Origin of the sequence: Clostridium sp. (assembly GCF_036642255.1) — a bacterium.
Classification (GTDB): domain Bacteria; phylum Bacillota; class Clostridia; order Clostridiales; family Clostridiaceae; genus Clostridium_J.
The window spans coordinates 123,974-181,644 of record NZ_JAVWDJ010000004.1 but is presented as its reverse complement, the minus strand read 5'-3'; the positions used below and the strand labels follow the sequence as shown (position 1 = coordinate 181,644).

At 30.5% G+C, this 57,671-nt stretch carries 53 protein-coding genes and 1 tRNA gene (2 of these 54 running past the window's edge); 3 read left to right on the top strand and 51 right to left on the bottom strand.

Annotated elements, in window-relative coordinates; all coding sequences use genetic code 11:
• From RR409_RS03690 to RR409_RS03665, 6 genes are all read right to left on the bottom strand, one after another.
• Window positions 1-632: the 5' portion of a Nif3-like dinuclear metal center hexameric protein gene (locus RR409_RS03690; RefSeq protein ID WP_332556365.1), read on the bottom strand. 178 nt of this gene lie to the left of the window's left edge; only the first 632 of its 810 coding nucleotides appear in the window; its start codon is at window positions 630-632; its stop codon lies beyond the left edge, outside the window.
• A complete protein-coding gene (locus RR409_RS03685) occupies window positions 623-1,312 on the bottom strand; it encodes a class I SAM-dependent methyltransferase (RefSeq protein ID WP_332556372.1) in 690 nt (229 codons plus the stop codon). The genes RR409_RS03690 and RR409_RS03685 overlap by 10 nt, the downstream gene beginning before the upstream one ends.
• A 70-nt stretch (window positions 1,313-1,382) precedes the next feature.
• Complete coding sequence (locus RR409_RS03680) at window positions 1,383-2,270, bottom strand: PH domain-containing protein (protein WP_332556364.1); 888 nt, start codon at window positions 2,268-2,270, stop codon at window positions 1,383-1,385.
• A 79-nt stretch (window positions 2,271-2,349) separates the two neighbouring features.
• Window positions 2,350-3,405: an RNA polymerase sigma factor RpoD gene (rpoD, locus tag RR409_RS03675; RefSeq protein WP_332556363.1), complete on the bottom strand. Its 1,056-nt coding sequence runs from the start codon at window positions 3,403-3,405 to the stop codon at window positions 2,350-2,352.
• A gap of 21 nt (window positions 3,406-3,426) precedes the next feature.
• On the bottom strand, window positions 3,427-5,196 hold the full coding sequence (gene dnaG / locus RR409_RS03670; protein WP_332556362.1) for a DNA primase: 1,770 nt from the start codon (window positions 5,194-5,196) through the stop codon (window positions 3,427-3,429).
• Between the two features lie 299 nt (window positions 5,197-5,495).
• On the bottom strand, window positions 5,496-6,512 hold the full coding sequence (locus RR409_RS03665; RefSeq protein ID WP_332556361.1) for a deoxyguanosinetriphosphate triphosphohydrolase: 1,017 nt from the start codon (window positions 6,510-6,512) through the stop codon (window positions 5,496-5,498).
• A gap of 338 nt (window positions 6,513-6,850) precedes the next feature.
• Here RR409_RS03665 and RR409_RS03660 point away from each other — a divergent pair, with 338 nt between their 5' ends.
• Window positions 6,851-7,915 carry a CotS family spore coat protein gene (locus RR409_RS03660; RefSeq protein WP_332556371.1) on the top strand — a complete coding sequence of 355 codons (1,065 nt, stop codon included), beginning with the start codon at window positions 6,851-6,853 and terminating at the stop codon, window positions 7,913-7,915.
• A 145-nt stretch (window positions 7,916-8,060) separates the two neighbouring features.
• On the opposite strand, the gene ppdK is transcribed toward RR409_RS03660, so the two are convergent.
• The 27 genes from ppdK to gpr all read right to left on the bottom strand — a co-directional run bounded on the left by ppdK (window position 8,061) and on the right by gpr (window position 37,443).
• The gene (ppdK, locus tag RR409_RS03655; protein WP_332556360.1) at window positions 8,061-10,694 is read right to left on the bottom strand and encodes a pyruvate, phosphate dikinase; all 2,634 of its coding nucleotides are present in this window, start codon (window positions 10,692-10,694) and stop codon (window positions 8,061-8,063) included.
• Window positions 10,695-10,774: 80 nt separating this feature from the next.
• A complete protein-coding gene (locus RR409_RS03650) occupies window positions 10,775-11,407 on the bottom strand; it encodes a helix-turn-helix transcriptional regulator (RefSeq protein ID WP_332556370.1) in 633 nt (210 codons plus the stop codon).
• Window positions 11,408-11,688: 281 nt separating this feature from the next.
• The gene (locus RR409_RS03645; protein WP_332556359.1) at window positions 11,689-12,318 is read right to left on the bottom strand and encodes a DUF4342 domain-containing protein; all 630 of its coding nucleotides are present in this window, start codon (window positions 12,316-12,318) and stop codon (window positions 11,689-11,691) included.
• 18 nt (window positions 12,319-12,336) lie between these two features.
• The gene (gene recO, locus RR409_RS03640; protein WP_332556358.1) at window positions 12,337-13,101 is read right to left on the bottom strand and encodes a DNA repair protein RecO; all 765 of its coding nucleotides are present in this window, start codon (window positions 13,099-13,101) and stop codon (window positions 12,337-12,339) included.
• A 27-nt stretch (window positions 13,102-13,128) separates the two neighbouring features.
• Window positions 13,129-14,010 (bottom strand): GTPase Era, encoded by an 882-nt coding sequence (gene era / locus RR409_RS03635; protein ID WP_332556357.1) that lies wholly within the window; start codon window positions 14,008-14,010, stop codon window positions 13,129-13,131.
• A 9-nt stretch (window positions 14,011-14,019) separates the two neighbouring features.
• Entirely contained in the window at window positions 14,020-14,418 is a 399-nt protein-coding gene (locus tag RR409_RS03630) for a cytidine deaminase (RefSeq protein WP_332556356.1), read from the bottom strand.
• Between the two features lie 223 nt (window positions 14,419-14,641).
• The gene (locus RR409_RS03625) at window positions 14,642-15,340 is read right to left on the bottom strand and encodes a diacylglycerol kinase (RefSeq protein WP_332556355.1); all 699 of its coding nucleotides are present in this window, start codon (window positions 15,338-15,340) and stop codon (window positions 14,642-14,644) included.
• Window positions 15,341-15,403: 63 nt separating this feature from the next.
• On the bottom strand, window positions 15,404-15,904 hold the full coding sequence (gene ybeY / locus RR409_RS03620) for an rRNA maturation RNase YbeY (protein ID WP_332556354.1): 501 nt from the start codon (window positions 15,902-15,904) through the stop codon (window positions 15,404-15,406).
• A gap of 1 nt (window position 15,905) precedes the next feature.
• Window positions 15,906-18,017, bottom strand: a complete 2,112-nt coding sequence (locus tag RR409_RS03615; RefSeq protein ID WP_332556353.1) for an HDIG domain-containing metalloprotein — start codon at window positions 18,015-18,017, stop codon at window positions 15,906-15,908.
• Window positions 18,018-18,197: 180 nt separating this feature from the next.
• Window positions 18,198-19,352: a sporulation protein YqfD gene (gene yqfD, locus RR409_RS03610; protein ID WP_332556352.1), complete on the bottom strand. Its 1,155-nt coding sequence runs from the start codon at window positions 19,350-19,352 to the stop codon at window positions 18,198-18,200.
• On the bottom strand, window positions 19,345-19,635 hold the full coding sequence (gene yqfC / locus RR409_RS03605) for a sporulation protein YqfC (protein ID WP_332556351.1): 291 nt from the start codon (window positions 19,633-19,635) through the stop codon (window positions 19,345-19,347). Before yqfC ends, yqfD begins: the two co-directional genes overlap by 8 nt.
• A gap of 114 nt (window positions 19,636-19,749) precedes the next feature.
• Window positions 19,750-20,199 carry a GatB/YqeY domain-containing protein gene (locus RR409_RS03600; RefSeq protein ID WP_332556350.1) on the bottom strand — a complete coding sequence of 150 codons (450 nt, stop codon included), beginning with the start codon at window positions 20,197-20,199 and terminating at the stop codon, window positions 19,750-19,752.
• Between the two features lie 24 nt (window positions 20,200-20,223).
• Window positions 20,224-20,400: a 30S ribosomal protein S21 gene (gene rpsU, locus RR409_RS03595; protein WP_010292600.1), complete on the bottom strand. Its 177-nt coding sequence runs from the start codon at window positions 20,398-20,400 to the stop codon at window positions 20,224-20,226.
• Window positions 20,401-20,640: 240 nt separating this feature from the next.
• Window positions 20,641-20,985, bottom strand: coding sequence for a histidine triad nucleotide-binding protein (locus RR409_RS03590; protein WP_332556349.1), 345 nt, complete (start codon window positions 20,983-20,985; stop codon window positions 20,641-20,643).
• A gap of 289 nt (window positions 20,986-21,274) precedes the next feature.
• On the bottom strand, window positions 21,275-22,576 hold the full coding sequence (gene mtaB / locus RR409_RS03585; RefSeq protein ID WP_332556348.1) for a tRNA (N(6)-L-threonylcarbamoyladenosine(37)-C(2))-methylthiotransferase MtaB: 1,302 nt from the start codon (window positions 22,574-22,576) through the stop codon (window positions 21,275-21,277).
• Window positions 22,576-23,328, bottom strand: coding sequence for a 16S rRNA (uracil(1498)-N(3))-methyltransferase (locus tag RR409_RS03580; protein ID WP_332556347.1), 753 nt, complete (start codon window positions 23,326-23,328; stop codon window positions 22,576-22,578). Before RR409_RS03580 ends, mtaB begins: the two co-directional genes overlap by 1 nt.
• A 208-nt stretch (window positions 23,329-23,536) precedes the next feature.
• Window positions 23,537-24,472, bottom strand: a complete 936-nt coding sequence (gene prmA / locus RR409_RS03575) for a 50S ribosomal protein L11 methyltransferase (protein WP_332556346.1) — start codon at window positions 24,470-24,472, stop codon at window positions 23,537-23,539.
• A 493-nt stretch (window positions 24,473-24,965) separates the two neighbouring features.
• Entirely contained in the window at window positions 24,966-25,757 is a 792-nt protein-coding gene (locus tag RR409_RS03570; protein ID WP_332556345.1) for a CAP domain-containing protein, read from the bottom strand.
• A 665-nt stretch (window positions 25,758-26,422) separates the two neighbouring features.
• Window positions 26,423-27,547 carry a molecular chaperone DnaJ gene (gene dnaJ / locus RR409_RS03565; protein ID WP_332556344.1) on the bottom strand — a complete coding sequence of 375 codons (1,125 nt, stop codon included), beginning with the start codon at window positions 27,545-27,547 and terminating at the stop codon, window positions 26,423-26,425.
• Window positions 27,548-27,887: 340 nt separating this feature from the next.
• Window positions 27,888-29,744 (bottom strand): molecular chaperone DnaK, encoded by a 1,857-nt coding sequence (gene dnaK / locus RR409_RS03560; RefSeq protein WP_332556343.1) that lies wholly within the window; start codon window positions 29,742-29,744, stop codon window positions 27,888-27,890.
• Between the two features lie 19 nt (window positions 29,745-29,763).
• The gene (grpE, locus tag RR409_RS03555) at window positions 29,764-30,399 is read right to left on the bottom strand and encodes a nucleotide exchange factor GrpE (RefSeq protein ID WP_332556342.1); all 636 of its coding nucleotides are present in this window, start codon (window positions 30,397-30,399) and stop codon (window positions 29,764-29,766) included.
• 95 nt (window positions 30,400-30,494) lie between these two features.
• Entirely contained in the window at window positions 30,495-31,535 is a 1,041-nt protein-coding gene (gene hrcA, locus RR409_RS03550; protein ID WP_332556369.1) for a heat-inducible transcriptional repressor HrcA, read from the bottom strand.
• A 107-nt stretch (window positions 31,536-31,642) separates the two neighbouring features.
• Window positions 31,643-32,764 carry a radical SAM family heme chaperone HemW gene (gene hemW, locus RR409_RS03545; RefSeq protein WP_332556341.1) on the bottom strand — a complete coding sequence of 374 codons (1,122 nt, stop codon included), beginning with the start codon at window positions 32,762-32,764 and terminating at the stop codon, window positions 31,643-31,645.
• Window positions 32,765-32,825: 61 nt separating this feature from the next.
• A complete protein-coding gene (gene lepA / locus RR409_RS03540; RefSeq protein WP_332556340.1) occupies window positions 32,826-34,631 on the bottom strand; it encodes a translation elongation factor 4 in 1,806 nt (601 codons plus the stop codon).
• A gap of 146 nt (window positions 34,632-34,777) precedes the next feature.
• On the bottom strand, window positions 34,778-35,074 hold the full coding sequence (locus RR409_RS03535) for a hypothetical protein (protein ID WP_332556339.1): 297 nt from the start codon (window positions 35,072-35,074) through the stop codon (window positions 34,778-34,780).
• A 147-nt stretch (window positions 35,075-35,221) separates the two neighbouring features.
• Window positions 35,222-36,271 carry a stage II sporulation protein P gene (locus RR409_RS03530; RefSeq protein ID WP_332556338.1) on the bottom strand — a complete coding sequence of 350 codons (1,050 nt, stop codon included), beginning with the start codon at window positions 36,269-36,271 and terminating at the stop codon, window positions 35,222-35,224.
• A gap of 185 nt (window positions 36,272-36,456) precedes the next feature.
• Window positions 36,457-37,443: a GPR endopeptidase gene (gene gpr / locus RR409_RS03525; RefSeq protein WP_332556337.1), complete on the bottom strand. Its 987-nt coding sequence runs from the start codon at window positions 37,441-37,443 to the stop codon at window positions 36,457-36,459.
• Window positions 37,444-37,721: 278 nt separating this feature from the next.
• Between gpr and rpsT the strand changes: the two genes are divergently transcribed.
• On the top strand, window positions 37,722-37,988 hold the full coding sequence (gene rpsT, locus RR409_RS03520) for a 30S ribosomal protein S20 (protein ID WP_332556336.1): 267 nt from the start codon (window positions 37,722-37,724) through the stop codon (window positions 37,986-37,988).
• Window positions 37,989-38,197: 209 nt separating this feature from the next.
• Here rpsT and holA read toward each other — a convergent pair whose 3' ends face one another.
• From holA to RR409_RS03480, 8 genes are all read right to left on the bottom strand, one after another.
• Window positions 38,198-39,235, bottom strand: coding sequence for a DNA polymerase III subunit delta (holA, locus tag RR409_RS03515; RefSeq protein WP_332556335.1), 1,038 nt, complete (start codon window positions 39,233-39,235; stop codon window positions 38,198-38,200).
• Between the two features lie 28 nt (window positions 39,236-39,263).
• Window positions 39,264-41,123, bottom strand: a complete 1,860-nt coding sequence (locus RR409_RS03510) for a ComEC/Rec2 family competence protein (RefSeq protein WP_332556334.1) — start codon at window positions 41,121-41,123, stop codon at window positions 39,264-39,266.
• A gap of 200 nt (window positions 41,124-41,323) precedes the next feature.
• Complete coding sequence (locus RR409_RS03505; RefSeq protein WP_332556333.1) at window positions 41,324-42,346, bottom strand: O-antigen ligase family protein; 1,023 nt, start codon at window positions 42,344-42,346, stop codon at window positions 41,324-41,326.
• Window positions 42,347-42,935: 589 nt separating this feature from the next.
• A tRNA-Sec gene (locus RR409_RS03500) sits at window positions 42,936-43,032 on the bottom strand.
• A gap of 453 nt (window positions 43,033-43,485) precedes the next feature.
• Entirely contained in the window at window positions 43,486-45,393 is a 1,908-nt protein-coding gene (selB, locus tag RR409_RS03495; RefSeq protein ID WP_332556332.1) for a selenocysteine-specific translation elongation factor, read from the bottom strand.
• A gap of 192 nt (window positions 45,394-45,585) precedes the next feature.
• Window positions 45,586-46,968, bottom strand: coding sequence for an L-seryl-tRNA(Sec) selenium transferase (gene selA, locus RR409_RS03490; protein ID WP_332556331.1), 1,383 nt, complete (start codon window positions 46,966-46,968; stop codon window positions 45,586-45,588).
• A 13-nt stretch (window positions 46,969-46,981) separates the two neighbouring features.
• Window positions 46,982-48,010 carry a selenide, water dikinase SelD gene (selD, locus tag RR409_RS03485; RefSeq protein WP_332556330.1) on the bottom strand — a complete coding sequence of 343 codons (1,029 nt, stop codon included), beginning with the start codon at window positions 48,008-48,010 and terminating at the stop codon, window positions 46,982-46,984.
• A gap of 185 nt (window positions 48,011-48,195) precedes the next feature.
• A complete protein-coding gene (locus tag RR409_RS03480; RefSeq protein WP_332556329.1) occupies window positions 48,196-48,876 on the bottom strand; it encodes a helix-hairpin-helix domain-containing protein in 681 nt (226 codons plus the stop codon).
• Window positions 48,877-48,986: 110 nt separating this feature from the next.
• On the opposite strand from RR409_RS03480, the gene RR409_RS03475 reads away from it, so the two are divergent.
• Window positions 48,987-50,267: a D-alanyl-D-alanine carboxypeptidase family protein gene (locus RR409_RS03475; protein ID WP_332556328.1), complete on the top strand. Its 1,281-nt coding sequence runs from the start codon at window positions 48,987-48,989 to the stop codon at window positions 50,265-50,267.
• Between the two features lie 127 nt (window positions 50,268-50,394).
• Here RR409_RS03475 and RR409_RS03470 read toward each other — a convergent pair whose 3' ends face one another.
• The 10 genes from RR409_RS03470 to rplU all read right to left on the bottom strand — a co-directional run.
• Window positions 50,395-51,291 (bottom strand): RluA family pseudouridine synthase, encoded by an 897-nt coding sequence (locus RR409_RS03470; protein ID WP_332556327.1) that lies wholly within the window; start codon window positions 51,289-51,291, stop codon window positions 50,395-50,397.
• A gap of 94 nt (window positions 51,292-51,385) precedes the next feature.
• Entirely contained in the window at window positions 51,386-51,769 is a 384-nt protein-coding gene (locus tag RR409_RS03465; RefSeq protein WP_332556326.1) for a RidA family protein, read from the bottom strand.
• Window positions 51,770-51,799: 30 nt separating this feature from the next.
• Window positions 51,800-53,173, bottom strand: a complete 1,374-nt coding sequence (locus RR409_RS03460) for an LCP family protein (protein WP_332556325.1) — start codon at window positions 53,171-53,173, stop codon at window positions 51,800-51,802.
• An 11-nt stretch (window positions 53,174-53,184) separates the two neighbouring features.
• Window positions 53,185-53,751 carry a bis(5'-nucleosyl)-tetraphosphatase (symmetrical) YqeK gene (gene yqeK / locus RR409_RS03455; RefSeq protein ID WP_332556324.1) on the bottom strand — a complete coding sequence of 189 codons (567 nt, stop codon included), beginning with the start codon at window positions 53,749-53,751 and terminating at the stop codon, window positions 53,185-53,187.
• 13 nt (window positions 53,752-53,764) lie between these two features.
• Window positions 53,765-54,367 carry a nicotinate-nucleotide adenylyltransferase gene (nadD, locus tag RR409_RS03450; RefSeq protein ID WP_332556368.1) on the bottom strand — a complete coding sequence of 201 codons (603 nt, stop codon included), beginning with the start codon at window positions 54,365-54,367 and terminating at the stop codon, window positions 53,765-53,767.
• 540 nt (window positions 54,368-54,907) lie between these two features.
• Complete coding sequence (yhbY, locus tag RR409_RS03445) at window positions 54,908-55,201, bottom strand: ribosome assembly RNA-binding protein YhbY (RefSeq protein WP_332556323.1); 294 nt, start codon at window positions 55,199-55,201, stop codon at window positions 54,908-54,910.
• 9 nt (window positions 55,202-55,210) lie between these two features.
• Window positions 55,211-56,488, bottom strand: coding sequence for a GTPase ObgE (gene obgE, locus RR409_RS03440; protein WP_332556322.1), 1,278 nt, complete (start codon window positions 56,486-56,488; stop codon window positions 55,211-55,213).
• Between the two features lie 312 nt (window positions 56,489-56,800).
• The gene (rpmA, locus tag RR409_RS03435) at window positions 56,801-57,103 is read right to left on the bottom strand and encodes a 50S ribosomal protein L27 (RefSeq protein WP_017414454.1); all 303 of its coding nucleotides are present in this window, start codon (window positions 57,101-57,103) and stop codon (window positions 56,801-56,803) included.
• 4 nt (window positions 57,104-57,107) lie between these two features.
• Window positions 57,108-57,440: a ribosomal-processing cysteine protease Prp gene (locus RR409_RS03430; RefSeq protein WP_332556321.1), complete on the bottom strand. Its 333-nt coding sequence runs from the start codon at window positions 57,438-57,440 to the stop codon at window positions 57,108-57,110.
• A 2-nt stretch (window positions 57,441-57,442) separates the two neighbouring features.
• Window positions 57,443-57,671, bottom strand: partial view of a 50S ribosomal protein L21 gene (rplU, locus tag RR409_RS03425; protein ID WP_332556320.1) — the 3' portion only. The gene runs 83 nt beyond the window's last position; only the last 229 of its 312 coding nucleotides appear in the window; the start codon falls outside the window, past its right edge; it ends in the stop codon at window positions 57,443-57,445.

The window sequence follows — 57,671 nt, the reverse complement described above, 5'->3', positions numbered from 1 at the left end:
TGATATGAAGTGTCCCCTGTTATTATACAATCGCATCCTTTTAACCTTGCTAAATTAAAGTAATCTTCACCGCTGCCATTAATTAATGCAATAGTATTAATCTCTTTATTTTTATCACCAACATATCTTACAAAAGGAGCATTGTATTTTTCTTTTACCTTATTGCATAATTCAAGTAGTGTGGTTGGACTATTAACTTTAATTATTCTTCCTACACCATTATTATTATTTTCTATATTACTATTAACTTCTAATACTCTATAGTTATTGTACCCAAGTAATTCTGTTGCTAAGTCATTTAATCCTTCTTGTACAACATCTAAATTAGTGTGACTGGAATACACATTAAGCTTATTTTCTATAAGTTTAATAATCTTTCTTCCAAGTAAAGTATCTGTTGTTATAGTTTTTGGTTTTAAAAATAACACTGGATGATGAGTTAATATAACATTACATTCTTTTTCCATTGCCTCATCTATAACTTCAAGGGTTACATCCAGCGCTATTAAGATTTTATTAACTTCTACTTCTTTATTTCCTATCATTAATCCAACGTTATCATAACCTTCAGCAAACTTAGTTGGTGCCATGGTTTCCATAATTTTTATAATATCTTTTATCTTTAAAGACATTGTAAGAACTCCTTTAGCTTTTGTATAATCCTTCTCAATTCTTCTTTACGCTTCCTAGATAATTCTGTTTCCTCATTCAAGTTTTCATAAACTCTAGTATACTTGTTAAGTTTAAATTTTATATATTCCTTAAATAAAGGTTCTTTTTTATTAAGAAGTATTTCACTAATTTCATAGTATATAGGTTCTACTTCCCTTTTATTACTATCATACTTAACTTTAATTATTTCATAGTATTTTTCTTCATCTTTTACTATAACCTCATCCAAGATAGTATATCCACTTTTATAAATGTACTCTCTTAGTACTTCTGGATTTTGCACAGGTTGAAGTACTGCATAGTTAAGAGTTTTAAAAACTCCTTTACTCTCTTCTATAATATCCCTAATCAAATTCCCACCCATACCTGCAATTATAGCTGCATCTACCTCCTTGGGTTTAACAGTAGTTAATCCTCCCCCAAGTCTGCAACTAATTTTATTTCCTAGGTTATAATCTTTAACATTGTTTTTAGCCTTCTCAACTGGACCCTTATTTATATCACTGGCCACTGCATAGTCCAGTATATTGTTTCCTACTAGGTATATAGGGATGTATCCATGATCCGTACCAACATCCACAATACTTTTTACATTATTTATTAGATTACTAATGGTTTTTAATCGATTGCTTAACTCTATGTTTTTCACCTTTATAATTTGCTCCTTAAAATTTTATGGAATTCTCAATTCTTTAGTACTTCACAATTTTTTACATCGCACTTACTATAATTCGTATTTGAAGAAGTAAAAATATTACTGCTATTAACAATGTTATATATAAATATCTATACGCTGTTTTTCTATCATATTTTGCGCAAAAATACGCTGCATAATACATGCAGAAAAGTAGCGCCATATTTAATGCACCATAAATCATTTGTGTAAATGCAAATTGCCTATCAGTCCCCATAGTAACTGGATTAAATGATGCATCAAAAGTAAGAGGCATTATATTAGGTAAACTATGAGTAAAATAGAGTATTAACGGTGTTACTGTAATAATTACAATGATTATACTTGTCAAAAATAATGGAGTCTTGAATTTTTTATCTTTATATATCTTATTTGGTTTGTTAAACTTAACTTCCCATTGTGTTTTATAAATATTGTTATCATTTAAGAACTTCTCAAATTCTTCTACATCCACTGGAGAAATAGCATAACTAATGTCATCAGTTTTTAGATATATTACAGAGGAATTATTGGTAGCAAACATCCTTGTAGTTCCTAAGGTCTTAATCACATTACGACCAAGAGCAAACTTATTTGATGACACTCCCGACAATCTAATTCCACTAATTTTTCCTGATAATATAGTATATCCCTTTATGCTTGAAAGTGGTATTGCGACCCTTTTTAGATTTCCTACAGCTAATATTTTAATTTCATATTCTGTACAAACATATTTTACGGTAAACCATAGAAAAATGTGATATAAGTAAAATATATTACATGAAATCAATAACACTCTTAGTAGATTTAAAATTATATAAGAGGTTGTTGTAGTCATTAAAATTAATATTAATGCATTATACATTAATAAAATAAGTATAGTAGGTATTATTTCAAAACTTTTAATCGCTCTAAATACTTTCATTCTTTTACCACCTCATGAAAATTATAACATAAAAATACAATATGGTAAATTCTAAAAAAGAACACCAAACAAGGTGCTCTTAATCTAAATAATCCTTTAATTTTTTACTTCTACTTGGATGTCTTAATTTTCTAAGTGCTTTTGCTTCAATTTGTCTTATTCTTTCTCTAGTAACATTGAATTCCTTACCAACTTCTTCTAGAGTTCTTGCTCTTCCATCATCAAGACCAAATCTAAGTCTTAAAACCTTTTCTTCCCTCGGAGTTAATGTGCGCAATTGGCTGATTAACTGCTCCTTTAGCATTGTAAATGCAGCTGCTTCTGCTGGCGCTGGAGCATCATCATCAGGAATAAAATCACCTAAATGACTATCTTCTTCTTCTCCAATTGGCGTCTCAAGAGATACTGGTTCTTGTGCTATTTTCATTATTTCACGAACCTTATCTACTGACATATCCATATGTTTTGCAACTTCTTCTGGTAATGGCTCACGACCAAGTTCTTGGAGTAATTGTCTTGATACTCTTATTAACTTATTTATGGTTTCAACCATGTGAACAGGTATTCTTATTGTTCTTGCTTGGTCAGCAATTGCTCTTGTTATTGCCTGTCTTATCCACCATGTAGCATAAGTACTAAATTTAAAACCTTTTCTATAATCAAACTTTTCTACTGCTTTTATAAGACCAAGATTTCCTTCTTGTATTAAATCAAGAAATAACATTCCTCTACCAACATATCTTTTAGCTATACTTACTACTAATCTTAAGTTAGCTTCTGCAAGTTTTTTCTTTGCATAGGAATCTCCCTCTTCAATTCTTTCAGCAAGATTTATTTCTTCATCAGAAGAAAGTAGAGGTACCTTTCCTATTTCCTTTAAATACATTCTAACTGGGTCATCTATAGCAATACCTTCTGGTATAGAGATATCAATTTCTTCTTCTACTTCTGGAGCATCTCCAACAACATCAATATCCATAGATTCAAGTACTTCATATATCTTCTCTATTTGTTCTGGACTTAAATCTACCTCTTCAAGTTCATCCATTATCTCCTTATAAGTTAATGAACCCTTCTTCTTACCTTTTTCAATCAAGGTTTTAACAATTGCTACCTTTGCACCTTTATCCTTCATCACATTACCTCCTTTCCAGGTTTATATGTTACTTATTTCCTTTTGTAAATCTATAAGCTCTTGAGCTAATTTTATTGATTCTTCTACTTGACCCATGGACTCACACATCCTAATTTTATTCATAATCTCTTTCTTCGACTCCTCTAATTTAAATTTTTTTATTTCTCTGATACAATCATGAATCATTTTCTCCATATCGTATTCCTTTAATTTAATTTGGAGTTCTTGTATATTTATCCATTCCTTTGTGCATTCATTATCTTCAGCACATTTTGTATCGATTTTAGAAATTTTTTCTTTATAGGGTAATTTATCATACTCTACTATTAAATCATAAATGAACTTATGACTCTCCATAATGAAATCATCTTTTTTTATATGATTTAATATATAGTCGAAATTTTCCTTATCATTAACCATTATCTTAAGAAGGGTCCTTTCCCCTTTAACATAAGCAGGCTCTAAATATAATTTTTGCCCAAAATCCACATTAATATTATGTTTTTCTTCATTTTTTGAAGTTTTTTTAAGAATTTCTCTTGTACTCTCTAAAATTCCCTCTTCACTTATTCCAGTTTTTTGCGAAACTTGTTTTACATACACTTCTCTTTCAATAGAATTCAATGAAGCAAGTATTATAGACACCTCATTTACATACTTTATTATCATTTCTCTATTGGAAAAATTTATTCCATTTTCTGCTTTTTTTAATCTATAATCTATCAAAGGCAATGCATTATCTATAAGTTTTAAAAAGGCGTCTCTTCCATTAGCTTTAATATAATCATCAGGATCTTTGCCCTGTGGTACTTGAAGAACTCTAATATCAAAACCCTCTTTTTTTAAGATTTCCAATCCTCTTAAAGTTGCATTTTGCCCTGCAATATCCGCATCAAAGGAAATTATGACATTATCTACATATCTCTTTAATAATTTACTTTGGTATTCTGTCAATGCAGTACCTAATGTAGCTACCACATTAGTTATTCCATGTTGATGAAGTGATATACAGTCCATATATCCTTCTACTATTATGACTGTTCTATTCATGTCCTTTTTTACTGCAAAGTTTAAACCATAAAGATTTACTCCCTTTTTAAATAGTGGTGTTTCTGGTGAATTTAGATATTTAGGTTTAGAGTCATCCAGGACTCTTCCGCCAAAACCAATAACCTTTCCATTATAATCAAAAACAGGAAACATAACTCTGTTCCTAAATCTATCATATATGGATCCTTTTGGACTTTTTACTGTAAGGCCTAAATTCAGCATTTCCTCCTCATTAATACCTTTGCCTTTTAAATAATTTCTGAGGTTATGCCAGTCATTTAATGCAAATCCAAGTCCAAATTTTTTCATGGTTACATCATCAATACCTCTATTTTTAAAGTAAGAGTATGCATTTTTATCTTTTCTTAAATTACTATAAAAGTATCTTGCAGCCTCTACGTTTATCTTGAACATTCTTTCATGTTTGCTGCGCTCTTGCTTCTTTTCAATGTTTTCTTCAATATCAATACCTACTCTTTCAGCAAGTACCTTTACTGACTCCGGAAATGTTAAATTTCTAGTTTTCATTACGAAACTTATAACATTTCCCGCTTCACCACAGCCAAAACACTTATATATTTGTTTATCTTTAGAAACAGTAAAGGATGGTGTTTTCTCATTATGAAAAGGACAAACACCACTGTAGTTTCTACCTGCGCGCTTTAATCTAACAACATCAGAAACTACATCTACTATGTCATTTTGTTCTTTTACTTTTTGAATGACTTCTTCTGAAAACACTTAATGATTCCCACCTAACTACAAAGTCCACCCTTATTTTTTCGACAAAAAATCGTATATTCCTTCTTTTATTTGAACTTTTTTTTATTATTTTGCAATAATTGTTATTATTATATTCTGTGTCAAGTCATTTTTTCCTTCACAAAAAAAATATTTAATAAATTATAAATAAGTTTCACTATATTATATTGTGTAACAAACTTAGAAATATGCCATACTATTCATATTTCTAAAAATTCTTATTCGATAAAAAATTATTTTTAAGTATATTTAATAATTATTTTCTATTTTAAAATTTATTATTTTGGTAGATAAATATCATTAAATAAGCTGAGACAATATTCATCGCTCATTCCTGCAATATAATCTCCCACTCCTTGTGCTAATCCTTCATTTTTTGCAATTACTTTATAAAATTCTGGAAGTTTATCTGGATGATTATAGAAATGTTTATAAACGTGAATCAATACAAATTTTGCTTTATCCCTTTCCACTTTTAAAATATCTCCGTTATAAATATTTTTAAACATAAAAGTTCTCAAGCCACTTAAAGACTTCTCGACTTCTAGCGATAAAGAAACGAATTTCTCCCCTTTTTCTATATTGTTAATGGTGTTATAAATACAATCCTTAACTAAGGTGTCTATTCTTTTCCCATGAGTTTTACCTAGTAAAGACAAAAATTCCTGTGGAATTTGATTCTCTTTTAAAAGACCCGCTCTTATGGAATCATCAATATCATGATTTACATACGCAATTTTATCACTATATTTAACAATTTGTCCTTCTAAAGTATATGATTTTTTAGAGGCATTAGAAAATCCACTGTGATATAATATTCCATCTAAAACTTCTTCCGTAAGATTTAACCCCTTGCCATTTTTTTCGATGCGAGTAAGTACCCTTACACTATGCTCATTATGCTTAAATCCCTGAGGTAATAACTCATTTAATACTTCTTCTCCATTGTGAGCAAAGGCTACGTGCCCAATATCATGCCCAAGTGCTATAGCCTCAATCAAATCTTGATTTAATCCTATCCCCGCTCCTATAGTTTTTGCAATTTGAGCAACTTCTAAAGTATGAGTAAGTCTAGTTCTATAATGATCATTCCAAGTTTTTATATACACTTGTGTTTTCATTTTTAATCTTCTAAAAGATTTACAGTGTATTATTCTATCTCTATCTACCATATAGCAGGTTCTTATATCATCCTTTTTTTCCTCTCTTTTTCTTCCACTTGATTCAATTGAATGAGCACCTTGCGGTATTAAAGTCCTTCTTTCCACATCTTCTATTCTTTCTCTAATTTTCACTAAATCTTCCTCCATAAAATTATAGATTTCATGATTTTTTTATTTTAGCATTCCTACTCAATCATAAAAGCAATCAACATATATATTAGATATTTATATTAGATATTTATATTAATTATTTAAAATTTTCATCCTAGATTTCACATTATATTTAATATTTGTTTTAAAGGTCTCCTGTTTTTTTATTTTACAAATATATATGTATAAATATTGTTACATATTATTGTTTGATTGTGTAATATTTGTTACCTATTCAGTAATATATTTGTATTATGAGTTCATAATAGAAACATTTTTATAATAAGCTTATAATGCAAATGTTTTTAAGGGGTGTTATGATGACAACAGTAGCTGTAAATAAAAATAATATAGAACTATTATCTGAAAAAAATGTAAAAAAATACGTTTTACCCTACTATAATTTACATAATGCAAAAATATCTCAAGTAAAGTTTAAAAATACTGATAAACAGAGAGCAGTATATAAGGTTTCTCATGGTAAAGCAAACTACTGTCTTAAAAAAGTTTATTTTCCTGTAAATGAACTATTATTTGTTTACTCCGCAATGGAGTGGTTATATAGATATGGAATAAAAGTCCCTAGAATTCTTTCCACTATTGATCATAGTAGATATGTTATTTATGAAGATATGCTTTTTATCTTAACCCCCTGGGTTGAAGGTGAAAAATGTGATTTTGATTCTGTTAAGCATACACTGTTAACTAGTGGTAACTTAGGTAAAACTCATGATATATCTAAAACCTTCAAACCAATTCTAGGTAGTATGGAAAAAGTAGGCTGTAGTAATTTGCATAATTCCCTAAGTAAACATTATGATAACTTAAAAAGCTATTGCAATCTTGCTTTTAAGCATAATGATACTTTTTCAAGAATTTATCTAGATAACATGGAGTCAAGTTTTCTTTTAGCTAAAACTGCTCATGATGTTTCATTAAGTATTAATGAAAGGAATCTTTCTAAATCTTTATGTCATAATGATTATGTTAGTAAGAACATCATTATAGATAACAATGATGTATGGCTTATTGATTTCGACAAGTGTAAATATGACTACTGCTCTTTGGATATATCTTATTGTCTAAGAAGGCTTTTACGAAGAGATAGTACAAAATGGAACGTTGACTTAACCATAAACTTTCTGCAAGAATATGAAAAATACAATAACCTAACCTTAGATGATTATAAGTACATTCTCGCTTACCTGGCTTTTCCACAAAAATACTGGAAAATTTCAAGAGATTATTATGCAAATATCTCTAAATGTAATAAAAAAGCTTTTATCTCCTTGCTTGAGAAAGCAGTGGTTCAAAATAATGATCAACTTATCTTTGTACGTAAATTTATTGAATACATTGAATTCAAATTTGATGTGAAATTATAAGAGCTGGCCTAAATAAGCCAGCTCTTTATTTTAATTATAAAGCTTAACAACTCTGCAAATAAGTTGTCAATCTATTTTACTTCCAAGCCATACAACAGTTTTTATCATAGTCCTAATGTGTATAGTACTTAGTTAAGCAAAAATATTATTTTCTTGGATTTTTAACTTCTGCTTGAGCTGCAGCAAGTCTTGCAACTGGAACTCTAAATGGTGAGCATGATACATAGTTTAATCCTATGTTGTGGCAGAATTCCACTGATGATGGATCTCCACCGTGCTCTCCGCATATTCCAAGTTTAATATCTTTTCTTGTTTGTTTTCCTAATTTAACAGACATCTCAACAAGTTTACCTACTCCTGTTTGATCTAATCTTTGGAATGGATCAGACTCATAGATTCCTTTGTCATAGTAATGCTTTAAGAAGTTACCAGCATCATCTCTAGAGAATCCAAAGGTCATTTGAGTTAAATCATTAGTACCAAATGAGAAGAACTCAGCTTCTTTAGCAATCTCATCAGCTGTTAAAGCAGCTCTTGGGATTTCTATCATTGTACCAACCATGTATTTAAGCTCAATACCTTTTTCAGCTATTATAGCATCAGCTGTTCTTGTTACTATATCTTTAACATATTTAAGCTCTTTAACTTCTCCAACAAGTGGAATCATGATTTCTGGAACGATGTCATAACCTTTTCTTGTTTTAACATCTATAGCAGCTTCGATAACCGCTCTTGTTTGCATTTCAGCAATTTCTGGGTAAGAAACAGCTAATCTACATCCTCTGTGTCCCATCATTGGATTGAACTCATGTAAAGATTCAACTGTAGCTTTTAACTCTTCGAAAGTTATTCCTAATTCTGCAGCTAATTCTCTGATTTCATCATCAACATGAGGTAAGAACTCATGTAGTGGTGGATCTAAGAATCTGATTGTAGCTGGTCTATCAACTAACTCTTCATAAATTCCTATGAAGTCTTCTCTTTGCATAGGTAATAATTTTTCTAAAGCTTTTCTTCTAGATATCTCATCTTTAGCAACGATCATTTCTCTGATACCCATGATTCTGTCTGCTTCGAAGAACATGTGCTCTGTTCTGCATAGTCCAATACCTTCTGCTCCATATTTAACAGCTTGAGCTGTATCTCTTGGAGTATCAGCATTTGTTCTAACCTTTAAGCTTCTTATTTCATCAGCCCAAGCCATGAATGTTCCAAAGTATCCACTTATTTCTGGCTCAACTGTTTTTATTTGTCCAGCATATACATTTCCTGTGCTTCCATCTATAGAGATGAAATCTCCTTCATGATAAACAACTCCGCCAACTTCGAAAGTTTTAGCTTCTTCGTTAACTTTGATGTCTCCACATCCAGCTACACAGCAAGTTCCCATTCCTCTAGCAACAACAGCAGCGTGAGAAGTCATTCCCCCCCTAACTGTTAATATACCTTCAGATGCGATCATACCTTCGATATCTTCTGGTGAAGTTTCAAGTCTTACTAAAACAACTTTTTCTCCTTTTTCATGAGCAACTTTTGACTCTTCAGCTGTAAAGTAAACTTTACCACAAGCAGCTCCTGGAGATGCTGGAAGACCTTTAGCTATTACAGCCGCTTTTTTCATATCATCAGCATCAAAGTTAGGATGTAATAATGTATCTAATTGTTTTGGTTCAACTTTAAGAATTGCTTCTTCTTTAGTTAACATTCCTTCCTCAACTAATTCAACGGCAATTTTTAGAGCAGCTTGTGCTGTTCTCTTACCATTTCTAGTTTGTAGGAAGTATAGTTTTCCTTCTTCTATAGTGAACTCCATATCTTGCATGTCTCTATAGTGATTTTCTAAAGTGTTTACTATATCCATAAATTGTTTGTAAACTTCAGCATTTTCTTTTTCTAATTGCTCAATTGGTTGTGGTGTTCTGATACCAGCAACAACGTCTTCTCCTTGAGCATTCATTAAGTACTCAGCAAATATTTTCTTTTCTCCAGTAGATGGGTTTCTTGAGAAAGCAACTCCTGTACCAGAAGTTTCACCTTTGTTTCCGAATACCATTTCTTGAACGTTAACAGCTGTTCCCCAGCTTCCTGGAATGTCGTTCATTCTTCTGTATACGATAGCTCTTGGATTGTTCCAAGATCTAAATACAGCTGTTATAGAAGCTATTAATTGTTCAGTTGGATTGCTTGGGAATTCTTCTCCCTTAGCTTCTTTATAGAATGCTTTAAATTGATTAACTAATTCTTTTAAGTCATCAGCATTTAACTCAGTATCAAGTTTAACGCCTTTAGCTTCTTTCATTTTGTCCATGATTTCTTCAAAATGTTTTTTCTCAACTTCCATAACAACATCTGCAAACATTTGAATAAATCTTCTGTATGAGTCATAAGCAAATCTTGGGTTGTTAGTTTTGTTTGCCATAACTTCAACAGTTTGATCATTTAATCCAAGATTAAGGATTGTGTCCATCATCCCTGGCATTGATGCTCTAGCACCAGATCTAACTGAAACTAATAATGGATTTTCTAAGCTTCCAAATTGTTTACCTGATATTGTCTCTAATTCAGCCATTTTTGCATGAATTTCTGCAACTATTTCAGGTGCTATTGTTTGGTTATCATCATAATATTTGTTACAAGCTTCAGTAGTTACTGTGAATCCCTGTGGAACTGGAATTCCTATACTTGTCATATCAGCAAGGTTTGCACCTTTACCTCCAAGAAGATTTTTCATAGAAGCGTCACCTTCACTAAAAAGGTAAACGTACTTTTTGTTATCCATGGTATACACCCCTTTGTTTAATATCTATAGTTTAATAAGTAGAAGAGTTTTATATAAAAGTATTATTCAAATAAAAGATTCTACTCATCTTCACCCATTTTTACAAATAATTTTGTTATAGTTGTTTTGGAAATTTTACCTACTATTTTGAAAACTTCAGTGTTTTCTGATACTATCTTTTGCACTACTGGTAAACTATCTACTTGACGCTGAATTATTTTATTCGCAGCATCGTAAACAGATTCATCTTCATAAACATAAACTATATTTGGCATTCTAGTCATGATAATGCCAATGGGTACCTTATGTATATCAATTGTTCCCATTATTGTCTTAATAAAGTCTTTTCTTGAAACAGCTCCCACTAAATAACCATTATTTTCTATAAATAGTGTTCCTGCATCATTTAAGAAAATATTTAAAATTGCTTCATAAACTGTAGTTTCTTCTTTCACTACAGAAGGTTTCGACATTACGTCTTTAACACTCATAGTTTTAAAGTAATTTTTGTTTATTCCTTCTACTGGTTTTTTACCAAATATGTATCCAACCTTTGGCCTTGCTTCTAAGTATCCACTCATGGTCAGTATTGCAAGATCTGGTCTAAGGGCGGAACGAGTTAACCCCAGCTTTGCTGCTAGTGCCTCACTGGTGATAGGTGCATTTTCTTTTACTAAATTTATTATTTCTTGTTGTCTTGCTGAGAGTTTAATGTGTTTCGCCGCCTTTCAATGTGAATTAACGCAGACTTTACATAAGTTATAAGAAGATAAATAAGTTGACATATTTTCCATAGTCTTTATTATAACATGATATTATAACAAGTAATACAATTTTTCAATGTTTTTCTTAAATTAACCATAAAATATTAGTAATTTTAATATAAAATAAAGCTACCATTTCTTATTTTTGTTAAATTTTATAAAATTTATACATTTGTTTATCAATGATAATTTAATTTTCCTATGCTACAAGAAAAAGTTAGCAACCAGTGCTAACTTTCTTTAGAATCATCATCATCAAATTTTACTGTATAAGTAAAGGTATTAACTTCATTTTCTTTGTCTTCACTATCACTATAGTTCTTATCTTTATCAGCGTTAGTAAACTTTTCCTTTATATCAGCTGCTGCGTCATGGGCCTTTTCTTTAATGTCTTCTGCTGCATCATATGCTTTTTCCTTTGTATCTTTAAATGCTGATTTTATAATTTTGCTTACCACTTCTACAGAACCATCTGCTTTTGTTATTTCTATTTCCAATTTAGTTATTAACGCTGTTGCAGTACCTACTACTAGTAAAATTGGTTGCAATAAAGCTACAATCCCAATAGCAATTCCTGCATTTACAGGAATATCAATAAGAACTTTTTCATCTTTTTTAACCTTAACTCTTCTTACATTACCTTTTTTTATAATTTCTTTCATATAAGCTATGAAATCTTCAAAGGTAATAGACATATCTTCCATAAAGGATTTTGAATCTTTTTCTTTTATCTTTTCATGGTAAATCAGTGCTTCCACTACATCTCCATCACATTTTTCCAAAAGTTCTCTAGCTTCACTATAGCTTAATTTAGTTCTGCTTCTAATTATATCAATTTTCTCTAAAGTAATTTCACTCATGATTTATACCTCCTACTTTTATTCTTTATCTATACTTACTTCTGGTATAGCTTTAAAATAATCCAACATGGAAAGACTTTTAGGTTTTCTAGAATAGTTTAAAGCTATAAAATTAGTAATTATCTTAAATATTTCTTTTTTTGTTAATTCATTAACAGATAATCTCGAAACCTTCTCTACATCTACAGAATTTAAAAACTTTAACACATTATATGTACTTTTTGACATAAGTGTTCCATGAGCTTTCTCGCACTCTTCACAAACTGCACCAAAATACTGAAAAGATAAAAAACTTGAATTATTAATCTTTCTATCACAAACAGCACAATTTTCAAGATGAAGTCCATAACCAGTAGACCTTAACAGTTTGAGTTCAAAGGCTCTAGTAAGAAGTTCAAAATCTACCGCTTTATTTTTCAAAAGATAAAAACAACTTACTACATCCCTAAACAAGGAAATGTAAGCTTCCTCTTCACAAGCAATATCTATAAGCTCATTAAAATATGATCCATATATTAGGGTATCGTAATCATTTAATATATCTTGAAAAGATTCAATAATTCTCCCCTCATTTAGAGTGTATAAGCTTTTTCCCTTGTAAACTACAAATTCACCAAAACAAAATGGTAAAGTTAAAGAAAAGTTTTTATTTTTATTTTTTCTAGCTCCCTTGGCAAGCACAGAAATCTTACCTAATTCTTCAGTAAAGAGCCAAATCAGTTTATCATTTTCTTTATATTCTTGGGTCTTAATTACTATAGCTCTTGTTTTTACAGTATTCAATAATAAATCATCCCCTAAACCTTAGGATTATTTATATCCTAACTCCTTAAGCATAAATCCACTATCTCTCCAGTCTTTTTTAACTTTAACCCAAAGTTTTAAATTTACCGGTGCATCAAAGAACTTCTCTAAGTCTTGACGAGCATAAGTGGAGATTTTCTTTAACATTGTTCCATTTTTTCCTATTATTATGCCTTTGTGAGAGTCTTTTTCACATAATAGATTACCTTCAATACTGTATCTATTTTTTTCATCCTTTTTCATCTCTATTATTTCTACTGCAATCCCATGTGGAACTTCCTTTGATAACAATCTAAGTGCTTTTTCTCTAATAGTCTCTGTAACTATAAATCTCTCTTGTTGATCTGTAATCATATCCTCAGGATAATACATAGGACCCTGTGGTAATTGCTCTTCTATAAGCTGAATTACCTTATCTACATTTTTCCCATTCAATGCTGAAATAGGAATAATTTCTTTAAATTGAAATAACTTTGAATAGCTAGTCAAAGTTTCAGCTACCCTGGTTTCAAGATTTTCATCAATTTTATTTAAAATTAAAAACACAGGTACATTGCATTGCTTTAACTGTTCTAAAATATGAATATCCCCTTTATTTATTTCTTCATCAGGGGTAGTTAAAAATAGTACAACATCTACTTCATTAATTGCATCCTTTGCCACCTTAACCATATACTCACCAAGCTTATGTCTCGGCTTATGCATTCCTGGGGTGTCCACAAAAATTATTTGATGTTCCTTATTTGTATGAATTGTTTGTATATTGTTTCTAGTAGTTTGTGGTCTGCTAGATACTATGGATAGTTTCTCCCCCATTATATTATTTAGTAAGGTAGATTTTCCTACATTTGGTCTTCCAATAATTGTTACGTATCCTGATTTAAACATAATTCCTCCTTATTTAAATAAGTCTTCTTTTGTAAAGGCTCCTGGTAATATTTCTTCTAAAGTTTTCTTTACATATTCTTCTTCGTTTTTTATTAATATTATCTCTATATCTTTACTTGCAAATTCAGCTATTACTTGCCTGCAAATTCCGCAAGGTGCAGTAAAGGTTGACATATCGCCAACTACAGCAATCTTTTTAATCACTTTATGTCCTTCGGAAACTGCCTTAAATATAGCTGTTCTCTCACCACAATTTGTAGCTCCAAAAGAAGCATTTTCAATATTGCAACCAGTAAATATACTTCCATCTTCTGTTTCAACCGCAGCACCTACTGGGAATTTTGAATATGGTACATATGCTTTATTTCTTGCCTCTATAGCTAATTTTACTAATTGTTTGTCCTCCACAATAAATTCCTCCTAAACCTTGTATTTATAAGTAATGGCCAAGTTAACTTTATTTAATCATTTCACAGATTTAGCCTACCATAATAGCAATAAATTCTGTAGAATCCCCGTGTGTTCTAAGAAAATAAGTTTTTTTGTTTATATGAATAACTCATATCACATATTTAGATTTAAGTACATAAATTATACCACTAATGGATTCAATTTCAACGCATTTAAAATATTATCCTAAGAATTGATAGAGTAGTAGAGTTAAAAGAGAACCAAAAGCCGCTCCAAACACAACTTCTAATATGGAATGTACTTCTGAATCTACTCTGCTTTGGGCAACAATTGCTGCTAATAAATATGACAAAATCATAATTAGTGGTTCATCTGTAAGTAAAGTGATTGTAGTGGCTACAGAAAATGCAATTGCACTATGACCGCTTGGCATCCCACCCTTTAAAGGTGTTCCCTCATCATATATTGCTTTAACTACAACTGTTGCTATGCTTACTACTACCAACATGAGAAAAATCATGTGAGGACTGGAATTTTTAATCTTTGACATCATTATAATTGAAAATGGCAGCACTCTGTCATAAAATATGATGTAGGCAACAAAAAGGGCATTTATAGCTGTAATTAGCACTGCTCCTGCCGCTACATTTTTTGCAATCTTAGCTAAGGGATGATAATAGTTAGTGGTAGCATCAATGGCACATTCTACTGCTGTGTTTATCATTTCAGATACAATTACTATAGTTATTGTAATTGTTATTATTAAAAGTTCTATCTTACTTAAGTCATAAAAAAAACAAGCCGTTAGCACCAAAATAGCTACTATCATATGAATTCTCATATTTCTTTGAGTTCTAATAGAATATATAATTCCTTCGATAGCATAATTAAAACTATCCACTAGTTTCTTTACCTTCATTGCATAACCACCTTAAACAAAGTTGACATGGTATTTTAACCATGCCAAACCTTTATAATTATTTTATCTATTAATATTGAATCTATTCAATATTTCTTCCTCTTGCCTTCTCATTTTATACTTATCCTCTTCTTCCATATGATCGTAGCCAAGAAGATGTAGTATAGAATGCACTACAAGGTAACAAACTTCTCTTTCGAATGAGTGTCCATATTCTTCACTTTGTTCTAGGGCCCTCTCAAGGGAAATAGCCATATCTCCCAATACTAGATTGCCTTCATTTAATTCACTAATATGAAACTTAAACTCTTTATACAAGTCTTTAAAAACCTTGTGCTTTGTGTACTCTAACATAGGAAAAGATAATACATCTGTGACTTTATCTATATTGCGCATTTCCATATTAATTTCTTTTATTTCTTCATTATCTACAAAAATCACACTTATTTCACAAGGTATATTAACGTCTTCTTCCTTTAGAGTATATTGAACAATTTCCATAATTTCATTTTCAAGGTCTTGATTTACAATTATTTTATCCTGTCTATTATCTATATAAATCATGTTATTGCTCCTTTTTCTCAACGACTTTTTCTTTTGGATATTCAATTCTTTCATGATATATACCTGAAAGCACCTTTAAAAAAGCCTCTCTAATATTTTTCACATCTTTAAAGGTTAGATCGCAATTTGTTAGTTGATTTTCTTCTAATCTCCCTTTAATGATATTATCTACCATGACTTCTATTTTTTCTTTAGTTGGAGCTTGTATAGATCTTACTGCCGCTTCAACGCTATCTGCTAACATTACAATAGCTGCTTCTTTACTTGCAGGAGCTGGCCCCTTATATTTATAATCCTCTTTTTTTACATCATCAGGATTTTCACTCTTATTTTTCATAGTTATATAAAAATACTTTACCAAGGAATCTCCATGGTGTTGCCCTACTACATCTATTATAATTTGAGGTAATCCATATTTTTTTGCAAGCTTTACTCCATCATCTACGTGAGAAAGAATTATTAAACTACTTAGCGATGGCTCAATGTTATCATGAGGATTGTCTATACCTATTTGGTTTTCTTTAAAATAATATGGTCTTTCTAATTTTCCCACATCATGATAGTAAGAAGAAACTCGTGTAAGTACCGGATTTGCCCCCACACTTTCAGCCGCCATTTCAGCAAGATTTGCAACAAGTACAGAATGATGATATGTACCTGGAGCTTCAAGTAGAAGTCTCTTCATTAATGGATGATTAGGATTTGAAATCTCTAACAATTTAATATTTGTTACTAAATCAAACATATTTTCTAAAAAAGGAAGTATTCCTATAGCTAATATCCCTGAAATTATTGCTGATATTCCTGTAGTTAGCGACTTTTTAGCTATCTCCATGGTATTGGTACTTAAAAAATAACCAATTATAGCAGTGAATATTACGCTTATTATAGAAACATATAGTGATGAGTAAATTATATCATTTCTTTGCTGTATTCTTTTTAAAACTATTGGAACTACTATTGCATTTAGTAGAGCAATTAAAGTAATGTCTATTGAAAACTTCACTAAAAAAGATATAAATACTACGTTGAGCACACTTACTATTACAGAAATTTTCTCATCTAAAAGTATATTCAGCAATATAGGTGCGCAAGCAAAAGGAATTATATATGGGGAAATTATTCCCATTGTTCTTCCTAATACTACAGCTATAACAGTAAGTAAATTTATCACAACAATCTTACTGTAGTTATTATATACACTTTCATGTTTTGATTTTATATAAATCCATTGTAATCCAAGTATTCCAACTACCATGCCTAATAAACTTATATGAAGACTTAGGCTAAATGATTTATCCTTGTTCAAAAGGCCTAATGTTCTTAAAATATCTATTTGTGCTTCTGTGACAGGTTCACCTTCATTTACAATGGTTTGATCTTTTTTTATAATCACCGGTTTAACATTTTTAGTAACCTCTTGTCTTAATTCCTCTGTCTTTTTATGATCGATAAAATAATTTGGTTTAACTTGAGTATATCCTATTGCCATACCCAAATCTTTAATATTTTTAGAAAAACTCGAGTTGTTAAAAGTCGCAGTTATTACTCCTTGAGCAAGCACTATATCCTGTGGTTTGTTCTCATAAATCACCGTTGTATCAAAGAATTCATTCACAGAATCCAGTATAAATTTACTTAACTCATCCAATTGCTTATCATCCAGGTTTACTAATATATTATAGTTTTCAACTGATAAATTGGAAATAGGGGATTGCTCCATAACCTTTTTAACCTTTTCTATCTGCAATTCTTCTGAAGTTTTCTCCTGTTCTTGTGTAGCAATTTGAACAGTTTCTTTATTAACTTTTATTACTATTTGGAATAAACTTTCAATGCTTTGCAATGCATTTTTCTTAACATTTCCATCATAGCTATACATATCTTGAACATGCCTTAAAGCTTCTTCTATGCTCTTTTGTGTAGTTATTCCATCTTCAATATCTTTTGGTGCCTTAATACTTACTTTCGCAATGTCTCCCACAGCTAAATCATACTTTTGCGTTATTAAAGAAGAACTTAAAGTAAAATAAAGTAAAAGTACAGTAATAAGAAATATAATATATGGTTTTGTTTTTGGAAAATTAACTCTTCTTAAACTTGTGTAACCCATTATTACCACCTTTTTCTTGTGATTTCAGTACACTTACATTAATAATTTATATTATTTTATTTTTCTATAAACCTTTAGAAAATCTTATAGTTTCCTGTGCTTATGATTTATCAATAAAAAACAAATCGTTTATTAATTAAGTAGTGTATTATTAAGGCCGCGCTAATTAGAAGATAATTTTTAATTTCCAGTAACAACCGTGTTGTTATCGGAAGCTACTTCATCCTTTGCAATATCCTCTTCAGCAATAACCAATACCTTAATCACATATTTTTCCTCTACTTTTTCAATCTTAGGGGTAACTTCAACTATATTTACAGACTTATCCAGATTTAGTCTTATTTTATTTTCAATTTCCTTTGCAACTGCTTCAGGATCTGTAGGCTTGGATTCTTCTTTTACCTCATAATAAGTCTCACTTTTAATTATTCCCCTATTATTTTCTATTCTATCATAAACTTCAAAGTTATTTAATGAATTTTTCATATAAAATTTCTTACCTTTAAACAATAAATAATAGTTCTTCAATAAATTTCCTGTTCTAACTCTCTCTGTGGTGTAAATTGGCATCTCGGCAAATTCTTCATAAAAGGTCCTAGCAAAAACTTTACCTTCTGCTTTTATACTATAAACCTTTCCTTCTTTCCCCTGTTCTCCCCTTATTAACAAATCTCCCTTTTTAACAACCTTTCCTGGCTCAGTAGCCGCTGTTCCTGCCGTAGTATATATTCTCTCCACAACTCCATCCATATCAGCTACAATATTTCCTGTAAGCTCAGGTTCTTTGATTTTAGGAGGTGCTTGTCTTTCTACAACCTCTATAGATAACTTCGAGCCTTCCACTCTAGCTTTAACCCACATAACTTCATCCGTATCTCTAATAATTTTTTCCTCTAATTTAGCAACGTCAAAGGATGATTTTTTCACTCCAGTGGTTATACCATAACTTTTTACTAACATTCTTAATTCTAAAGGTGTTAAATAATGCTTTGTTATTATATCTATCTTCCAAATAAAACTACTTAAATAATATAAAATACTGAAAAATATTATAATTCCGCCTAATAGTAATTTTCTTTGTCTTGCTTTTATTAAAAGAAATAATAGCCCATTTCTCTTTTGTATTCTTATCTTACCATCGGTCTTTCTTACTGCTTCTTCGAGTAACCCATAATCACAAAGTCTTAAATCTAATGTAATAGATGCTACATTATTTTTCTTAACATTTCTTGTTTCAACTCCATTTTTCCATAGATAATTTAATATTTTTTCAGGATTTAAAGTTTGAATCTCTACTACTATATAACTTTTTCTATACTTATTTAACTTATTCATTCTCATCAAACACAACAGACTTAAATTTTCCACTTAAGGCTATGGTGCTTCCCCCTACAAAAATAATTTCAAAGTTGAATCCTGAAATGTGAACAATACCTATGGAAGTTTTAATTTTAATTTCACTTTCTCCAAAAAATATAACACCCTTGTGATTTTCAATGGAAATTTCACTATTTGATATAATTGTTACTTTAGGTAAATCAAGTACCATTTCTCTAGGCAAATCTAGTTTTGTAATCATAGATTCTTTTATTCTCTGTAATTTATCACTCAAATTCATCACCTCATCATAGCTTTGTAATTAATTTAAAAAGACCCTTCTAAATTTTATGTTAATGATGAAGGATAAATTACTAAAATAAAAAAACAAAAGAACTCAGATAATCTGAGTTCTTTATTTATTCAAATATTCTTTAACTATTTGACTTACTATTTTTCCATCTGCACGACCGTTTACTGCAGGTCTAATGTCAGACATAATTTTTCCCATATCTTTCATGCTATTAGCGCCCAGTTTTTCCGCTGACTCAACAATAATTTGTCGAACTTCATCTTCAGTTAACTGCTTAGGAAGGTATTCTAACAAGATTTCGATTTCTACATTAGTATTTTCAACTAAATCCTGTCTATTTCCTTTTTCAAACTCAATAATGGCATCTCGCCTTTGCTTGACTTCCTTAGCTAAAACCTCAATAATTTGGTCATCATTAAGACTTGAACCGTCGGCTTTCTCAGCCATTAGAATAGCAGCTTTGGCCATACTAATTACACTTGCCTTAAACTTATGCTTTTGCTTAAGAGCATCTTTCCAGTCCTGTTGTAATCTCTCCTTAAGGGATGACATTAATTCAACCTTCTTTCAAAAATTCTACTTGAATTTTCTCTTTCTTGCAGCTTCTGATTTTTTCTTTCTCTTAACACTTGGTTTTTCGTAATGCTCTCTCTTTCTAACTTCTGAAAGCACACCAGCTCTAGCACATTTTTTCTTAAATCTTCTTAATGCGTTCTCTAGTGATTCGTTTTCTCCAACTTTGATTTCTGACATTTATATCCCTCCCTCCGCTAGCTCAATTCTAATTTAAATTAAAAGTAGCCAATGCGGGGCCTAAATAGCACAGTATCAATTATACAATCGGCCTTTCATAATGTCAAGATTTTCGTTATTTTTTTCCTTTATTCCTTTGACTATATTCTTGAATCCTACTTTTACTAATTTGTACTAATAAAGTTTATTGTTCTTTAGTCTCTCCCAAGATCCTTTAACTTAGTTAACTTAGTGTTTAAATTATCCTGGTGGCCAGGTAAGGCTTCGTCCCCCTAGCAAGTGAAAATGTAAATGACCTACTGTTTGCCCTCCATTTTCACCTATGTTAGTTACTACTCTGTATCCTTCATTATCTATCCCTAATTCCTTAGCTAACTTTGATACTGTTAAAAATATGTGAGCTACAATTTGTTGGTTTTCTTCATTTATTGCATTTACAGATGTAATATGCATCTTTGGAATTATAAGAACATGTACTGGTGCTTCTGGATTAATATCCTTAAAAGCTAATACCTGGTCGTCTTCATAAACTTTAGTGCAAGGTATTGCATTATTAATTATTTTACAAAAAATACAATTCTCCATAAATTCACCTCCCGTGTCATTTATTATACTTTCATTAATTCTAGAATATTATTCCATAAAAATAACTTTTAGCGTTTATGTAAATAATATTTCCTTTGGTACTATAGGGTTACTTAATTAAAATTTATTTTATACAAAAGACTCGATGGCAAAAAATCTAATGTTATAACTTTAAATTGCAATATTATTTATATTCACAAGTTTATGAATAAGTTAACTTTAATCCTAGTAATCCCTATAAGGATAACTTAGTACATGAATTTTCTATTATTACTTATAATATCAATACTTATATTTGCCCTATAGTGTTTTCATTTTCAACATCTATAAGCTTTGTAGAAATAATCTTTCCATCTAGCTCTTGTGTTTCACTATAAGTTACTACTTTAATATAGTTTGGAGTATATCCTACATAATAATTTTCTTTACCTTTAGCTTCTTCCTCATATAGCACATCCATTTTTGTATTCAAGAACTTCTCCATAAATTCCTGCTCGTTCTTTAAATTAAGTTCAATAAGCTTGTTACTTCTTGCTTCCTTTATATTTCCATCCACCTGAAATTCCATATCAGCTGCTTTTGTCCCTTTTCTGGGGCTATACTTAAATACATGGGTTTTAGAAAGCTTAATTTTACTTAAAAATTCATAAGTAAAATTAAATTCCTCTTCTGTTTCCCCTGGAAAGCCTACAATTATATCTGTGGTTATAGAAACATCTGGCATATGCCTTCTTAAGTTTGTCACTACTGTTTTATAATCCTCTGTAGTATAATGTCTATTCATTCTTTTTAAAGTGGCATTGCAACCACTTTGAAGGGATAGATGAAAATGTGGACACATCTTTTTAAGAGCTACAATTTTATCTATTGCACCCTCACTGAAGAAAGTTGGATCTATAGACCCAATTCTTATTCTTTGTATTCCTTCGGTTTTATCAATTTCTTCTAACAATCTTACTAAATTCCAATCTCCCTCTAAATCTACACCGTAGGAAGCAGTATGTACTCCTGAGATAATTATCTCCTTAAACCCATTTTTAGCTAATTCTCTAACTTCTGACATAACTTTTTCAGGTGATTTGCTACATACAGCTCCCCTTGCAAAAGGAATTAAACAATATGAGCAAAACCTATTACATCCATCCTGGATTTTTAAGAATGCTCTAGTTTTATCTTGATAATCCTCAATGGATAGCTCCTCAAACTGGTTATTCTTAAGTACATCATTTACTTCTACTACTTGCTTTCGCTCTTCTCTTGCTCTATTTACCCAGTAAACTATATCACCTTTATTTCTGCTACCTAACACTACGTCTACCCCTTCTATTTGAGATATCTCATCTGACGCAATTTGTGAGTAACATCCTACTACTGCTACAATAGCCTCTGGATTCTTACGTTTTGCCCTACTAATCATTTGGCGAGACTTCTTATCCCCCATGTTAGTAACAGTACATGTATTTATTACATAAACATCTGAAAACTCATCATAGGATACTACCTCATATCCATCTTTAATAAATTTTTCTGTCATAGCTTCTGATTCATATACATTAACTCTACATCCCAATGTAGAAAAAGCAACTTTCATTATATATTTCCTCCTAGATCTCCTAATTCATACATTAGGAGGCTTAGAGCTACAAAGCCAGCAGTTTCTGTCCTTAATATTCTCGGCCCTAAGGTTACAATATAAGCACCCACCTGCTTTAAAGCTTCAATTTCGCTCTCCTCAAAGCCTCCTTCTGGTCCTATCACAATCCCTACACTTTTCACTATTTTATTCTTAACTTGGGCAGTTAGATATTTTATACCTTGCCCTTCTTGATTTTCATAGGGAACTACAACTAAATCATATTTCTTTAAACTTTCCAATAACTCATTAAATTCAATAGGTGTATTAATTATAGGAATCAAGCTTCTCTTACTTTGCTTGCAAGCTTCGAGAGCAATCCTATTCCATCTATCAACTTTTTTAAACTCAGAAAGTTCTGCCTTAACCACAACTCTTTCAGTTATTATTGGCGTTATCTGGGATATACCAAGTTCAGTGCATTTTTGTACAATAAAATCCATCTTTGCTGACTTTGGCATACCTTGATAAAGATGTACCTTTAAATCGCTTTCATTATTTAGTTCAATTTTCTCTAAAAGATTTACTTTAACTTCCTTTTTATTTACTTCTTCAATTTCCCCTAAGTATTCGTTACCTTCTCCGTCATTTATATTTATCTTATCCCCACTTTCAAGTCTTAAAACTTTATAAATGTGCTTAACATCTTCCCCTTCAATGACGCAGCTACTTCCAAAAATATTTTCCTTTAAAACAAAAAACTTGTGCATAGATATAATACTCCTATCTTTATAGAATATCTATAATCTAATATGATTTTCCAGGGATAAGTATCTAACGCTGGTATCATAAACAAATCCCCGAAAATTATTAATTTAGGTTAGACTAAGTTTTATTCATTATTAGTGCAATAAACCAACTAGCCTATTATTTAAAACTTAATATTACTATTGATTATTATATAGTAACAACTAACAATTAAAGCCTAGAAGTTATGCAAACCCATTCTCCTTCTTCCATTACCTCTACAATGGTAAACCCACACTCCATTAACTTATTAATTACTGATTCTTTTCTAGATAATATAATGCCAGAAGAAATAAAAATTCCTTCTTCCTTTATAAAGTCTCTAACACCTTCTGTCAAAAAGATAATTACATCAGCAATAATATTAGCTACAACAATATCTGCTTTACCTTCAACCACTTCCATTAAGTCCCCGTATAGAATTTCAATATTATTTAAATTATTAAAGGATATGTTATTTCTAGCAGAGTCTACTGCTACAGGATCTAAATCTACGCCAACTACTTTTTCTGCACCTAATTTAGCTGCAGAAATAGCTAGAATTCCTGAGCCAGTTCCTATGTCAAATACTGTAGAATTTGGTTTAACATGTTTTTCTAAAGACTTTATACACATTCTTGTAGTTTCATGAGTGCCTGTTCCAAAAGCCATTCCCGGATCAAGCTCTACTATTAATTCATCATTCTTTTTCTGATAGTCTTCCCATATAGGCTTAATAACTATTTTTTGTCCAACCTTCGTAGGTTTATAATACTTCTTCCAATTATTTTCCCACTGTTCTTCATTGACCTTAACTGCCGTAACAATTCCCTCACCTTTACTAAATCCAAACTCTGGCAACTTATCAACGCTTTCCTTTATGTAATCAAATGATTTTTCAAAGTTTTCATCTTCTTTAAAATACCCTTTAACAACAGCACCTTCTTTTATGTTAAGAATGGTTTCATCAAAATAATCCCAATCTCCAGGATGTTTCTTTTTAAATTCCACATCTTCAGAATCCTCTATAGAAACTCCCTTTACTCCTGAATTATAAAAAAATCCTGCTACAGCTTCTGTAGCCTCACTGCTTGTAATTACTGTTACCTCTATCCAATTTTTATCCATTATTTAGCCTCCATTTATATCATGATTTTATAAATTCTATAAAGTTTTATATTGTATAATTACTTTTTAAATCCACTTATGTGTCAATTTCTTATATTAGAATCCTATAACTATATTATAGACAAATAATAATGATTTCTAATATTTATAACACATTCCCTCTGTAAAAACAAATTTTTATTACACATATATTGCACTCTCAAAAATGCAGGAAAATAGTTGTTTATAATAACACAAAAATTTATAAAGTTTACTGTAGTTTAAAAAAACTTATATATTTTATATATTAGCACACTATTTTAATTGCAAATTAATTGATTGCAATATATTCAAGTTAATATTATAAGTTTAATTACTAATTAAATCAACCAATAAGGATATAATGATAGGAATTTAAACTTTAATTTTTATCATTAAAAAAAGATGTAGATATTTTACTTTATCTACATCTTTTATATTTTCTTTTAAATTGTTAACATATTAAATTTATTTATTATTTTGTTGAGAAATGTTGTGTAGCGTAAGCATAGTTACCTTGGCTACTAAACACTACCCCTGCAGACATTTTTGTCCAGTTGGCATTTAAGATATTTGCTCTATGGCCTGGTGAGTTCATCCATTGATCCACTAGGTACTTAGCTGTAGTTGTTGCCTCAGCATATCCCATACTATAGAATATATTTTCACCATAACCATTTGTATTATATTTAAAATATTTAGTTGCCAAGTCCATTGGACCTGCGTTATTTAGTGATGGTGTACTGTGATCAAAGTAGTTATATTGAAGCATGTTGTTTGATTTATATCTTGCGATAGGTCTCATGTTTTCTTCCCAAGTCAATGGTTTAAGTCCTTGCTGAGATCTCGCCTCATTAACATAAGTTAATATTTCCTTTTCTACTGCATCTAAATATTTAAAGCTCTTATTACTTGGATTTGCAGGTACTCCACTTGGTACTGCTGTACTAGGTTTTGTAGCTGGTTCTTCCACTTTTCGAGTTTCAGTTTTTGGTACTTCCTTCACTGGAACTTCAACCTTTGGTGCTTCTGTTTTTGGCGTTTCAGTTTTTGGAACCTCTGTTACTGACTCTTTTACATTTGCAGATTCGTCAGTTGGCAACTGAATAACTTGTCCATTATTTGGATTTGTAATTTTTAATTTTTGAATAATCGAATCAATTGGGAATCTTACTACTTGTCCATTATTATTAGTAACTGTGCCTGCAGCTACTCCTCCAACTGTAAATAAAGATAGGATTAATGCTAAAATTTTATTTGTTATCATATTATCAACAACTCCTTATTTTTTATTTTGCTTTCACTTCCTAGAGAGATAATTCAGCCCTCTTTGTGATTGGAAGCCTTTATTTCTTCAGTGCCTTGCTGATTGGTAATATGTTAACATCTTAACATGGTTAGCACAACCCCCTAGAAACAATTACCTAAATGAGGAAAAATAACCCTTGGAAATTAACTTTATGGTTAGACTTTCTTATTTCTTCTACAATTCAATAACCAGAATATTAAATTAATCTTCAATTTTTTATATGGTAGGAAAAACCCTATAGTATGTTTCTATATATAACCTAACACTTCATAATTTACTAATAACATTTTTTACATCCTACTCACTCAAACAAAAGATAAATCTTATCCATAGCTGAAATCATATTAAGGTCGCAACAAGCTACCTAAGTCTTAAGAATACAAGGGTCAAATTTAGACTGCCACCAAAGCAATATTCTTAAGCTGGACAACTGACACTTGTAGAAGCTTACAGGCTTGAAACTTCCAAAATATTTTCAAACTTTATTCTTGTATATTTATAAATGTACATTTTTCTTTATAAAAAAATAGTGGCCTAAGTTTTAGGACACTATTTAAAAAATAATCATTACTATATTATTTTGAAAAACTATTTATTATTTGAATTTGAAATAATGGATACTTTTATTTCTTAAAGAAGTCTTTAATAGATTTTTTATGTTCATCCACACCTTCAACACTTTCACCACTAGCTTCCATAAACATTTTCAAAGCCTCTTTTTGCTTATCATTTAATGTCTTAGGAACATCAACTATTACTTTAACATAATGGTCGCCTCTACCAGCAGAATTAACTCTTGGCACACCTTTACCTTTTAATCTGAACACAGTGCCTGGTTGTGTACCTGCAGGTACTTTATAAGTTACATCTCCATCTACTGTCGGAACCTTTATTTCTGTTCCAATGGTAGCTTTAGCAAAACTTACATGGGTTTCCATATGGATATCGAAACCTTGTCTTTTAAAAGTCTTATGAGGTGCAACCCTAATATTAATGTATAAATCTCCTGGAGGACCACCATTTTCACCAGCTTCTCCTTGACCTCTTAGTGGCATTACATTTCCTGTATCTACTCCTGCAGGAACATTTATGCTTACTTTTCTAGTTTTTCTTTCCTTACCTATTCCTCGACAAGTTGGACATGGTTCATCAATGGTTTTCCCTTTTCCACCACAAGCATCACAAGTTGCTTGTGTTGCTATAGTACCTAGTGGAGTACTTCTAGTAACTCTAATCTGTCCAGATCCACCACATTTTGAACATGTATTTGCTGAAGTTCCTGGTTTTGCCCCAGTTCCTGAACAAGTTTCACATCTTTCTCTTCTGGTTACTGAAATCTCTTTTTCACAACCAAACACACCTTCTTCAAAGGTCAGATTAAGATTATATTCTAAGTCGGCACCTTTTCTTGGTGCATTTTTGCTTCTAGATGAATGCCCTCCACCAAATATATCACTAAATATGTCACCAAACCCACCAAAGCCACCAAAATCAAAGCCATCAAAACCACCAAAACCTTGACCATTAAAATCTGCGGTTCCATACTGATCATATCTTTGCCTTTTCTCAGAATCTGATAAAACCTGGTATGCTTCATTAAGTTCCTTAAACTTTTCTTCTGCTTCTTTATTGTCTGGATTTCTATCTGGATGGTACTTTAGAGCTGCTTTTTTGAAGGCTCTTTTTATCTCTTCTTCATTTGCATTCTTATCTACTCCAAGTACTTCATAATAATCTTTATTAGCCATTTTGTCTTTCACCACCTATTTTTCTCTGTTTTATATGATAAAACATATTAGGTATAAATTCAACACTTTATAGGTTATGTTATATATTGGAAAATGTTCATCATTATTAAGACCTAATAAATATAATTGTATATTAGTTAAGTTTTACTTCATACCATATGTTAAAAACTTAGTAAATTTATTCATAGTTTTAAAATACTTTTTTATTTTTACGCTGAAATTAAACTAGTAAGGGTTTAATCCTACTAGTTTAATTTAATTAAGGGAAGGTTAGATCCTATCCCTTAATATTTGTATTTGAAATTGAAATCAGTAAAAGTATAATTTACTTTAACTTAAATTAATCTACTTTGAAGTCAGCATCTACTACGTTGTCACCTTGTGGGCCTTCATTAGCTCCACCTTGTGTTCCTGCTCCACCCATGTTGTTTGGGTCAAAGCCTTGTTCTCCGCCTTGTGCACCTTCAGCTTGATATATCTTACCGAATATAGCATAAGATTCTTGAGTTAACTCTTCAGTAGCTTTTTTGATTCCTTCTATATCTTCACTATCTTTTATTTTCTTTAAAGCTTCTACTTTTTCATTGATTTTAGCTTTATCTTCAGCAGAAACTTTTTCACCAAGTTCAGTTACTGTTTTTTCTGTTTGGTACACAAGCTGATCTGCATTGTTTTTAGTTTCTATTGATTCTTTTCTCTTCTTATCTTCTTCCGCAAATCTTTCAGCTTCATTAACGGCCTTTTGAATTTCATCTTCGCTTAGGTTAGTTGAAGCTGTAATAGTAATATTAGCTTCTTTTCCAGTTCCTTTATCTTTTGCAGATACTTTAACTATACCATTAGCATCTATATCAAAAGTAACCTCTATTTGTGGAATTCCTCTTGGAGCTGGTGCTATACCTGAAAGAGTGAATCTTCCAAGGGTTTTGTTATCAGCTGCCATTTGTCTTTCCCCTTGAACAACATTTATCTCAACAGAAGTTTGACCATCTGCTGCAGTTGAGAAGATTTGACTCTTTTTAGTTGGAATAGTTGTATTTCTTTCTATTAACGGAGTAGCTATTCCTCCCATAGTTTCAATACCAAGAGTTAATGGAGTAACGTCTAGTAATAGTACGTCTTTAACCTCTCCTGTTAGTACACCTGCTTGAATAGCTGCACCTGCTGCAACACACTCATCTGGGTTAACTCCTTTTGATGGCTCTTTTCCAGTAAAGTTCTTAACTGCGTCTTGAACTGCTGGTATTCTTGTAGAACCTCCAACTAATACAACCTTATCGATTTCATTCATTGAGTATCCTGCATCTTGCAGAGCTTTTCTCATTGGCTCTATAGTTCTTTGTACTAAATCATGAGTTAATTCATTAAACTTAGCTCTAGTTAAGTTCATATCAATGTGTTTTGGACCAGTTGCATCAGCAGTGATGAATGGTAAGTTAATACTTGTTTGCATTGATGATGATAACTCAATTTTAGCTTTTTCAGCAGCTTCTTTTAATCTTTGAAGTGCCATTTTATCATTTCTTAAATCTATTCCACTTTCAGCTTTGAATGTGTTAGCTATATAGTCCATAACCTTTTGGTCAAAGTCATCTCCACCTAATTTAGTATCTCCATTGGTAGATTTAACTTCAAATACTCCATCACCAAGTTCTAGGATAGATACGTCAAAAGTACCACCACCTAAGTCATAAACAAATATTTTTTGATTTGTATCCATCTTATCAAGACCATAAGCTAGAGATGCTGCTGTTGGCTCATTGATGATTCTCTTAACTTCAAGACCAGCTATTCTTCCAGCATCCTTAGTTGCTTGTCTTTGGCTATCGTTAAAGTATGCTGGTACTGTAATAACAGCTTCTGTAACTGTTTCTCCAAGATATGCTTCTGCATCAGCCTTAATTTTTTGAAGTATCATTGCTGATATTTCTTGTGGTCCATATTCTTTTCCATCTATATTAACTTTGTGATTTGTTCCCATATGTCTTTTGATTGACATAATAGTTTTTTCTGGATTTGTAATTGCTTGTCTTTTTGCCACTTGGCCAACAAGTCTTTCTCCATTTGCAACAAAAGATACTACAGATGGTGTCGTTCTAGCGCCTTCAGCGTTAGGTATAATAACTACGTCTCCACCTTCCATTACAGCTACACAAGAGTTAGTTGTTCCTAAATCAATTCCTATTATTTTTCCCATATTAAATTACCTCCAAATTTTAATTTACAACTTTAACCATACTATATCTTAAAACTTTGTTTCCTTTTTTATATCCCTTTTGGAATACTTCAGCAATTTGATTTTTGCCAAAGTTTTCATCCTCAGCATGCATTACTGCATTATGAAAATTCGGGTCAAATTCTCCATCAGTAGAAACTTCTTCAATTCCTAACTTACTAAGCGCGGTGGTGAATTGTTTCACTGTCATGTCTATACCCTTTTTAAGATCTTCTGCACTACCATTAACTGATAATGCCCTCTCCATGTTGTCAATTACCGGAAACATTTCCTTTAACACATCTTCACAAGCATCAACGTATATATTTTCTTTTTCCTTAATGCTTCTTTTTCTGTAGTTATCATATTCAGCCACAGTTCTAAGTAATCTATCCTTTAAGGAATCTAATTCCTCTTGAAGCTTTTTATTTTCTTCTTTTAACGATCTAACTTTCAACAATTCATTGTCCTCCTGGGATAGATTTTCAAACTCCATATCCTCATTGATTTCAGACTCTTCTAGAGTTTCTTCACTATCTTCTTCAAGAATTTTGTTTTCCTCTAGAATTTCCTCATTAACTTTTTCCATGTTTACTTCTGCATCATTTTCATTTTTTTCATCAAAATTATTATGCAAATGTGATTCCTCCAATCCTATCTTAAGCATCTGAAACAAAATAACAAGTCAAAATGCGACGGATATTTTTGAGATGCTTTAATATAATAAACCTTTTATTTTGAGTTATCATATATTTTGGATATATTATTATTTATCTCAGTTACTATACTATCAAGAACGGATATTACTTTAGCATAGGGGATTCTAGTAGGTCCAATAACCCCTATAGTTCCTAATGTGTTTCCATTGTAGCTATAGGTAGCTGTTATGATACTACACTCTTTAGCACACTCAACAAAATTTTCCTGGCCAATTTTCACAGATAAGCTTCCATGAACATTACTTTGTTCTAATATATTTTTAAGGCTTTCTTCATTATTAACTAAACCTAAAAACTCTTTAGCTTTATCAATATTGTTATATTCAGCATAGTTAAATATATTTGTGGTTCCTTGTGTATACACCTCACCATACTCGTTATCCACGAGACTTTCATAGAGTACAGGAATCATTGCATCAAAAATCTCTTCAAATCCCATAAGCTCTTGCTTCAAATTCAAAAGAAAATCTAAAGATATATGCTGAATAGTAATCCCAGACAGTGCTTTATTTAAAATATTATTAACTTTTAAAATCTTATTAAGGTCAATGGGATTGCTAATTTTAATTAAGTTATGTTTTATAATACCGCTATCTGTAATAATTGTGGATAAAATACTTCCTCTATCTAAACTTATAAGCTGAATAATCTTAATAGAACTTTTCTTAACAGAAGGAGCTTTCACTATTGAAGTTAATTTTGTTAGATCAGAAAGAATATTTGTTGCTGCTCTAATAATTTTGTCAACTTCGTAAAATGCAATATCTATTAAGTAGTTTTTAATAGCCTCTTGTTCCTCTGGTAAAAGAATGGAAGTTCCCATTAATTTATCTACATAAAGTCTATACCCCTTATCTGAAGGTTTTCTTCCTGAAGAAGTGTGAAGCTGCTCAAGGAATCCCATTTCTTCAAGGTCAGCCATTTCGTTTCTGATAGTAGCTGAGCTAATGCCCAAGTCGTATTTTTTAGCAATGGTTCTGGATCCCACAGGTTCTCCATAATTGATGTAATCATTAATTATGGCCTGAAGTATCTTGATTTTTCTTCCATCCATCTCCATCCTATCACCTCTTTATTAGCACTCACTGTCATTGAGTGCTAATTACTATATTTTTAATATATTACTTAAGAAAATAATTGTCAATAGTTTTTAAAATTATTTTACAATAAAAATTCAGCCATTATAGTGTTAGATATTTCTATACCTTTTGAAGTAAGGAACATCCTCCCATTGCGAATATTTAATAACTGCAAACTTTTATATTTACTAATAATATCTCCATAAATAGTGTAGATATCTTCCTTAAATCTTTCTTCAAACTCAGAAATACTAACTCCATTAGTTTTTCGTAATCCTAAAAACATGAATTCTTCAATATTCTCTTCTCTATTGTTTTTATGTTTTTCAACTATGACATTATTCTCATTATTCATTCTCAAAATATATTTTTCTATATTTTCCTCATTTCTATACCTAATATCCTCTGAATATGAGTGAGAAGAACTACCACACCCAATGTATGGCTCCAGATTCCAGTAAATTAAATTATGAATACATTCTTTATTTTTTTTGCTAAAATTTGAAATTTCATATTGAATGTATCCATTTTGATTTAATATTCCGATTGCTTCTTCATACATTTGCCTCTCTAAATCCTCTTCTGGAAGTGTTAGTAGATTTTTTTCGTGAAGAGCATAAAAATGTGTACCTTCTTCTATTATTAATCCATAAGCAGATATATGCTCTGGATCTAATTTTATTACTTGTTCTAAAGTTTCCCTCCATTGTGCAATTGTTTGATTTGGTAACCCAAACATTAAATCAACATTTATATTTTCAAACCCATAGCTTCTTAATAAATTAAAGGTTTTTTTAAAATCCTCTAAAGTATGAATTCTTCCTAGTGAAGATAAATGTTCTTGTTGCCAAGCTTGAAGTCCAAGTGATATTCTATTGACTCCCATATTCTTAAATAGCTCCAATTTATCTTCTGAAAAAGTTTTTGGATTTCCCTCAATAGTAAATTCTAAATTTACATTTTCTAATTTATCTATAGATTTTTTTATGATTTTCCACCCATCTAAAGATAAATAGGTGGGAGTTCCCCCACCTATAAATATTGTTCTTATCTTTTTATCTTTACACATTATATCTATTTCTTTAGAAAGGGCTTTAGCGTAATCTATCATACTAGATTCTTTTCCACTAAAGGAAGGAAAATCACAGTAGTAGCATTTCATTTTACAAAATGGTACATGGATATATAATCCTACACTGTCCATAAATTTCCTCTTTTCCATATATAACATCGACTTCATTAATTATGCAAATATCTAAAATCTTTTAGTCTACTTTAAGCACTGCCATAAACGCTTCTTGTGGAACTTCAACACTACCTACCTGTCTCATTCTCTTTTTACCTTCTTTTTGTTTCTCAAGAAGTTTCTTCTTTCTGGTGATATCTCCACCATAGCACTTTGCAAGTACGTCTTTTCTCATTGCTTTAACAGTTTCTCTTGCAATTATTTTTGAACCAACTGCTGCTTGAATTGGAATTTCAAACATTTGTCTTGGAATTATCTCCTTAAGTTTTTCAACCATGACTCTTCCTCTATGATATGCTCTCTCCGATGGAACTATCATTGATAATGCGTCAACTACATCCCCATTTAATAAAATATCAAGTTTAACAAGTTTTGTTTCTTTATATCCTTTTAGATCATAATCAAAGGATGCATATCCACGAGTTCTTGATTTTAACGCATCAAAGAAGTCATACACTATTTCATTTAGAGGCATATCATAATTTATAACAACTCTTGTTTCTTCAAGATATTGCATATCTATGAATATTCCCCTCTTTTCCTGACAAAGTTCCATAACTGCTCCCACATACTCAGAAGGAGTAATGATTGCTGCTTTTACCAAAGGCTCTTCCATATGTGAAATTTCTGTTGGTTCAGGAAGGTTCGTTGGATTTGTTATTTCTAACAATTCACCATCAGTCTTCATAACTTTATAAATAACAGAAGGTGCTGTAGTTATAATATCTAAATTAAATTCTCTTTCAATTCTCTCTTGAATAATTTCCATATGAAGTAATCCTAAAAATCCACATCTGAAACCAAATCCAAGAGCTATTGATGTTTCAGGTTCAAAGGAAAGAGCTGCATCATTTAATTGAAGTTTTTCTAATGCTTCCTTTAAGGCTTCATACTTTGCTCCATCTACAGGATAAATTCCACTAAATACCATTGGTATTGCAGGTCTGTAACCCTCCAATGCTTGCTGAGCCGGTCTATTTGCTTCAGTGATGGTATCTCCTGCTCTTGCATCTTTTACATTTTTAATTGATGCACTTAAATATCCAACATCTCCTGCTCTAAGTTCTCCGATTGGAAGTGGTGCAGGTGTAAATACCCCTACTTCTGTTACATCGTATATCTTATTTGAAGCCATAAGCTTTATTTTCGTTCCTGGTCTAACAACTCCATCGAAAACTCTTATATACGTCACAACACCTTTATAACTATCATAGTAAGAGTCAAATATTAAAGCCTTAAGTGGAGCTTCTTCATCTCCTGTAGGCGCTGGAACTTTCTTAACAACAGATTCAAGTACATCCTCTATATTTAATCCTGTTTTTGCAGATATAAGAGGTGCATCTGAAGCATCAATTCCTATTACATCTTCTATTTCCTTTTTTACTTCCTCTGGTCTTGCACTTGGTAAGTCGATTTTATTTATTACCGGTGCTATTTCCAGATCATGGTCAAGAGCTAAATAACAATTCGCTAAGGTTTGTGCTTGTATTCCCTGAGTTGCATCTACTACAAGAATTGCTCCTTCACAAGCTGCCAAGCTTCTTGAAACCTCATAATTAAAGTCTACATGTCCAGGAGTATCAATTAAGTTTAAGATATATTCCTCGCCATTTTCTTTCTTATATACAAGTCTAGCCGCTTGAGCTTTTATTGTAATTCCTCTTTCTCTTTCGAGATCCATATTATCTAATACTTGCGCTTCCATTTCTCTTTCTGTCAGTGTACCTGTTTTTTCAAGAAGTCTATCTGCTAGAGTGGACTTACCATGATCTATATGTGCAACAATAGAGAAATTTCTTATGTATTTTTGTCTATCACTTTGCATGAAAATTACCCCCGTAAATTTATTATCTATTTCAGTTAATTAATTTGCTCAAATAATCTTTGCTTATTCTTCGATAAACTTTACTTTATTTGCTCATAATAAACCACTGTAAATTATACCACAATAGAAAGGATTTTTGTCAATATTTAATTCATTAAAGATATTACCTGATCTTTCACAGCTTTATAGATTACTGTAGTCCCATCCATAAAATTTTCAAATAACCTTGTACTAAATATTATTTGCCTTTCACCCACATCAAATACCAATTCTATTGGATCATTTTTTATTTCTATTGCAAATGCTGATTTCGCCTTGGCTACATCAGCCAAATTAATATTAATAGTGATGACTCCATATATAATAAAAGCTAACAATAAGGTAATAAATAGCTTGTATTTTAAATTTTTTCTACGCTCACTTGATTTAAACTCTATACTCATACAAAAAGAGCACCTCCTTTTAAAAGGATGTACTCTTTTTCTTAAATTTATACCATTTCACTTTTCTCCACTTTAATAATTAATTTTTCTTTATTTTACATAAGAAATTCTCAATGCTTACATCATGGATTTTTCAAATTGCAATATTTAATTACTTTTTCCTCTGTTATTTATATGTTCTGATAAAACACGAGCAAAATATTTCATACTATTTACTGCTTCTTGAAGAGTATTAGTAGTAGCACCTACTTCAATTAATACTGCATTGTCACTTAAGTCCTGATTGTAATATTTTATTCCACTGGGATTTTCATGTAGATTTCTCGCTCTAAAAAGTTCTGGATATAGTTTTCCAGCTATAGCAAATATATCATTAATATTGGTCATATGAGATTTATATCTTGGATTTTTCGTAGTTGTTACAAACATTAGCCTTGCAATATTTTCTCCACCAATATTCGCAACTACATGTTTTTTTTCTGGTCCTGCATCTCTATGCATATCTATTACAAAGTCAAAATCACCATACTTATTATAATACTTACTTATTGTCTCTCTTGATTTATAATAGGACTTGTTATAGTCCATATCATGGATAGTTTTATCATGAATTACTGTAAATCCTTGTTTCTGTAGTTCCTTAGTGAGAGCATCACCCACAGCAACAATATTTTGATTAGGATCAAGTTTTCTTGTTTCCGCTGTGGAGTAGGCTTCAGATGTATGTGAGTGATATACCAATACTTTTTTCTTGGAATTATCTTCTGGATTTCCTACAGTTTCCACCACTGGCTCTTGTTTACTTATATCACTTTCATTTAAATTAAAGGGATTTATTACAATTTGTTCTACAACCTTTGATTGCTCTACAATTTCTTCCTTAACAAATTCTTCTCTAAAATTTTTATTATCTAGAAAACTCACTTCATTTTTTACAATGCTTAACGGATTTAAACTAAATAATCCTGAAATACTTGTATCATCATTTCTTCCTGCAAACTTAAAAGTTGAAATCACATTATCTACTACTTCAACAAATAATGTACTATTATTTGCTTCCGACTCCTCAGAATAAGCCATTGTTTTTTTAGGAATCAACATTGATAGAAAAAATATTATTATTAGTGAGATTAGTACTATTTTTTTTCCCGAAGTAAAATCAAGTGAATTTTTATGCTTTTTCCTTTTGTGCTTCATTTTACACCTCCTGTTATAAATGGATACAGATTTTCATGTATAAATCTAATCCAAATATATGAGGTGAATTTAAAATTTATTACAATAAAAACAATGAATACAATCGCTGCAATAGATGTTGGATTTATCTTTTAAGATTTAGTTTGATATTTGTTTTCAATAAAAATTAACAATAGTTAATTTTTTTAATTTAAATACTTATTGATATCATCCAGTGTCAGCGCTGGTTGAAGCGCTATATTTATACCATTTGCAATAATTCTAGATACAGACTCTATGACTTTGTCGATATCTTTAGGTGTCACAACTAAGCTTCCAAGAGTTGGATCAAGAACTTCTTGTATTAAGTTTTGCTTTTCATTTCTATCAAGATCTTGAAGCATTTTATAAAATGGTCCTCCAGTAGTAGCTTGCTCAGAAAGTTGATCTATAACTAAATCTATAGTATCACTAGCTAGTGTCCCCGCATCAACAACAGTTGGAACACCTATGGCAAGCACTGGAATTCCTAATGTTTTCTCACTAAGCTCCATTCTTTTATTTCCTATTCCTGCGCCAGGAGAAATTCCTGTATTTCCAATTTGTATGGTTCTGTTTACTCTTTGAGTCTTTCTTGATGCAAGAGCATCTATACAAATAACTAGGTTAGGTTTAATTTTTTCAACTACCCCTCTAATAATTTCTCCTGTCTCCATTCCTGTAATCCCAAGAACTCCAGGGGCTATGGCACATACTGGTCTTACTCCTTCATCTATGCTATCAGGTACATACTCCTTTAAATGTCTTGTAACCATTATTTTAGATGTGACCTTAGGACCTAATGCATCAGGAGTAATATTCCAGTTACCTAGACCAACGACTAGTGCTGTCATACTATTCTCAAGCTTTACTAAGGGTGATAATTCCTTTGCAAGAACTTTGCTAACCTCATCTATACTTTCTCCATCATAATGAACAAATTCCGGAAATTCTAACGTTATATAAAAACCTTTTGGCTTTCCAATCAGTCTTTCTCCTTCATCATTTACTACTTGTACTCTTGATACTTTTACACTACCATCCTCATATTCATTTACCTTAATTCCTGGTACATCACTCTTATTTTTTTCTGTATAATATTCTCTAGCTTCTAATGCTAAATCTGTTCTTACACTAACAAATTTATTACTCATTATACCTTCACCCCGTTTAAAAATATGTGATTTTGTATTTATCTTTACCATTTTATTTATTACTATACTTTTATGATATATTTTAGAAAACTGGCAACAATATATTAAGACAAACTTCAATAGGTTATTTCAAATATTATCTAATTTTAATTACAAGACAAAATCTACTTGAAGTAGTTGAAAATTAGTGTTATAATAGCTTTTGTTATGTAAGACTCATACGCAGACTTCCCCAAAGCTGCTGAGACGTGATAAAAATACAAGGGGGTGAATTAATAATGGCAAACATTAAATCAGCTAAAAAAAGAATTAAAGTTACTCAAGCTAAAACTATGAGAAATACTATGATAAAATCTGCTTTAAAAACAAAAATAAAGAAGTTTGAAGCTGCAATAGCAAGCAAAGAACTTGAACTTGCTAAAGAAAACTTAAAAGTTGTAGTTAAAGCTTTAGATATGGCTGCATCAAAAGGAATTCTACATAAAAACAAAGCAGCTAGGAAAAAATCTAGACTTTCAACAAAATTAAATAACTTATCTGCTTAATAAAAAATAGCAAGAAATTATATTTCTTGCTAATTTTTATTTTATTAGTAATTTTTACTATTCTTTTATCTAATGCAAATGTTTTAACTAATATAAACATGACATAGAACCTAAGTTTATTTGGGTAGATATTTAATATTACTGAATAGGTAATTTATTTAAATCAATTTATCACTTTTTATATTTAAATAAATTCATATTTTTACTAGCTATTTATTTATTACACTATTAATTATAAGCATTTCTAAAATAGTTTTATCATCAGCGCTAGTTGACTTCATCATTTTCTCTACATCTATGCATAGTTTTAAATTCTTTCTTAAGGCATTTATACTAAACTTTTTACTTTGTTTTAACATCTTTTCTGCGATGTAGGGGTTAAGTTTAAATTCTCTAGCAAGCATATCATGAGATTTCCCTACTTCATTACCTACACTTAAAGCAAGCAACAGTTTAAATTGTCTTTCTATCATATACAGAATCTTTGGTGGCTTTTCACCTTTATAAACCAATTCATTTAATATGTCTATTGATTTTTTCACATTTTTTTGTGATAAATAATCTACTAAGTTAAAAATATCATTTTCACTTTTTGGAGGCATTAACGCAATAATATCCTCCCGTTTTATTTCTCGTCCATCTGTATAACTAATAAGTTTATCTATTTCATTATTTATAATGTTCATATTATTATCTATAATGCTGCAAAAAAAACTAATTTCACTTTTTTCAATACTTTTTCCCTTGTTTTGAAATATATCCTTTACTTTACTTTGAAGGGTTTGCCCTTTAAGCTTGTCGATTTTTACCACAGTAGCTTTTCCATCTAACTTTTTAACTTTGCTACTTATCTTATCTCTATCATTATCGAAAATATAATACATAATCAAAATAGTATACTCTGGCATGTTATTGATGTATTTAAAAAGCTCATTAAAATCTACTTTTTTTCCATTATTGCTTCCTACTCCATTGGCATCTTCTAAAAATGTCGATCTGTATATCTCTACTATTTTTTTTGAAGACATAAATGGAAGTGTTTCACAAGAATTTAAAATTGTATCATTATCAACCTTTTCTCCATCATATCTTGTATAATTAAAATCCTTAAAAGATGGTTCAATTATTTTTTTTATAATAGCTTCTATTGATGTTTTAATAAGATTTTCATCTGTTCCACAAAAAATGTAGCAATTATCAATTTTATTTTTCTTTAAGTTTCCTTCAAATTCTGTTAATCCAATCAAAAGTTATCTCCTCTTCTAAATAAAACCTCTAATGAATATAAGTTTCATAAGCAGCTCCATTAATAATATTAAAAGATTTTATATATTGACCCTTTTCATGTATATCCTTGTTTTTTATAACCTTTATTATATCATAAGGATAGTTATTACTTCTAGAGAAGATTTTTTCTTCCGTATCTCCTTTCCTTTGAGCTTTATTAAAAACTTCAGTATTATCTAGTGGATATTCCACGCTAACCCTTTGGCCTAAATTCTTTTCTTTAGTGTTGTCATAAAAAGTTTCTTGCAAAAAAACTATGTTATTATTTTCATTATGTAGAAATAGAACTAATTCCTTATTATCCACATAAACCTTGAAATAATATTTGTTATCAAGGTAAATCTTTTCTTCCTTATAAAATTCATCATAAATTTTATTTACATTTATATTTTCATAAATTCTATTCAATTTTACTTTTTGGGGAGATATTAAAAATGTGCTCCATTTATAATTAACAGAAATTATATTATATTCTCCTCCATTGATAAAACTTACTTGTGGAAAAATCTTATAATAATTGACTATTACGAAAAAACATAAGGCTATAGGCATATATATTAAAGACTTATATCCCCTTTTAATTAGCAAGTAAGTTGGATACAACAAAACTACCACCATACCTTCAATATAACTTAAGTTTAATGGTATTGGTAATAAATATAGTAAAAAATCCTGTGATCCTTTTATAATGGAAAAAATAGAAATAAGTATTGTACATAGAAAATTAAAAATTGGTTCCACTTTATACACAAACAAAGCTACATTTCCAACTACTACAACAAAAGTATAAAAAGGAATGATTATGAGATTAGATAATAAACTACCTATACTAAAGGTATTAAATATAAATATAATATACGGTATGGTAAAAACTGAAGCTGCAATAGTTAGACTTATCGAATTATTTAAAACTATTGGTAACTTATATAGTTTTCTTCTTAGCTTTTCATATAAAAGGTATATACCAAGCATCCCTAGAAAACTTAGCAAATATCCCGCATCCAGTATGTAATAAGGGCTAAATATTAAAAGTATAAAAGCAGCAAAAGAAAGAGCAGAAATATTATCATAGTTTTTCCAAGTTTTATTTGATAGTACTAACACTATAATCATAATAAAAGCACGGACTGTAGCTGCTTTAGCCCCTGTAAATATTACATATATAAATAATAAAAATAAAGATAGTTGATATCCTAAAATACCGCTTATTGCACTATATATTAAAGATGTATGTAATCCAGATACACTTATTACATGTGAAATACCTAAGGTATTAAAAGCTTCTTTATCTTCATAAGATATGTAGCTACTATCTCCATAGCATACCCCCATCAATATGGAAGCATTGTAGTCTCCTAATTTTTCATTAAATTTTTCATAAAGTTCCTTCTTGATCTCATATGTGATTCCGATAATATCATTATTTAACTTGGTTAATTCTTTAACGGTAAAATTTCCTATTATACCTTTTTGATAAAGAGGTACCTTTTTAAAATCACCTTTAACTATATAATTTTTTCCTATCTCATATTCCTTATTAATATTTATAAGCTTCAACTTTCTCCCATTATACTTTGCAATAACATAGTAGCCTTTGTCTTCAGTTAATCTAACCTTCATAAGCCTGTCAGGCGTATCACCATTAAAGTATAAGTTAAAAGATACAATGCCAAGGACAAAATAGCACATAATAATATAAACAACCTTATAATTTGTAGTTTTATAAATTACTATTATGTATAAAAAAGTAATAATTAAAGAGCTTAATAAATTAAAATACACGAATACTGCACAAGATGTTATACCTAAAAACATCCCACTGAACAAATAAACTAAAGGTCTATCCACTAACTTCTCACCTCAGCTATGATAATATCCAATAATATACAATTCAATCAGTTTAACTTTAAGTTTCACATTGAAGTTCATGGTATGGTTGGAATGTTTATTCATTAATTATAATTCTATATTTTAAGTATAATTGCATGCAAAAACGAGGAGATAACTTTGAATAAGATATCTCCTCGTTTATATACTTATCTTTTTAATTAACTCCATTTAGACAGAGATTTATACTTGCTAACACTTAAAGTTTGTTTAACGCTCAAACTACTTTGTTGTCTTACCAAAGAAGTTATCATTGCTGAACATCCTATAAACAGTATTCCTGTTTGAGGTGCTATTATTGTAAAATCTACAAGCCCGTGACCTATTATCAATGCTTGTATAGCAGCTAGCATAGGCACAACACGATAATTCCTTCTATAAAGAATTTCAAGGTTCTTAAACAAATTAAACTTCATGTATAGATAAATACAGAGCCCTACTCCACCTAAGGTAGTTGTAAATGTAATCCAGATGTTATGTGCATGGAATAATGTTTTATAATAGTATTCACCCAAATATTTAGAATGAGGCTCTAAAAATGCCATAATCCCCCATCCTGTAATCGGTTTGTCCTCTATCATTTTTAAACTTCCACTCCATATACCTACACGACTATTAACCGACTCACCCACATCATGAGTTTCAGCACCTTCTTCAATTTTATCAGTTATAGTGTTTCCGTTAGTTTCACTACTCTTATTAAATTGAAAATCAAAGAGATTAGCTGGTATAACAGTAAGAGCTGCCATAAATATAAAAATCAATGTAAATAACATTACATCTTTTTTGTTCTTTTTAAGTAACCAATATATAGCAAGTCCAAATAATACCCCTATATATGCACCACGAGATCCTGTTAAAAACAATGTAAGTACAAATAGAATTGTGGTACCTTGATAAAATAACCTATTCTTCTTATCAGCTATATCTCTAAAATAAAGAGATAGAATAATCATTATTGCAAACCAATTTCCTGCTATATTAGGATTTCCAAAGGTACTATAAATTCTATTTTCAAATATAGGTTGAGCAGTCGCTTCAAGCAACCATCTCCAAAGACTCATATCCCAAATAAGAAAAAGAATTTTTTCGATAATTCCTATTATTGCTGAAAAAATTGAAGCATATAATAGGTATCTATATAACTCCTCAACTTTATTTTCATTAACACAATAATTTTGCAAAAACACACTAAGGCAAAAATATATTAAAAATACAAATGATGTAATAAAAGATATAGAACTATGATTTAATATTCCTACTATCATTGACCATATGAACAGTGAGAAAAGTCCTACATTCCATGAATTTTTATATACATTTGCTTTTTTAAACATTACCATGTATGTTGTGTAAATCAATGGCAAAATTGTCGTATAAGGGGACATAACTACTAGTAATATAAGAGCGATGATAATAACCCCCTCCTTATGCAGTATTCATATCTCTAATAGTAAATAAGTATTAATAAAGCTTCAATGAAAACTTTTTAGTATTAATACTTTATTAACAAAATTTCAAACTTAAAATATATATGACTTCAGTAGAAGCATAATTAACTATAATAATTATATCAAATAACCTGAATTTATTTTACACATCAAGTCTCAACTTAATCATTCATAGTGTAGTAGAATAAACTTGTACTGAAGTTTATTCTCAAAAATGGTGTTGTTTCATATCAAGTGTTTTAAAATATTTTTGTTCTTTAAAATAAAATGGGCTTGACTGCATTTACCGTAAGCATAGTCAAACCCATTATGTGTGCATGTTTGGCGGGAATATGTGAGAATCGAACTCACCCGTCGTGGTCTTAGCACGGCAACACAGTTTTGAAGACTGGCAGGCACACCAGCACCTATCTACTCCCATATGTCTTAAGCACAATTTGTATTATATTATGTTATAAATGAAAAATCAAGCATTATTTTTTATAATACTGTAAATTTACATTTAAAAATTATTATCGCATACAAATCAACAACTATAGAATTTATGTATTATGCCTAAAACAGTTTAAAATTTTAGTTTGCTTTGCTTCACAATTGTAAAAAGCCACTGAAAAAAGTACAGATAAACCGTAATTAACATCTACCTATAAAACTTATTATGGACAAATTTTAATAAATTATTTATTATCACTATTACACAAAAATAATTTTTTACACCTCTTCTATATTTCATAAATCTTAATAGAGAGCTCTTTAGTAAATTAAAACTAAAAAAAGTTTACTTGCATAAGAGCCCTATATTAATAGCATGCTAATCTTTTAACTTTCAACGCATATATCTTTTATATATGCTGCAATAAGTCTTTTATAATTTAAAAAAGAATCCTATCATTTTCCACACGCTTTGTGAACTTAATGCTATCTAAATATTCAAGTATTGCAACGGCATATTTTCTATTTGTATCTAGCACTTCTCTCGCAGAACCAGCAGCAATACTACCATTTTTCTCAATATACTCTTTGATTAAGAATTTTGCTTTATCATAGTGTTCTTTTAGTAATGTACAATCTTCATTAAGCTTAAAGAGAATACTTTGATCTAATAGCGCTTCGTATACCATTTTAAAGGCACTTTTATCTTTTTCTTTTGTGGCCATATCCATAAATTTAGGAGGATTAAAAGCTGCATCTTTGAATTCTTTTATTATTATATCCTTCATTCTTTCTTGGTCCTTTGTGAATTTTATCTTAAACTCTATAAGTGAAATAAACTTCTCACTAACATTAATTTTTTTTCTTTCCACTAAAACTCCAAGAATTTCATCATATATTTTTTGTTTTATATTTTTCCCAAATATTTTTGTTTTAACTTCTTCTTTTGACATGCCGAACTTTAATGAGTTCTTTTTATGATATTCCATCAATAAAAGCTCTAATTCGGAAGTTTTTTCTTTCAAATAATTACTATGAATAAATATTGGACTTTCTAACGCTTTTAATTTTATAATCTTTCGTTCTTCCACTAGTTCTTCTAGCTTTTCCTCAATATTCTCCATATTTTTACCTAAGTTTTTAAGAATTACTTGTATATCTGGATAATTGGCACTTAAGTTTTTTATAGTATTTTCAAGTATATTTTCATTTTTTCCACTTTCTTTTATTTGAAGGTCTTTTAGATATTCATTATTAAATCTTTTTGCCTTACGTGCTACTGGTTCAATTATTGTTCCCCCTGCAATAGTAAACATAGGTGAGTAATTTCTTATTACATATCTATCATTTCTTTGCGCTGTTATTGGTTTTTCTAGCTTTAATTGTACATAAGAAGTTTGTCCTGGTTCAACTTCTTCTTTATCCAATAAAATTACTCTACATAGTATTTCTTCAGTACCGTGGTATAATCTTACTCTTTGTCTATTTAATAACGGCTTTTCTGCACTTTTTAAGTAATATAAACTACAATCTATACTGTAAGAAGCTTCCATTTTATCTTCTTTTGCGATTACATTGCCTCTTTCCACTTCAGAAACCTTTACGTTTGATAAGTTAATTGCACATCTTTGCCCTGCTTCTCCGAACTCACAAGGTACATCATGTATTCTTATGCCCCTTACCTTTGATATTGTCTTTGATGGATAAATTTGTACGGTATCTCCTACATTAACTCGTCCACTTATGATAGTTCCCGTAACAACTGTGCCAAATCCACTTATACTAAAAACCCTGTCTACAGGAAGTCTAAAATGGCCTTCTGTATCCTTTGGTTCTACTTCCTCTGTCATCTTATCTATATCTTTAATCAGCTTCTCAAAGCCTAATTTGTTTTTAGATGATACCGCATGAATAGGAGCCCCCTCAAGGAAAGTTCCTTTAAATTCTTCTTTAATCTCTTCCTTAACCATATCTACCCAATCATTGTCTACAAGATCTGCTTTAGTTAAAACCACTATTCCTCTTTTTACATTTAGTAGCTGTAATATTTCAAAATGCTCTTTGGTCTGAGGCATTATACCTTCATCTGCTGCTATTACAAGTAGAACCACATCTATACTACTTATACCTGCTAACATATTTTTTACAAACTTTTCATGACCTGGAACATCAATAATCCCTGCTCTTCTTCCTGATGGAAGGTCAAAATATGTAAAACCTAAGTTTATGGAAATTCCTCTATCCTGCTCTTCTTTTAAGGTATCCGTTTCTCTTCCAGTTAATGCTTTGATTAAAGTAGTCTTTCCATGATCAATATGACCTGCAGTTCCTATTATTATATGCTTCATATAGTGTTAAACATCCTTTCAATAATGGTTTAAAAACCATGGTAATGTCCGTGGTTATTTAACCACTCTTAGGAAATTAAATATTCTGCTTCATACATTAAGTATTAACCAAATATTAATTAAACCTTTGTATAAAAAAATTTCATTAGCTAAAAGTGGTTGAACAAAATAATCTTATTATTTTTCAAAGAATCAATTCATATTATAAAAAGAATTTACTACCATATTAAAATCTTTTTCATACAAAGTTCTTGCATCTAAAATAACTTCATTATTGAAAATTCTACATATCACTGGAGTTTCGCCCATTCTCAATTTATATTCTATTTCTTGAGGTGAAAACTTCTCACTGGTAACTTTCACCACATAAGTTGGAATTTTTTCTGTTGGCATGGATCCTCCCCCAACCATGGAGTAATCACTATCTACTACAAAATTGAATTCATTTATCTTTTCCTGAAGTCTCTTTTTAAGTTTAATAGCCTTCTTCTTCACCTCTTCTTTTGGTGATAATATCATATTTAAAGATGGTATATTGTTTATTGCATCTTTTTCGTCTAAGTAGTATTTAAAAGTACCTTCAAGAGCTGCCAAAGTCATCTTATCAATTCTTAGTGCCCTCGTAAGTTGATTCTTCTTCATAAGGTCTATGTATTGCTTCTTGCCCACAATAATGCCTGCCTGCGGTCCTCCAAGCATTTTATCACCACTAAAGGTTACTACGTCTATACCTTTTTTTATGCTTTCTTGTACTGTAGGTTCATAAGTGAATCCATATTTTGAGAAGTCTATTAAAACTCCACTTCCAATATCTTCGATTACTGGTATGTTTTTTTCATTTCCTAATTTCACAAGCTCTTCAATAGCTACCTCTTCAGTAAACCCATAAATCTTAAAATTAGATGTATGGATTTTAAGGAGCACACCAGTATTTTCAGTTATATTATTTTCATAATCATAAAGATGCGTTCTATTTGTAGTTCCAACCTCTACTAGTTTTGCTCCACTAAATTTCATTACATCTGGAACTCTAAATGATCCCCCAATTTCAACAAGCTGCCCCCTTGAGACTATTGCTTCCTTTCCTTTAGCTAGGGTGTCCAGTGCTAGCATTATCGCTGCTGCATTATTATTAACTACCATTGCAGCTTCTGCCCCAGTAACCTTCTTAATGAGATCCTCTATATGAGAATATCTTGAACCTCTTTTTCCACTTTCTATATCATATTCTAAATTATTATAGTTCCCTGCTACTGCCAGCACATTTTCCATTGCTTTTTCAGCAAGCAGTGAACGTCCTAAATTTGTATGGATTACAGTACCAGTAGCATTTATAATCTTTTTCAAATTTGGCTTATTTCTTTTATTAATTATGGTATTAGCATGATTAATAACTTCTTCTTTTTCTATATTAGCTATTGCTCCTTGTAAAATTTCTTGTCTAAAAAAATCTATAGCTTCTCTCAAACAATCTACAACTAAATTTCGCGGATTATTATCAATTGCTAATTGAACAACTTCTTCTTTTAATAATTCATCTATTTTAGGTAGTTTTCTTAATAACTGATTATTCATATATTTTCTCCTATTATTCAACTATAATATGTTTATCCCCCATTGGTATTACTTCACCAATAATTTTTGATAATAGTTCTAACTTTGAGAGTTCTTCCATAATTTGTTTTGCTTCTGTAGGCGAAGCAGATATTAATAGTCCACCTGAAGTTTGTGGGTCAAATAAAACATCCTGAAGCCATATAGGTATATTTTTTAGTTCATATTTTCCTTCAAGATATTTCCTATTATTATAGCTACCTATTGGAATTAATCCCATTTCTGCATACTCTTTCACTCCATTTATTAGTGGTAGCTGTTCTTTGTATAATTTAAAAGTAACTTCTGATGCACTAGCCATTTCATAAGTATGACCCATTATTCCAAATCCTGTAATATCTGTACATGCAGTTACCTCATAATTTACAATAATCTCTCCTGCATATTTATTTAATGTACTCATTACCTTTACAGCTTCGTCATAAACTTCTTTTGATGCCAATTCAGCCTTTATTGCCGTGGTAATAATTCCTGTTCCTAAAGGTTTTGTCAAGATTAATACATCTCCTACCTTAGAACCATAGTTTTTTAAAACTTTATCTGGATGTACAATTCCCATGACAGATAATCCATATTTTGGCTCATCATCTTCCACCGTATGCCCACCTATAACTACAGCTCCCGACTCTATAACCTTATCTGCTCCACCTTTTAAAATTTCACCTAATACTTCGATGTTTAAACAGTTAGGAAAACACACTATATTTAAGGCTACAGTAGGTTTCCCCCCCATAGCGTATACATCACTTAGTGAGTTTGCTGCTGCAATAGCTCCATAAGTATATGGATCATCTACTACAGGTGTAAAAAAATCTAAAGTTTGAATTGCTGCGATTTCATCAGTTAATTTATATACCGCTGCATCATCAGATGTTTCAATACCAACTATTAAATTCTCGCTCTCCATCTTTGGTAATTTACCTAATATTTTTGAAAGGGTCTCCGGCCCTATTTTTGCTGCTCAGCCAGATGTTTTTGAAAGCTCTGTTAGTCTTTTTTCCATCTTTTGTACCTCCATATATTAATGCACTATACACTATTTTATTTTAGTTGAATTATCATAATTAAAAACCTAATGTAATTTTGGTTCTTAGTCTTATGAAAGAACTGCTTTAATCCTAGATTTAAATTTCTATAAATTTAACTTACTAACTCATATATAAATCTGTAATAATTTTATACTAATAACTATTTTATGTCCACATTATCTCTTAATTTGTCCACAGTTTTACTGCCAATACCCTCTACATTTCCTAAATCATCAATGGACTTAAATCCTCCATTTTTTTCTCTATAATCAATAATTGCCTTTGCTTTCACTTCCCCAATGCCATATAGAGTAGATAGTTCTTCAACACTAGCTTTATTAATATTTATTTTTTTACTTGCATTGTTAGTTTCTAAACTACTTCCCACTGGGGTAATTAATTCTATATTTTCACTTTCTCCCTTTTTATATATGTAAACACATTCTTCATCTGTAAGTATTTTAGAAAAATGTATAGTATTTTCGTCTGCTTCTTCTGTTAGACCTCCTGCAGCTTGAATTAAATCCCTTACTCTCGCCCCCTCTACTAACTCATATTCTCTAGAATTTTTTACTGCCCCTTTAATATCTACAACTATTTTATTTTCTTCCTTTAACTCTTTATTAGAATCTATATTTTCTTCACTATTAGTTTTGTAGTTTGTTGCTTTTTCATTAATCGCTTTATTGTTATCAACAAAAATAGACTCCTCACCATCTTTTGAAAAAATTTGTTCGTAGACTTGTTTATCTCTTTTATTTATAAAATGTCCACTTATTAAAAATACTAAGCTTAACACTAGTATACTAACGGCACCAACTAACTTCTCCTTTAACTTCATACTTTCTACCTCCTATTTCATTCTCATTATTACCATCTTTTATAAAATTCTATCGAAATTATAGTTTTTTTTTGGTATAATCAATTTAATATTTATTTTAGGAGGCTCTTATGAAAAAGATATTTTTATGTTTATCCTTAACATTATCTATAATAACTTTAAATATAACTAATGTGTTTGCTGCTTCAGCTGCTCCTTCTGTAAATGCTAATGGAGTAGTTGTGATGGATTCAGTTACAGGTACAGTGTTATACGGTACAAATGAAAACACTAAATATCTACCTGCATCCGTAACAAAGCTTATGACTATTTTACTAACACTAGAAAAAAGTAATTTAGAAGATAAAGTAAAGGTTGGTCCAATACCTCCTACAATAGAAGGTTCAAAAATTTATATAGATAAGGATGAAGAATTAACTGTAAAAGAAATGCTTTATGCGGTTATTATGGTTTCTGCAAATGATTGTGCTCAAGCTTTAGCTGAGCATATTTCTGGAAGTCAGGAAGCCTTTGCTAAACTTATGAACGAACGTGCAAAGGAATTAGGTTGTAAAAACTCAAATTTTAAAAACCCTCATGGACTTTCTGAGGCAGATCATAAAACTACGGCTTATGACCTTGCTTTAATTGAAAAGGAGCTATTAAAGCATCCAGAATATGTAGAAATATCTAAAACTAAAACACACATGATACCAGCAACTAATATTTATCCTGAACAAAGACCTTTATGGAATGATAACAGATTATTACATGATTATGAACAATATTATTATGAATATGCTATTGCAGGAAAAACTGGATATACCGATGAATCTAGACATTCCTTTGTGGCCTCAGCAACTAAAAACAATAATACATTTATAGTAACCATGCTTTATGACCCTGTAAAAACATATTTTTCAGACAGCAAAAAACTATTTGAGTGGGCTTTTAGTAATTTTCAAACTGTAAAACTTTATTCTAAGGGAGAAGAAGTAACTACATACACCTCTTCGAATGGAACAGTGATACCTCTTTTAGCATCAGAAGATATTTATTATACTAAGGATTTAAATTTGAATGATACTCCAAAATTTAATCTAGACCCTACTCAATTAAATAACAAATATTTTCTTAAAGGTCAACCTATTGCTGAAGGTAATGTAACTTATGCTTCTCAAGCTTATACTGTTACTTTAGTTAGCGCAGTTGATTATGAGAAAAAAACGCTACCTGTTGTAGGGGACTTAATGACTACAGAAACTAATACTATAAACTATACCTATCTCACTTTTTTACTATTATCTATTTTCCTATTCTTTTGCTTATTAGCCTTTGGATACTTTAGAATGCTTAAAGCAAAAGTAATCAAAAATTATAATAAGAATACACTAAAAAAAAGATACAAATAAAATAAAATGTAGGTAATAAAAGTGTATATTTATTACCTACATTTTATTTGCACTAAAAGCTTTTATTTTACATATAAAATTAGCAAATTTTATATGGTTACTGCCTTATATAAACTGAATTTTCCAATCATTTAATTTTGCATATAAGTTCTTTTATGTCATTAGGTAAATCACTTACTAGCATCAACTCTTCTCCAGTTCTTGGATGAGGAATAATAAGTTTATAGGCATGCAATGCCTGTCTATTAATTACATTAATTTCCTCTTCTCCTCCATAAAGAGAATCTCCATATATCGGATGTCCCATATGACTCAAATGCACCCTAATTTGATGAGTTCTTCCAGTCTCAAGGGTTAGCTCTACTAGACAATCTTTATCATAGCTTTCCACAATATTATAATGAGTAATACTTCTCTGCCCCTCATCACACACTATTCTTTTAATGCTATCTTCATTTGGCCTTCCTATTGGTAAGTCTATAGTTCCATTCTTAGGTTCAATATGCCCATGTATAATAGCTAAATAAGATTTTATAATTTTATTTTCTTCCATAGACTTTGCTAAACTCATATGGGCAAATTGGTTTTTAGCAATCATTATTAATCCAGAGGTATCCCTATCCAGTCTACTTACCAACCTAACTATACATCCTTCATTATTCTTTCTAAAGTGATATAATACTCCATTTGATAATGTTCCTATAGGATGACTTTTTGTAGGATGTACTACCATAAACGGGCGTTTATTTACTACTAATAAATCATCATCCTCATATATTACTTCAATATTCAAGTCTTCAGGAATTATATTTTGATTCTCATCCTTTTCCACCTGTATCAAAATTAAATCTCCCATTTCAAGCTTATAATTTAATTTCACCGTTTTTTCATTTACTTTAATTCTTTTTTCCATGGCAGCATTTCTTGTAAATCTTCCAGAGAAATTAAGTATATCGGTCATATATTCTCTTATTTTCATACCATTGCCAGTTTTATCAACTTCATATTTAAGACTCTTACTCATACTCCACCTCCTGCTATAACTTAATTTTAAAAAACCTCCAGAAATCTGGAGGTTTAAATTAAATTTTTCTTTAATAAGTTATTTCCTCTTTTACCTACTCAACTATAGCTATAACTTCTATTTCTACTAAAGCATCTTTTGGTAATTTCCCAGCTTGAACACAAGATCTTGCTGGTGGGTTTACTGAGAAATATTTTTCATAAACTTCATTCATTGCAGTAAAGTCATTCATATCCTTTAAAAATACTAAAGTTTTTACAACTTTATCTAGGGATGTTCCAGCCTCTTCTAATATTGCTTTAACATTATCTAAAGATTGAGCTGTAGCCTTTTGTATATCATCATTAATAAATTCTCCAGTTGCAGAATTTATTGCTAGTTGTCCAGATGTATATAACAAGTTTCCTACCTTTACTGCTTGAGAATATGGTCCTAAAGCTGCTGGAGCTTTTGTTGTGCTTATAATTTGTTTTTCCATTTTTAATCCTCCTAAGATTTTACTATTTAATTATTGTTGTGGTTTTATATAATTCCTATCTGCACCTAATATAACCTCTACTTCATAGAAGTCGTTATATTTAGTGGAGTAGTCAATATTATCTATGCCAAATTGTTTTTTTATATGATCCCCTACCTCTTTTTCTAGCCCATAAATTATAATTTTAGATTTTTGTGTAGGTTCAGCATCTCCTAAGTCATATGTTGTAAATCCTAATTTGCCTATATACTCACCAAAATCTGATGCTAACCCTGTCTTCCCGCTACCATTTAAGATTTTAATTCTTATATTATCTGTATCTATATTGCTAGTAGAAGATTTTTCATTAAATATAGCATTTACTTCAGTGTTCTTAGATTTATCAAATATAAAATATGAAATTCCATCAATATATTTATCTTCACCAGCTATGATATGATAGCCAATATTCTCTCTTTGTGTTCTAGCTATACTCATAGCATATTTAATTATTTCATTTGCATTTAAATCTGTTTCAATATATTTAGGGAATATGGACAATATACCTGGTATTTTAGGTATTATAGCTGGACTTTGAACCTTAGCTAATACGGTATTAAAGAATTGTTGCATATGTTTAATCCTTCCCATATCTCCATCTATATATCCAGTACCATCATTATTTTTTCTCCATCTTATGAAACCTTCTGCCTGTTTTCCATCTAAACGTTGAGGCTTATCACTTTTCCTAAGATTGATGTGAAGATTTTGAGTTGGATCATCATAGTACATATTTCTCTCAACTACAACCTCAATTCCTCCAAGAGCATCTATAAACTCCCTAAAGGCTATAGTATCAATTTTTACATAATGATCTATTTTAATACTTAATAATTTTTCCACTTCTTCTACTGCTAATGGAATTTCACCAAAAGCATGAGCAGAGTTGATCTTTTTATCTGATCTAGTTGTATTAATTTTTGTATCTCTGGGTATGGAAACTATATCATATTTCTTCTCTTTTGAGTTATAATGTACAACCATCATAGTATCCGTTCTTCTTGGGTCATTTTTATCCTTCTCATCACCACTGCCAAGATCAACGCCAACTACCAATATATTTGTTGAGTCTTTTATTTCATCCCTAATTTGCTCATCTATCTCAGGAGTGTCTTTTGACCCTCCACTACTGTCACCAATTTCAATAGAATTCTTACTGAAACTTTGAAGATAAGCATAGGTTCCAGCTGTTGCTAAAACAATTATAAAAAACAAAGTTATCATTGTAATTGCAAATGCAGACTTTTTCTTATTTCTCTTTTTTACTACCGTATCACCATTACCTGACTTTTCACCAATAAATTCATTTTCCTTATTATCTGTGCTTTTATTTGATCTCGTTAGCTTTCTTTCTCTTTTACTCATAATATCACCTACTAATTTTTATATAACAGATAGTTTCTTGCTTCTATAGTGTCTATATGAAGCAGGCTTCCCCTTGAAACTGTATAATTTATGGTATCATCAAAGGATTTTAGTAGTACTTTATCTAAGTCTATATACGTAAGTTTTCTTAATTCGTTAACGCCTCTAAAATTTCTTGATGGTTCAATATAATCTGAAATGTATATAATTTTTTCAAGTAGACTCATGTCTTTTCTTCCTGTAGTATGATATCTAATTGAGTTTAAAATATCCTCATCATATATTTCAAAAATATTCTTGCTTATATAACTACCTACCAATCCATGAAGTAATTGTGGTGCATGTAAATATATTTCTGGTAACTTTCCTTCTTTTTCTTCCGCCATGTGTATTAGTTCGCCTCGAGTTAAATTTTTTGCGCAATCATGACACAAACCTGCAATTCTAGCTTTATACGGATCAGCCCCATAGAAAATTGCTAACTTCTCACTGGTTTCCATAACTCCAATACTATGAATAAATCTAGGCTCATTTAATTGTTCTTTAATATACTTTTTTATTTGTTCCTCCTGCCACATATCTTCACATCCTTTATTTATATAGAATGTATTTCTTTATAACCTCTTCTATTCCACATGGAAGAAGATAGCTAACCTGCCTATTTAATCGTATTTTCTCCTTTATAGCTGTTGAAGACACATCTATAACAGGCATATGTAAATATATTATTTCTCTTTTATATGTTTTTTCAATAGTTTCCTTCATTTTGAAAATTTCTTCTGCTGTGTATCCAGGCCTAGAAAATACTATAAGAGTACAATTCTCTAGTATAATATCTATGTTTTTCCACTTATTTAAGTCCATTAGGCTATCAACCCCTGTAAGAAAGTACCACTCAGTTTCAGGTTCTATAGCATTGAAGTGCTGTAATGTTTTGTAGGTATAACTTAGACTTCTACTATTTACCTCATAATCACTAATTTGAAACATTGACTCACCTTTAATAGCCATGTTTACCATCTCATATCTTATATCTGCTGAGGTTTTAACCTTATTTACTTTATGTGGAGGATTTCCGTTTGGCATGAAAATAACTTTATCAAGATTTAAATTGTATAATGCCTCATAGGCAATATGCATATGTCCAACATGAATTGGATCGAATGTACCTCCAAAAATAGCTTTTTTCATAATAAAACCTTCTTTATTTTTTATAATACCACACAAACGAAATTTTACCAAATTTCTAGTATGTTTTTCAATACTATTATCCCCATTATTTTAAAAAAATAATTTTGTATCACGAGGCATATAACTTGTACTCTAAAAATACCATAATCCAGTTTAAAATTTCATGTTTCTTAATTTATTCTAAACAATTTACCTCATCTTAAACTTTATTTATTATATTTGAAATGCTTTAAATCTTTATATCGCACCTAATAAAACCTTTTTATTATTAACTTGTTACATCTATTATAGCTTGTTTACTTATTTTATAAAAATTAAACTAGTAAAGTTATTTCTTTACTAGTTTAATCTATTTCATATTGTTAGTAATACCTAGTTCTGTCTCCCGCCCATACTACCTAACCTTACATATCTAAAACTCTTTCACATATAGGTAAATAATGAATATGTATAATTCTAGGAGATACAGTATTTCTCCTGCCCTTAAATAGACCTTTTACTTCAAGTTGTACAATAAAAATAATAATTAAGCTTAAATCACTTTTATTTAGGTAACTCTATTTTAGGGTTTTTTGATGATTTTCTATAAATCACAAGCTTGCTTCCTATTGCTTGAATTCCTTCACAGCCTAATTCCTCACAAATTATCTCAGATGCTTCTCTAGCTGTAATTCCACTATTGTTTAAAGCTTTTATTTTTATTAATTCTCTTGCTTCCAATGCTTGATCTATTTGCGCTAAGAAGTTTTCTTCTATGCCAGCTTTTCCAACCTGGAAAATTGGGTCCATATTATTTGCTAAAGATCTTAAGTAACTTCTTTGTTTTGTAGTTATCATACTTTCCTCCTATAATAAGAATTCAAATTCAAAATCATTAAGTCTTACTAAATCCCCATCCTGAATTCCTTTTTCTTTTAATTCATCCATAACTCCCTTATTTCTTAATACCTTATGGAAATATCTTAAAGAATCTGGATCATTAACATTTACACTATTTAATAATCTATCTACGAAAGTTCCAGTAATTTCGAAAATTCCTGTTTCCACTTCATTAATAGAATAAGTAAATCTTTTTTCTTCTACTTTATATCTTTCCTCTTCGCTTATCTCTAAATCTTTAACTGGTATAGTACTTAAAATCTCTGCTGCTTCTTTCATAAGCTCCTCAAGACCTTGATTTGTAGCTGCAGAAATTTTGAATACTTTACTATATCCCATTTGATTTAATTGTTTCTTAAAGTTCTCAAAAACTTCCTCATCAAACAACATATCTGCTTTATTAGCAGCAATTATTTGTGGTCTATCCCATAGCTTAATACTGTATTTTTTAAGTTCTTCATTTATCTTATTAAAGTCTTCAATTGGATCTCTTCCTTCAATTCCAGATATATCAACAACATGTATAAGCATTCTAGTTCTTTCGATATGTCTTAGGAAATCTAATCCTAGTCCCACACCTTCTGCTGCACCTTCAATTATTCCTGGTATATCAGCAATTACAAAAGGTTGTATTCCTTTTACTGAAACTACACCTAAATTAGGTTTTAGAGTAGTAAAATGATAATTTGCAATTTTGGGCCTTGCCTTGGAAACAACTGATAATAGTGTAGACTTACCTACATTAGGGAATCCTAAAAGACCTACGTCAGCTAAAAGTTTAAGTTCAAGCTTAACCCATCTTTCTTCTCCTGGCATTCCTGGTTCTGCAAAATCAGGCGCCTGTCTTGTAGGTGTGCAAAACTTAACATTTCCTTTTCCACCTTTTCCACCCCTGCAAAGTACGTATTTATCCCCATCATGGGCTAAATCGCACATAATCTTATCTGTTTCAACATCCTTTACTATAGTACCCATAGGAACCTTTATTATCAGAGTTTCCCCTTGCTTTCCATAGCATTTAGAGCCTTCTCCCTTTCCTCCATTATCCGCAATAAATTTTTTATTGTACGAAAAGTCTAAAAGGGTAGTCAAGTTGCTATCTACTTCTAATACTACACTACCACCATCTCCACCATCTCCACCATCTGGTCCTCCCAGTGGTACATACTTTTCTCTTCTAAAGGAAATAGCTCCATTTCCACCGTCCCCAGATTTCACGTAAATCTTGGCTGTATCTATAAACATATTCATCACCTTGCCTTAACATATATTTTAAATCTGCTTTAACTTCATTCCTGTACACACATCTAAACTTCTTTATTTCAACTTTAAAAAGTTGGTACGTTCTATATAATAACATATAAAATCATTTTAATAATATTATTAACCAAAATAGCTAATATACATCAATAAATTTTTACAATACTTTGTATTTTATAGTAATATCACTTTAAAAGCACCAATTTATAGAGTGTACTTTTTTATATCATAGAAATTTTTATTATAGTCTAAATCTATGATATAAAAAAGCACCCCTTGAAGGGTGCTTCTTATATACTATTCAGCTATTGCAACTTCTACGTCGATTGGGTAAACACTAGCTTTCTTTTTATCTCTACCCATTCTTTCGAATTTAACAACTCCATCTACTTTAGCAAAAAGAGTGTCATCTCCACCAATTCCTACATTGTTTCCTGGGTGAATTTTTGTTCCTCTTTGTCTAACAAGAATGTTTCCTGCAAGTACAAATTGTCCATCTGCACGTTTAACTCCAAGTCTTTTAGACTCACTGTCTCTTCCGTTCTTTGAGCTACCTACCCCTTTTTTATGAGCAAATAACTGAAGGTTCATAATTAGCATAATATTACACCTCCTCTAATTCTACTTTTATATAGTCACTATAAGTAATTTCAATACTTTTTAATCCAAGCAACATGGTTTCTAAAAGAACCTGACATCTTTCAATGTCATTATCACTTTGATTTTGCAAAGTTAAATTCAAAAATCCATCTTCTATTTTATATGTAACATCTATTTTAAGAACTTCTAAAATTCCAATTAATGTAGTTTGAGAAATTGCAGAAATAGCTGCACAAGTTAAATCTACGTCTAAATCTAGCTCTCTTGGAGCAGCATGACCATATAATTTAAAACCTATAAATTTACTGGATTTTTTATAAAACTTAACGTTAGTCATAATTAAGCTTCAATCTTCTCAATTACGATCTTAGTGAATGGTTGTCTATGACCTTGTTTCTTTCTGTAGTCTTTTTTACGCTTAAATTTGAAAACTATGATTTTCTTAGCTTTACCTTGAGCTACAACCTTAGCAACAACTTTAGCACCTTCAACTACAGGCTTTCCGATCACTAAACCTTCTTCTTTACCAACTGCTAGAACTTTATCAAATTCAACAGTTGAATCAACA

What these genes read in the sequence shown, in the direction of transcription:
- yqfC (WP_332556351.1), bottom strand. Translation starts at nt 19,635, where the DNA reads ATGAATTTGAGTGATAAATTACAGAGAATAAAAGAATCTATGATTACA.
- RR409_RS03530 (WP_332556338.1), bottom strand. Translation starts at nt 36,271, where the DNA reads ATGAAGCACAAAAGGAAAAAGCATAAAAATTCACTTGATTTTACTTCG.
- RR409_RS03460 (WP_332556325.1), bottom strand. Translation starts at nt 53,173, where the DNA reads ATGAGTAAAAGAGAAAGAAAGCTAACGAGATCAAATAAAAGCACAGAT.
- RR409_RS03680 (WP_332556364.1), bottom strand. Translation starts at nt 2,270, where the DNA reads ATGAAAGTATTTAGAGCGATTAAAAGTTTTGAAATAATACCTACTATA.
- gpr (WP_332556337.1), bottom strand. Translation starts at nt 37,443, where the DNA reads ATGAGTAATAAATTTGTTAGTGTAAGAACAGATTTAGCATTAGAAGCT.
- yqfD (WP_332556352.1), bottom strand. Translation starts at nt 19,352, where the DNA reads ATGAATAAGTTAAATAAGTATAGAAAAAGTTATATAGTAGTAGAGATT.
- mtaB (WP_332556348.1), bottom strand. Translation starts at nt 22,576, where the DNA reads ATGAAAGTTGCTTTTTCTACATTGGGATGTAGAGTTAATGTATATGAA.
- RR409_RS03480 (WP_332556329.1), bottom strand. Translation starts at nt 48,876, where the DNA reads ATGAAGTTAAAGGAGAAGTTAGTTGGTGCCGTTAGTATACTAGTGTTA.
- hrcA (WP_332556369.1), bottom strand. Translation starts at nt 31,535, where the DNA reads ATGGATGGAAGAAAAATCAAGATACTTCAGGCCATAATTAATGATTAC.
- selB (WP_332556332.1), bottom strand. Translation starts at nt 45,393, where the DNA reads ATGAAGCATATAATAATAGGAACTGCAGGTCATATTGATCATGGAAAG.
- obgE (WP_332556322.1), bottom strand. Translation starts at nt 56,488, where the DNA reads ATGTTTATAGATACAGCCAAGATTTACGTGAAATCTGGGGACGGTGGA.
- RR409_RS03475 (WP_332556328.1), top strand. Translation starts at nt 48,987, where the DNA reads ATGAAAAAGATATTTTTATGTTTATCCTTAACATTATCTATAATAACT.
- RR409_RS03470 (WP_332556327.1), bottom strand. Translation starts at nt 51,291, where the DNA reads ATGAGTAAGAGTCTTAAATATGAAGTTGATAAAACTGGCAATGGTATG.
- RR409_RS03625 (WP_332556355.1), bottom strand. Translation starts at nt 15,340, where the DNA reads ATGAAGGTAAAGAAACTAGTGGATAGTTTTAATTATGCTATCGAAGGA.
- hemW (WP_332556341.1), bottom strand. Translation starts at nt 32,764, where the DNA reads ATGGACAGTGTAGGATTATATATCCATGTACCATTTTGTAAAATGAAA.
- rpsU (WP_010292600.1), bottom strand. Translation starts at nt 20,400, where the DNA reads ATGTCAGAAATCAAAGTTGGAGAAAACGAATCACTAGAGAACGCATTA.
- yhbY (WP_332556323.1), bottom strand. Translation starts at nt 55,201, where the DNA reads ATGATAACTACAAAACAAAGAAGTTACTTAAGATCTTTAGCAAATAAT.
- RR409_RS03600 (WP_332556350.1), bottom strand. Translation starts at nt 20,199, where the DNA reads ATGTCATCCCTTAAGGAGAGATTACAACAGGACTGGAAAGATGCTCTT.
- dnaK (WP_332556343.1), bottom strand. Translation starts at nt 29,744, where the DNA reads ATGGGAAAAATAATAGGAATTGATTTAGGAACAACTAACTCTTGTGTA.
- RR409_RS03660 (WP_332556371.1), top strand. Translation starts at nt 6,851, where the DNA reads ATGACAACAGTAGCTGTAAATAAAAATAATATAGAACTATTATCTGAA.
- RR409_RS03580 (WP_332556347.1), bottom strand. Translation starts at nt 23,328, where the DNA reads ATGCACAAGTTTTTTGTTTTAAAGGAAAATATTTTTGGAAGTAGCTGC.
- rpsT (WP_332556336.1), top strand. Translation starts at nt 37,722, where the DNA reads ATGGCAAACATTAAATCAGCTAAAAAAAGAATTAAAGTTACTCAAGCT.
- RR409_RS03570 (WP_332556345.1), bottom strand. Translation starts at nt 25,757, where the DNA reads ATGATAACAAATAAAATTTTAGCATTAATCCTATCTTTATTTACAGTT.
- ybeY (WP_332556354.1), bottom strand. Translation starts at nt 15,904, where the DNA reads ATGATTTATATAGATAATAGACAGGATAAAATAATTGTAAATCAAGAC.
- RR409_RS03430 (WP_332556321.1), bottom strand. Translation starts at nt 57,440, where the DNA reads ATGACTAACGTTAAGTTTTATAAAAAATCCAGTAAATTTATAGGTTTT.
- ppdK (WP_332556360.1), bottom strand. Translation starts at nt 10,694, where the DNA reads ATGGATAACAAAAAGTACGTTTACCTTTTTAGTGAAGGTGACGCTTCT.
- prmA (WP_332556346.1), bottom strand. Translation starts at nt 24,472, where the DNA reads ATGGATAAAAATTGGATAGAGGTAACAGTAATTACAAGCAGTGAGGCT.
- RR409_RS03590 (WP_332556349.1), bottom strand. Translation starts at nt 20,985, where the DNA reads ATGGAGAATTGTATTTTTTGTAAAATAATTAATAATGCAATACCTTGC.
- era (WP_332556357.1), bottom strand. Translation starts at nt 14,010, where the DNA reads ATGTTTAAATCAGGATACGTAACAATTATTGGAAGACCAAATGTAGGA.
- selA (WP_332556331.1), bottom strand. Translation starts at nt 46,968, where the DNA reads ATGAATAATCAGTTATTAAGAAAACTACCTAAAATAGATGAATTATTA.
- RR409_RS03615 (WP_332556353.1), bottom strand. Translation starts at nt 18,017, where the DNA reads ATGGGTTACACAAGTTTAAGAAGAGTTAATTTTCCAAAAACAAAACCA.
- RR409_RS03535 (WP_332556339.1), bottom strand. Translation starts at nt 35,074, where the DNA reads ATGAGTATAGAGTTTAAATCAAGTGAGCGTAGAAAAAATTTAAAATAC.
- yqeK (WP_332556324.1), bottom strand. Translation starts at nt 53,751, where the DNA reads ATGTGGCAGGAGGAACAAATAAAAAAGTATATTAAAGAACAATTAAAT.
- lepA (WP_332556340.1), bottom strand. Translation starts at nt 34,631, where the DNA reads ATGCAAAGTGATAGACAAAAATACATAAGAAATTTCTCTATTGTTGCA.
- dnaJ (WP_332556344.1), bottom strand. Translation starts at nt 27,547, where the DNA reads ATGGCTAATAAAGATTATTATGAAGTACTTGGAGTAGATAAGAATGCA.
- rpoD (WP_332556363.1), bottom strand. Translation starts at nt 3,405, where the DNA reads ATGAAGGATAAAGGTGCAAAGGTAGCAATTGTTAAAACCTTGATTGAA.
- rpmA (WP_017414454.1), bottom strand. Translation starts at nt 57,103, where the DNA reads ATGCTAATTATGAACCTTCAGTTATTTGCTCATAAAAAAGGGGTAGGT.
- RR409_RS03465 (WP_332556326.1), bottom strand. Translation starts at nt 51,769, where the DNA reads ATGGAAAAACAAATTATAAGCACAACAAAAGCTCCAGCAGCTTTAGGA.
- RR409_RS03645 (WP_332556359.1), bottom strand. Translation starts at nt 12,318, where the DNA reads ATGAGTGAAATTACTTTAGAGAAAATTGATATAATTAGAAGCAGAACT.